Origin of the sequence: Acinetobacter suaedae, assembly GCF_008630915.1 — a bacterium.
Taxonomy (GTDB): Bacteria; Pseudomonadota; Gammaproteobacteria; order Pseudomonadales; family Moraxellaceae; genus Acinetobacter; species Acinetobacter suaedae.
Genome location: NZ_CP043909.1, coordinates 1,499,457 through 1,555,952, shown reverse-complemented (window position 1 = coordinate 1,555,952; position 56,496 = coordinate 1,499,457). Strand labels below are relative to the sequence as shown.

Genomic DNA, 56,496 nt, shown 5'->3' with positions numbered 1-56,496 from the left:
CATCAATCCCTTTAGCACGAGCACTTTCAAAAGCATCAAAAATCACTGAGGCACTATCAGCCCCATGACCTTGAGCAACAACAGGGATGTCATTACGCTCTCCCCAAATTTGTAATTGCTCTGTGGCAGCCGCACGGAAAGTATCACCCGCAGCCAACATCACTTTCTTACCTTCACCCTGTAAGCGTTTTGCAAGTTTACCAATGGTTGTCGTTTTACCCACACCATTTACACCGACCATAAGAATTACATAAGGGGATTTATTTGGGTCAATATGTAAGGGTTTAACTCGCGGAGCAAGCAATGCAACTAATTCTTCTTGCAAAGCTTTATACAATGCGTGTGAATAAATCAAATCACCACGCGCTGTTCGTTCTGTCAAGTTTGCAATAATCGTTTTAGTTGCATCAACACCAATATCAGCAACCAATAATTGCTCTTCAACTTCTTCTAATAATTCATCATCAATTTCTTTACCGCCAATCAAAATGTTTACCATACCGTCAGTAAAACTACGACGTGTTTTGGTTAAACCATCTTTCATACGACCAAAGAAACCTGTTGATTTCTCTCCTTCAGCTGCAGGTACAACTTCTTCAGCTATGACTGGTGGCGTATTTTCAACAGTTTTTGCAACAGGTTCGATAATGGGAACATCGACAGCAGGTAAACTCGGCAATGTAACATCATCATCACCGATGTCAGCATCTATCAAGAATTTATTTTGCATATTCGATTGCTGTTGCATGTCGATTCCTTGAGAATAAAGCAGCTTTTAAAAGATCGTCAGTCTAGCACAAATTGATTTCATTTTCCCGATTGGCATAAACCATTCATTTATCATTAGAAATGGTGGTTTAAAACTACTCATCTTCTTGTGCCATCGCTGGGTATTGTTTGATCCGATTTGATTCAAATTGATATGCATGCATAAGCCGTAAATAACTAATTTTTTGAATCTGAGGATGACTTAAGATTTCTTTTGCCATCAACTGGGTTTTAGGGTGGCTTGCTTGTAGAGACAACTGAACTACATGATCAACTTGTAGATTGTTCACTGGGCGCAATAAGGCTTTATAGCCAACGATAAAAAAGGACAAAATCATAACAATGACCAGAATATTAAAAAATCGGTCAAGTCTTGGTCCATACTTGGACTGCAAAATTTTATGTTTAGAAATGATAGACAACATAACCAACCTCAGTGTTATGAAGCAGTGTATGTATCTACCTCACTTAGAGCAAGTATCAACGTCAATCAACAATAAGCAAAGCGTGCGTTAAAGACTGTTTTTCAATCAATAACGCAACATATACTCAGATATTTAAGAGATTAACTCGTCAACGTACGCACAAAAGCAAAGTACAAAATAAATGCGATAATCAGCAAAGTTATAAATATCGCAAACATTCCAACACCACTTTCAGCGTCTGCGGGGTGCAAATCATCTTCATCTGCAATTCGAAGTAACTCACCATTATAAATTTCATAAAAGCGATCTTTTTCTTCTGGACTAAGATTTATCGCAAAATCATAAACACGCTTACGTTGTGCTAAACAATAATCGCCAAGATGAATCTCTTGATGAAAAACGGCCTCGTCAAGTAACTTACGATGATGATGTGCTAAGGCAATAATTTGGTTCTCAGTTGGTGGCATATCAAAACTTAAACCATCAATTGTATGTGACATATTTTTCTCCTTTTCTATTCTTCTCACTTTGATTTTACTTAAAATTATTTGTAGAGAATGTTTCATCGTGTAAGCTTCTTTTAAAAGTAAATAAAGATCTGTTCAGTCACGATAGTTATTTGACAATTCAATTAATTTTGTCATAATAACTTCACAAACAAGTGATAAATTAGCTTAAATTCAGAGCAATGTAGCTTTGAATAGAATATGCGGTAATCATAATTAAAATAAGGAGTTATATATGATTCAACATTTTACACAACATGAACTAGAGCATGTGTATGCAAATGCGGTAAATACAATTCAATCGCAAAAAAACTTTCAAGACGCTGTAAAAGATCTTGAACAAGTTGCACAAGCAGGTCACGGTAAAGCAGCTTTATTTCTAGCAGAATTGTACTATCAAGGTTTTCGAGTAGAGCGAGACTCTTTGAAAGCCCAATACTGGCAAAAGATGGCAACCCTACAAGCATAAAGAAACGTCACTTAGGTGGCGTTTTTTTATGCCTGATTATTTATAATACATTTTTCAAATAGAGACTACGCACTTCGTTTGTCTTGCGCTACACCAAAGCTACAATCGCTTTGCTTCGCTCAGGTGGCGTTTTTTTATGCCTGATTATTTATAATACATTTTTCAAATAGAGACTACGCACTTCGTTTGTCTTATGTTATCAAAGTTCTAGTTACTTCCCCTCCATAAGGTTTGCATCACCTAGAATATTTGCTTACGATTTTGATGAACAGTTTAAACATAAATGCCATCTAGATTTCTTATAATAAAACATAAGTTTAAATAAGCTCAGTTTAACAACATGTATCGGTTCAATCATTTCAAACCAGTATCGCGAGAGTTGATGATTAAGATATCAATTCTAAAAACAATGATGTATTGCGGAGCACTTTGGGGTCTTTATCACGATGGTTGGGCAATTAAGTCTGATCAAAATGGACATGTATTTCCTTTCTGGCTCAATGGTGTGCAGGCACATCGTTATGCCCAATCAAATTGGAAACATTATAAACCTCGTAAGATCACATCGAAGGACTTCCATGAGTCCTTACTTCCATTACTTACACGTTTGCAAGTAGAGCCTGCTCTATTTAATTCATCACATTGCAAATTTAAACTCTCTACACAGCAGATGCAGCACTTTTTCTTTATGCATCATCAAACAGCTATTGCTGTTTAGATCAAATTAAGGATACTAAGGTGTACTTTTATTCCAAATATGCTCAAAAAGTCACCACTGAACTGCAATAAGGGCTTTGCAATTAAAAAAAATACCGTTAAGTTAAATGAAAACGACAATACAACATAGGTGGATAAACAATGACAATCGTTGCTCAAGTCATCAAAAATAAAGCTGAACAATCTATTTTTACAATCTCACCAAATTCGACTGTACTTGAAGCAATTAAAATTATGGCCGACAAAGGCGTTGGTGCTTTAGTCGTTGCAGAAGATGAAAAAGTCATTGGAATTTTTTCTGAACGTGACTATACCCGTAAGATTGCTTTGATGGAGCGTTCATCAAATAGTACGTTGGTTGCGGATATTATGACCTCTAAAGTCATCACCGTAAGTTTAAACAACACAGTTGAAGAGTGTTTACAGCTGATGACTGATCGCCATTTACGTCATTTACCAGTATTAGAAAATGACAAGCTGGTTGGTTTTATTTCAATTGGCGATTTAGTTAAAGCCGCAATGGAAGATCAACGTATTTTGATTGAACAGCTACAACAATATATTTCAGGTTAAATCCCTAAATCAGAAAAAAGGGCAATTTTATATTGCCCTTTTTTATAGAAATAAAACTTATGCTGTCAGGAAATTACGAATAGCAGGAACCAAACGTTGTAATAATTCATCTGCTTGTACTTGAGTCATATTCAATGGTGGTAATAAACGCACCACAGATCCCGCAGTTACATTAATAATCAATTTATACTCGTCACGTGCAATTGCGACTAGCTCAGCACAATCTTTCGGTAATTGAATGCCAATCATCATACCAAAACCACGTACTTGGACATTATTTTCAGCGAGTTGAGCTCTTAATTGATCAACGATATACGCCCCAACCGTAGCTGCATTCTCTACCGCATTTTCTTGTTGAATCGTATCAATTACAGTATAAACCACACGTGAACCCAATACAGTTCCACCATAAGTAGAACCGTGACTGCCCGCACCCAGCAATCCAACTGCTTTCCCTTGTGTCATCACTGCACCGACTGGAAATCCATTACCTAAACCTTTGGCAGTTGTCATCACATCAGGAATAATATTGGTGTGTTGATAAGCAAAATACTTACCAGTACGACCATTCCCAGTTTGAATCTCATCAAGCATCATGAGCCAATTATGTTGATTACACAACGCACGTACTTCTTCGAGATAACTAAAGCCTTGTGGTGCAGTATTGACACCACCCTCACCTTGAATTGGCTCAATCAAGATTGCAACAATATCTGGATGATGAATCGCTGCTTCTTGAATCGCTTCAATATCCCCAAAAGGCACACGAACAAAACCATCGACTAATGGAGCAAAACCTTCCTGAACTTTCTTATTACCTGTCGCAGACAAAGTTGCCAATGTACGTCCATGGAAAGACTGCTCAGCTACGATAATTTTAGGATTTGAAATACCTTGTTGTGCCCCAAACTTACGTGCAATTTTAATTGCACCCTCATTTGACTCGGCACCACTGTTCGAAAAGAAAATTTCTTCCATTCCAGAGACTTCAGCAAGTTTCTGCGCTGCTGCAGTTTGCCAAGGGATTTCAAATAAATTACTAGTGTGCACTAATGTTGCAGCTTGTTCTGCTATAGCAGATGCAATGACTGGATGTGCATGCCCCAAACCACATACTGCGATTCCTGTCAAAGCATCGAGATATTCGGTACCATCTGCTGTATATAAATACGCCCCTCGTCCTCGCACAAAACTGATCGCTTGGCGACCATAGGTTGCCATAAGATGAGACGGTTGATCAGGTTGCACAGGAGCAAGAGTAATATTTGTCATAACAAACTCAATCTATCAGTAGTTGTGTTGAAAAAAGTTATATAAGCAAAAACTTGCCTAGATTGAAAGCATAAACTCACATTTATACAAGAAAAATCTTGGGCAATGCTCGGCGAAGCGATTTTTTTAGGTATATAATGTCCGAAGTTTAGTTGAGGATCTATCTAATGACGGAACAAGCGCGTGATACAGTAGCGTTAATTCGTGATCAAATTGCGAAACACCCTGTTTTACTTTACATGAAAGGCACTCCACAATTCCCGCAATGTGGTTTTTCTGCTCGCGCAGTAGAAGCACTTAGCCAAATTGGTCGTCCATTTGCCTATGTAAATATTTTGGAAAATCAAGATATTCGTGCAACTTTACCACAAATTGCGAACTGGCCAACTTTCCCACAATTATGGATCAATGGCGAGTTAATTGGTGGTAGCGATATCATGCTTGAAATGTTCCAAAATGGCGAATTAAAGCCATTAGTTGAACAGTATAGCCCAGCGCCTGAAGCATAAGCTATCAAGCAAAAAGCCAATCATATGATTGGCTTTTTTATTGGAAATTGAGAATAGAAAGTCTTACTCTTTACTAAACCCGATATAACGAAACATCCCTTCCACGCCCAAATCTGCTTTAAAAATCTGTATATTTAAGTATTTTGCCTGAGTCACTGTTGCATAGATGTTCATATTGGGATCATCGTGAATTTCATCCACTGATTGAGACAAAGCTGCTTCAAAACGATCAGCAATGAACTCAAACCCTAAATCCATTGCCATAAACAAAGTATGTTCACATGGTTGTATATATTGCTCTTGCGTCCAATCTAAAACTGCTTGGTCACAATAAGGACAGCTAATATTCGCACTAGCATCAGATACTTCAAAGAGTTGATAAGTCATATTTATCGATCATAAAAATTTTCTGAATTATAAAGGACTTTTTACTTCACAAAAAATATCGAATACGCTCTTATTTTTGCAACGACAAATCTATAAAATATCGAATGTTGCAGAAATGGAATTGAATAATGCTAACCGATTTAGATGATTTTTACTGTTTTGCGCTAGTCGTTGAACATGGTGGGTTTAGTGCGGCTGAACGCGCAACTGATATTCCAAAATCAAAACTCAGTCGGCGCGTTTACAACCTCGAAGAGCAACTCGGTGTACGTCTAATTCAGCGTAGTTCTCGACATTTTGCAGTTACAGATATTGGTATGGATGTCTATCGTCATGCACAGGTCATGATGAATGCTGCACAAGCTGCACATGATGTAGTCAACCATTTAAGCAGTGAGCCCAGAGGTGTAATTAAAGTCAGTGTGCCCGTAGACATAGCTCAAAATCAAATGGCCAAAATCCTACCAACCTTTTTAAAAAGATACCCTGAAGTACGAGTACAAATGTTGGTTAGTAATCGGCGAGTTGATGTGATTAATGAAGGAATTGATCTCGCGCTACGTGTCCGCTCAAAACTTGATGAAGATCCAAACTTGGTCTTAAGACAATTTGAAACGATCGAACAACGTCTTTTTGCAAGTCAAGCTTATTTAAACGAGTTTGGCCATGTAACTGCTCCCGAACAACTCACAGAACACCGTATCATTAGCATGTCTGAAGATCATCTTGATCAACAGTTTTTACTATCGGGACCGAATAATATTCAAAAGAAAATTAAAGTAAATCCCGTCATTATGGGCTCAAACTTATTAATGCTGACTGAGTTGGCCAGCCAAAACTGTGGTATTGCATTATTACCGGATAGCATTGCCCAAGACTTTGTCGAATCTGGACAACTTGTCAGAGTACTACCAGAATGGACCGCACCCCACGGTATTTTCCATGCCGTTTATCCTTCACGTCGGGGTTTGCTTCCTGCAGTACGTGTTTTTATTGATTATTTAGTAGAAGAATTAGCTCAGTGTGCAACAAAAAAGGTTCTGTCTTAAACCGAACCTTTTTTGTTTATTTAACAATCGAATAAATATTAAACAGGCGGATAATTTCCTGTTCCATTTGGCCATGGAGTGAGTAGCTCAAAACCGTCATCAGTCACTGCAACCATGTGTTCCCATTGTGCAGATAAAGATTTATCTTGTGTGATAACAGTCCAACCATCGTTTAATTCTTTCACAAAAGGTTTTCCTGCATTTACCATCGGCTCAATAGTAAATACCATTCCTTTCTTTAACACCATACCCTGGCCTTTTTGCCCATAATGCAAAATATTTGGCTGCTCATGATAAACACGTCCGATACCATGCCCACAATACTCACGAACGATGCTATAACCCTCTCGATGAGCCACAGATTGAATCGCGTAACCAATATCCCCTAAAGTCGCACCTGGTTTGACTGTATGAATACCAGCTAACATTGCTTCATAGGTGGTTTCAACTAGTTTTTTAGCTGCTGGACTTGGCTCACCCACAAAATACATACGACTTGTATCACCAAAATATCCATCTTTAATCACTGCAACATCGATATTTAAAATATCACCATCCTGTAGAATCTTCTTTGCAGAAGGAATCGCATGACAGACTTCTTCATTAACAGAAATACAAGTGGTTTTGGTAAAGCCATGATAGCCCACATTTGCAGGGACAACCTGTAATGTATTTACGATGTAATCATTACAGATATCATCTAAATACTCCGTTGAAACGCCGGGTTTAATATAAGGTCCGATCATTTCTAATACTTGTGCCGCCAAACGCCCCGAGATACGTAGTTTCTCGATATCTTGTTCTGTCTTAATGGTCACAGTAGAAGCTCTCATTCGAGATATTCCTTATAAAAAACAATTTCAGTTCAGAAATGTAGCAAAAAAAGCCACAATTAAGTATGCGTTGTAGTTTTACGCTTCAAAAGAAAAATCTTCAATCATTTTATGACGAAAATAACACTTTTATTTTACATTTAATTTCAATGACAATTATAGAGAAAAACAATAACCTATTAAATCTGCTGCACTTTTAAACACTTATCGACAATTCAAATCCAACAAAATCATATTTTGATTTTTATGCGTTCTTTTTAGTCAAAAATAAACCAGTTTTCACATAAAATTGGTTTCAATTGATCATCTTTCTGTTCTAAAATCCGCACTTTTATTAAATCATCCCGCTTTTATGAATCAACTCCGTACAGGAGATATTATTGCCTTAGGTTTTATGACCTTTGCACTGTTTATTGGTGCTGGTAATATTATTTTTCCACCAATTGTTGCTCAACAAGCTGGTGAACATGTATGGCTAGCTGCTTTTGGATTTTTAATCACCGCAGTAGGTCTACCTGTTATCACAATTATGGCTTTGTCTCGCATGCAAGGCTCAATTGAAATCATCAGCTCTCCCTTAGGACGTTTTTCGAGTTTACTTCTCACGATCGTCTGTTACCTAACAGTAGGACCATTGTTTGCTACGCCACGCACGGCGACCGTTTCTTATGAGATTGGCTTTGCACCTTATTTTGGAACATCAAGCAGTAGTCTTTTCATCTACAGTATCATTTATTTTGTTTTTGTCATGGCTGTGTCTTTGTACCCAAACAAACTCTTAGATACTGTCGGCCATGTACTTGCGCCATTAAAAATCATTGCCCTAGCCATCTTAGGTATTGCAGCATTTGCGATCCCAACAGGAATGATCTCTCCCCCGATCAACAACTATATTGCAAGCCCAATATCAGAAGGTTTTGTAAGTGGTTATCTAACCATGGATACCTTAGGTGCACTTGTATTTGGTATTGTGATCATTCAAGCAATTCATTCACGTGGAGTCACTGATTCTAAACTTATTACTAAATACGCCATCATTGCGAGTTTAATTGCAGGTCTTGGCTTAACTCTGGTTTATATCAGCTTATTTAAACTTGGTTTAGGTAGCCATGAGGTTGCAGCCAATGCAGACAATGGCGCAATCATCTTGCATGCTTACGTCCAACATGCATTTGGTGATTATGGTTCTTATTTTCTCACTGGTTTAATTTTCTTAGCCTGTATGGTCACTGCTATTGGTTTGACCTGTGCATGTGCCGAATACTTCACTGAGTTAACAGGTTTACCATATAAGTTATTGGTCTTCATTCTCACAGGCTTGTCTTTATTAATTTCAAATCTTGGTCTAACCAAATTGATTGCTTTCTCTGTTCCAGTGTTAAGTGCAATTTACCCACCTGCAATTGTGGTCATCATGCTGAGTTTCTTCTGGAAATATTGGAAAAAGCCTTCTCTTGTTGTTGGCTCAGTAACAGCGATTGCTTTCTTTTTTGGAATTATTGAGGCCATAAAAGCTGCAGGTTTTGAAACATATTTACCTACTTTTATCGAGCAATTACCATTAAATGAACAAAATCTTGCATGGTTACTTCCATCCTTAATTGTTCTCGTATTTGCAATTGTTATAGATCGAGTGATTACGATCAAAAACTAAAGTGATTTGTCGTTAAAATGATGTTTTACCCAAACATGATTTTAGCTATACAAAAAATGTTCTTTTATCCAATGTCCATTTTTTGTTTACGACAAATCATTTTACTTGAAATAAATTCAAAATGATCAAAGCATGGATTTATACATCACGACCAAACGAATAAGCATTTTCAAACAAGCCTCAAGGATATAAAAACAACCTTTATTTAACAATTAAATAAGCGAAATTCACATAATAAATACCAAAAACTTATATAAATCAATCTAGATATATAGTTTTCATAAAAAAGAATGTATTTAGCTATTGAAAAGTTTAGAGAATCCAAGTACAACTTTAATAATAATTCCGACAAAAACACATGGTTTTGTCATCGCAACAAGGAGGGATGGAGATGTTATCAATACATTTCAACAAGCAAGTCTTCATTAACACTCTGAAGACCAATGACTCAATTATTTATGCTATTACGACATTAGCCCTAATGGCAACGCTCTTATTTCAAGGTGCAATTAAAGGCAATTTAAAACCTGAATATTTTGCTTATGCATTAATTGTTTCACTGGCATTTTGCGTCTGGGCTATTGTAGATCAGAAATTTAGACAATTAAGTCTTGCACGTAAGAAAAATTCTTTAGGAAAAATGGATGAGTGATCATCCATTTTTTTAATTCATAAAACGTAAAACCGTCCCTAATAACAACACACCTGTTGCACCAAGTTCAACCATAATCAAAGCCAACATCATAATTGTCATAGACCAAGCTGGAAGTGTTAAGTGCCCCAATTTATGGGGCTGTTTAAATTGATTGGTCGTATCTTTTAATATTCCATGAATGATATAAGTCACAATTGATATTGTGAAAAAGAATAAATTGGCAATAACACAAAATAAAACTACAGAATCAGCCAAAATCGTAAAATAACTAAGCACTGCAAGTATCAAGCTCGCTGCGGCATACAATAGGCTACTTCGATGGGCAATATCTACATAGTAATGCGCCCTTGCCTGTTCTGTTTGTCTAATTTGGTAGTATTTCCAAACACCTGTAAGCATACCAACCCATAAAAACACCCCACTAAACACAATAGCAATTTGTGTTGCTGCATTTAACACATACATTCCGATATCCCCAATATCAACTTCAGTCCCTTTTGCAGCTATATTACATAAAATTTGACTTTTGAGTCACATTTCAATCGAGTTTCTTTTTAGAACTTGTGTAAAGTAGAATGATGAATCAAAAAGAGTATGTTTGGGATGAAAACATTTGAACCATTTTGGATAAGTTGTAGAGATGGCTATCAACTTGCAGCTCAATTCTATCCTGCTCAACAAAAAAACATCAAAGCTCTACCTATTTTAATTTGCCCAGCAACTGGTATCACCAAAACCTTTTATCATGCCTTTGCAGAATGGCTAAGCCACCAAGGCTATGATGTACTCAGTTTTGATTTTAGGGGGATCGGCGAATCCTTACATGGTGCACTAAAGGATTCTACTGCCAGTATCGATGATTGGGGGATGTTAGATATTCCTGCTGCAATTGAAACATTATTAAACCGCACGCTTGCAAAACAAGTCATTATTATTGGACACAGTGCTGGTGGTCAATTACTAGGAATAGCACCAAACTATCACAAAGTTGCTAAAGTATTGGCAATTGCAGGTTCTACTGGACATATAAAAGGCTTAAAAGGCAAAACTAAATTACTTGCACCAGTAATGTTTAATGTAATTTTCCCTCTTTCGAGTCTATTAAAAGGATATGGAGCCACTCAGTTTATTGGCATGGGCGAAAATCTACCTAAAAATGTTGCTAAACAATGGGCTGAATTTTGTAGTAAGCCAGGCTATGTAATGAATGCAATTGGAAAAAGTATTTTTGAAGATTATCACCAAGAAATTCAATGCCCTATAACCTCATTTTGGGCAAGTGATGATGAGATTGCAACTCATGCCAATGTCAAAGATTTACTTCGTTTATATCCAAACGCAAAAACTAAACTCATTGAATTAAACCCAAGACAACATGGTTATAAGCAAATCGGGCATATGCTAATGTTCAAAAAAACACATCAAAAACTATGGCCAATTATCGAAAATGAATTACATATCTAACCACTATTATCAACTTCTCATATAAGTTTCTCTGTTTACGCATCTAAATTTGTAATCCTATTTAGATGCGTCTTTTTAACTCATTTAAGTCCATAAATGAGACAATATTAGTTAGCCACTCTTATAAAAAATAAAAACAAATTAGAAAAACTTAATATATTTTTTATCGATCTTGTCTTTTTTAGCTTATAGATCAAAAAATGTGACAAAGAATGTACTTATTCCAGCGTTTTACAAATTTTTATCAACTGTTTTTTTAACCAGCTGATCAATCCAAAATTCTGTATTAATTAGTTTTTTGACTATTATTTTTTTATTAAATATATTAATTTTATATTTTTATGACATTTTAGACAGAATTTTTTATAAAAAAGTCACGTCAAAATGCGTATTTTTTTTCTACAATGTGATTATTCTACAAATGAGCAGAAATGCGAAGTCGTTGGAATATCGTTGGATATAATTGTTTAGGTGAATTCATGGTTCATTACAATTTTATGTGAATTTTGTGATAATTACCAAAGACAATTCGAAAGATAATGAGATGATTATCTTTAAATAGATTGGCTATCAACGACATGCTATAAACCTTGTGTTTTTAGCAATGAGATTGTAGACATTTCATGGAATCTAAGCGTTAAACTGCTATACCGCTCTTCATAAAGCATGGGGGAAAAAGGGAAATGACAAAGAAATATGCGCGTTTTTTACCTACAGCCGATTCATTTAAGTTAGAAGATTTTCCTTACTATTGGGTATCTCAAGTAAATGCTCAGTACGTACAAAACATTGATAACGTACTAAAAAAATATGGCTTAGACAATTCACGTCGTCGTATTCTAATCGCATTAGATGTTAAACCTCATGCAAGCGTATCTGAACTATCAGATATGGTCATCTCAAAAATGTCGACAACAACTAAAATTGTTTATCGCCTGAAAGATGAAGGTTATATTGAAACTTACTCATGTAATGAAGATGGACGTATCACTCGTGTTTATCTCACTGACAAAGGTAAAGAAATGATCACTAAAATTAATGATTTAACCTCTGTCATTCTGGAGCAGTCTTTTGATGGCTTAACCCCTCTTCAAATTGAAAAGACTATGGAAATTTTGAAGCATATGTTCAAAAATCTAGCTCGCTAGACGTTTCTGTAGGTTAATAAATAAAGGCTTCGATCATGAAGCCTTTATCATTTATATCACTAGTTCAGTTTTCTTCAATCAAACATATTCAACTGAGGTGTTACCTTTTCTACTTTTATTTTTGGTACATGAGAACACTCAAATTCCTCTATTGGGAATCCACACATAAAATGACCAAGTTCGTTAGGTTGCTTTAAACTTAGCCACTCATTCAAACGATTGTGTGGGATAACAACTACTGACCGTTTAACGTCACCAGGTTCATGAAAATCTTTCATCATCGGATGATCAATCGCATTCATCGTTAACATCGTTGCTGAGCGCACAATTTGATCATTTAATTTTCGTATTTCGTAAAGTGCCGCAATATAAAATGCTTGACCATCTTTTCGACGTACTCCCCAACGCTGTGGTTTACCGTCGATATATTTGCTTTCATAAAACTCAAAAACAGGTATAACACCAAATTTACATTTTGATGCTGATTCAAGAAAACTTGGCTTCTGAAAAATAGTTTCATGCCGTGCGTTATAAGTATGCTTAGCAATATTCGTGTCTTCAGCCCATTTCGGTACAAGTCCAAACAATACTTCTCGCCACTCTAAGCCTAATTCGGATTGAAATAACAAAGGTGTTTTATAACTCGGATAGACTTCATCCACATATTCAAATGGAATTAATGGCAATTTTAGCTGCTTTGCTTGCTCAAGTGTTAAAGGCTTATAGTTAGCACACATATTGATGATTAATTTAAAAAATGCTGTTTAAAAAGGAGGCTTCATCACCTCCTTGTTTTTTTTAATGTTATTTAAATAACTTTTTCAATTTCGCACTTAAACCATGTACAAAACGATGCTTAGCGTTGGCTTTATCACTTGTTAAAAAGTTAATTTGAATCGACTGACGCTGCCCTTCATAAGGAACATACCCATGCCAGCCATTATCGGTTACTTTAAACGCAACCAAAGTTCCTGGACCAGCATTAATTTCCTCAGCATAGTCATCCATATTTTTTTCATCATTTAAAATACGAAGACGGCCTGTAGGCGCTTCCCAAGATTCATTTAAGTAAATCAAAATAGTGAGCAGCTTAGTTTTAGAGTCTGAATGAATACGACCATCTTTTTGACGTGAATAGCCACGTAATGTGATCATCATTGGATGCTCCATCACATCCACATCAAATTTTTCTGTTAAGATTTGACGAAACTCTTTGGTATCAAGAGACTTTAAGAAACGATCAAAATTAGGTTTGATTTCAACATTTTCAATATTATAGCTTCCACCTTGATCAATTTTTGGGAAGTCTTGAATCACTGCCATTACTTCACTATCCACAATAGAATTCTCTACTACAAAATATGGATACGGGGAGGTTGAAACTTGTGCTTGTTGTAAAGCATCTAATTTTAAAATTTGTGACATCGTTAAGTTTCGACTAAATGATCAAATTAAGAGAATTATAGCAAAAATTTGGTTTGCTTTTATATGTTGAAGCTATAAAAACAAAGACCCTTCAAAATTGAAAGGTCTTTGTCAGATTCACGCAACTAATCGAAATTAGTCACCTGTATAACCTTTAAGTTTTAAACGAGCAGCGTGTAACAATGGCTCTGTATAACCAGATGGTTGCTCAGCACCCTTGAAGATCAAGTCAGAAGCAGCTTGGAATGCAATCCCATCAAAGTTCGGTGCCATTGGCGTGTACAATGGATCATTAGCATTTTGTTGATCAACAATCACAGCCATGCGCTTAAGCACTTCTTCAACTTGTTCGCGTGTTACGATACCGTGACGTAACCAGTTAGCAACATGTTGAGAAGAGATACGTAATGTTGCGCGATCTTCCATCAAACCAACGTTGTTGATATCTGGAACTTTCGAACAACCCACACCCAAATCTACCCAACGAACAACATAACCTAAAATACCTTGGCAGTTATTCTCAAGCTCATTATTTAACTCTTCTGCAGTCCAATTTGTTTCAGGTGCAAATGGTGGAGTTAACAAGTCATCAAGCGTCAACATATCTTCTGCAGCCAACTCATCTTGGCGTGCTTTTACATTGATTTGATGATAATGCAACGCATGAAGTACTGCACCCGTTGGAGATGGAACCCATGCACAAGTTGCACCAGCATTTGGATGTGCAGTCTTAGTCGCCAACATATCTTTCATGCTATCTGGTTTTGGCCACATGCCTTTACCAATCTGAGCTTTACCTTGCAAACCACATGCTAAACCAATCGCAACGTTACGGTTTTCATAAGCAGCAATCCATTTCTGAGTCTTAACTGCTTCTTTACGTACAACTGGTGCAGCTTCCATAGAAGTGTGGATTTCATCACCGGTACGGTCCATGAAACCTGTGTTGATGAAGATCGTACGATCCTTAGCAGCAGCGATACAGTTCTTCAAATTCACAGAAGTACGACGTTCTTCATCCATAATACCGATTTTGAGTGTTTTAGCTGGTAAGCCAAGTGCTTGTTCAGCACGCTCAAACAACTCTACTGCAAATGCGACCTCTTCAGGACCATGCATCTTAGGTTTTACGATATACATTGAGCCTTTACGAGAGTTTTTGTTCTCATTTTGACCACGAATATCAACAATACTCAGCAATGGTGTAATCAAAGCATCCATGATGCCTTCAAATACTTCTTCACCTTCTACAAGGATCGCAGGGTTTGTCATTAAGTGACCAACATTACGAAGAAGCATTAATGAGCGACCATGTAGTGTTGTTGTACCACCAATTAGGTTCTGAACAGTGCGGTCTTTATTCAAAGCACGAGTAATGGTTTTACCATTTTTCTCGATTGACTCTTGCAAGTCACCTTTCATCAAGCCTAACCAGTTACGATAACCTTCGACTTTCTCTTCTGCATCAACTGCTGCAACAGAATCTTCTAAATCTTGGATTGTCGTGATTGCCGCTTCTAGTGTTAAATCTTTTACACCAGCCGCATCAGTTTTACCTACTGGGCTATTCGCATCAATATCGATAATAACGTGTAAACCATTATTTAATAAAACGATTTCTGTTGGATTAGCCGCATCACCATTAAAACCAACAAATTGTGCTTCATGTTCTAAGGTGGTGGTTGAACCATCTTTTAAGCTTACAGCTAAACGGTTATGATCAACTGCATATTTTGTTGCATCTGCATGCGAACCTTGCGCCAATGGGAAGGTTTGATTTAAGAAATCTTTTGCAAAAGCAATAACTTTATCGCCACGAACAGGGTTATATCCTTTACCCTTTTCAGCACCATTTTCTTCAGAAATTACATCCGTACCATAAAGTGCATCGTACAATGAACCCCAACGCGCATTTGCAGCATTCAAGCAGTAACGTGCATTACGTACAGGTACCACCAACTGCGGACCAGCTAATAAAGCAATTTCTTCGTCAACATTTTCAGTTGTAACTTTGAAATCTTCTACTTCTGGTACTAAATAACCAATTTCAATTAAGAATGCTTTATATGCATTGATTTCAAATTTATTATTGCGATGCCACTCATCAATTTTCTCTTGAAGCTCTTCACGCTTAGCCAATAATGCTTTGTTCTTTGGACTAAGATCAACAACGACTTGCTCGAAGTTTTTCCAGTAAGTTTCACTATCTAAACCAGAACCTGGTAAAGCTTCATTTTCGATGAAATCGTAAAGTTCTTTAGCAATCGCTAGCTTGCCTTGTTGAATACGTACAGTCATTGTCTTTCCTGATGGTGCTAACTTTTTATAACAAGAAACCTAGTATACCGATTTATACTAGCCTGAATAGTAATATCACATTCCTAAATAGTAAGCATTTTCCCAACATGTAGTATTGACAAAAATTAAATTTCTTGTTTTGGGAAAAGCTTATGTATTATGTCCTTACTGTTTAGTGTTATCACCCTGATTCAAGGTTCAAACCTATCTAGTTATAACAAAATTCAAGCAAGAATAAAGTGTTCTCTACTTAAATTCATAAAAAAAGACATTCCGAAGAATGCCTTTTTTAAATCATGAAGTTTTCGCGATTTGTATTTGTCGATGCTCAGAGTTCAAATAATCATCTGATTGCATTTCTAGTAATCTTGAACGGGTCCGTTCAATTTCAAATGCTAATTTATCACCTTTATATAAATCAATAATTGAATCCTCTGAGGTCAATAACAATTTCACCCCACGATCATAGAACTCATCGACCAAATAAATAAATCGACGCGTCCCTTCAGACAAGAAGTCTGTTAAATGCGGGACGTTACTGACCAACACAGTATTGTATATATTCGCAATTTCGATGAAATCAGCAGGACTACGCGGTTTAAAACATAATTCAGAAAACTCACACCACAATACATCTTCAGTATGACCCAAAGTCTCAACAACACGATTATTAATCATAATTGGAGAGTTTGATTGCACTTGTGTTTGAGTTAAAGCATTAAAACGTTCAGCCATCCAAGCTTGTACATCACTACCAAGTGGATACTTGAATAACTGCGCCTGTTTTAATACACGTAAACGGTAATCAATCCCTGCATCAACGTTTAGAACAACACAATTTTTCTGGACTAATGCGATCGTTGGCAAGAAGCGATCACGATGAATTCCATTTTTATATAACCCTTCAGGTGCAATATTTGAAGTTGCAACTAAAGTAACACCACGTTCAAACAACTTTTGGAACAAGTCACTTATGATCATTGCATCTGTGACATTTGATACAAAGAACTCATCAAAGCAGATCACCACAGCATTTTTGTAGATTTGATCTGCAACTAAATCCAATGGATTACGTTGACCAGAAAGTTTGTTTAACTCTTTATGTACATGTTGCATAAAGTGATGAAAATGCATACGCGTTTTGCGACGGAATGGCACAGACTCATAGAACTGATCCATTAACCATGTCTTTCCACGTCCTACACCACCCCACATATAAACGCCTTTCGGATAGGTTTGGCGACGGAAACGTCGAAACGCCTTCTTCGATGCTTTATAACGAGTGAGTAACTCTTTCCACACGCGATCTAGCTCTTGAACAGCCTGAGCTTGTGCTTCATCAGGCATAAACTGTCCTGACTCAAGTGCTTGAGCATAACGCTCAGCAGGTGATGTTGGAATGTATGCAGTGCTATGCGAGTCTGGCTTAGAATTTAACATAAGGTGTTATTACAATTTTAATTGAGAAAAATTATATCGAACATTGAGTTCAAAGACATTAGATTTTAGGCTTAATTATCATGTAGTTTAAACATCATAATGTTCCATTTTTAATCATTTAATGATTTCGATTGTACTGTCGAGGACTCTGTCCAAACCATCGTTTAAATGCATGATTAAAAGCAGCAGGTTCAGAATAACCTAACATTTCTGCAATCTGCTCAACTGAATATGTACTTGCTTCTATAAATTTTATTGCCTTTTTCTTGATGAGCCTTTCACGGATTTCTTTATAACTGGTCTGCATTTGCTGCAATTGATGCCTTAATGTTCGTTCAGGAATTTTGAGTGCACATGCTGTCTCAGACATGGTTGGTATGACTCCATTTTGTAATTCCAAATAACCTTCTACATACTCAACTATAGTCACATCTAAATGTTCAACCTTCTTCAACAGCTCCAAATCGGATAGGCATTTTTCTTCATAAATGCGATAGGTCAAGATATCCGCAGATGGAATTTTAGTTTCCAAGAGTTGGGTATTTTCCATAATAAATGCGGCTTGCTCACAGCCAAATTCTACATCTACACCATAATAATCTTGGTAGGACCCGATCAATTGTAACTCTTTGGGTCTTTTAAAAGGTAATTCAATCTTTATTTTAGGAATCTCTAATCCCATCATTTTAAAAATATCTTGTAGGAACTTATAGGTTCCAGAGATTTCACACTGTGCTCTTAAATGCCCTAAATGTGTTTCAAGGTCAATCGGCTGGTAAGATAAACGAATCAAATCTTTGCGAATATCTAATTGTAGAGAACCAAACAAATGTGTGAGCTGTTGAAAACGTATACCATTGAGTAAAGCTTTTTCCAATGTATCACTGGTCACTAAAAGCATAAGAAATGGACCATAACCAGCTAAGGCATAATGCTGTCCAATAAACAAACCTTGCTCAGGTGAAACATCTTGACTAATATGCTGCAAAATATCCCACTCGATCTCATCTGCAATGATTGAACTTGGATCTAAAGCATCGGCATGTATTCCCATTTTTGCTAAACGTGCATCCACATCAATACCAATGTGGCGCATGCCTTGAATCAAATACATCAATCCGAGGATAGATCTTTTCATAATTCTAAATCTAATTCTCAAAACTTTAATGTTGTACTATAAAAAAACTAGCAAATGAATTGCCGAAATGATCAAGTTTTACGTCTATACAATCATATTTAATCTCAACAAAACCGTTAAACTTGCACAAAATTTAGCTGTGTAGGACGTAGACTATGCGTGATGTAACCAAAAATGCTATTCAAAAAACTAAAGTTGCAATTATTGGTGCAGGTTTTGGTGGTTTAGCTATGGCGATTCGCCTATTGCAAAGTCAAATCAATGATTTTGTTATTTTAGAAAAAACCAACGATGTTGGTGGAACATGGCGAGAAAACCAATATCCTGGTGCTGCATGTGACGTCCAATCACATATGTACTCTCTTTCCTTTGCACCAAAGACAGATTGGTCCAAACGATATGCAGAAGCAGATGAAATTTTTAGTTATATTCAGGATATTACAGAGCAATACAAGCTAAAGGATTATTGCAAATTTAATCATGAAGTAACGCACGCTGAATTTGATGAAAACCGTAATGTCTGGACGGTAGAGTTTAAAGACCAACCAACACTAGAAGCACAATTCGTAATTTTTGCTTCTGGTCCATTGCATGTTCCACAAATTCCACATATTAAAGGTATCGAAAAATTTAAAGGTAAAGTATTCCATTCATCTAAATGGGAACACGATTACGATTTAAATGGAAAATCAGTTGCTTCAATTGGTACAGGTGGTAGTGCCATTCAATATATTCCTGAAATTGCACCTGCAGTTAAACAACTCTATGTTTTCCAACGTACAGCAGCTTGGGTAATTCCACGTGATGAACGTAAATATTCAAAACTAAGTAAATTTTTATTTAAAGCTTCAAATATTTATCGTCAAATTCATCGTAGTCGTTTGTACTGGAGTAACGAGTCGCGTGTTGTACCGATTGTGCAACCACAAATCATGAAATATGGGCAAAAACTTGCCGAAGCCTTTATTCGTTATCAAGTCAAAGACAAAGCCTTAGCGAAGAAACTTACCCCTGATTTTGTTATGGGTTGTAAGCGTATTCTGATTTCAAACAAATACTTCCCGACATTTAATCGTAAAAATGTTGAACTAGTAACTGATGGTATTCAAGAAATCACAGCAAATGGTATTATCACCAAAGATGGCAAAGAACGTCAGATCGACTGTTTAATCTATGGTACAGGTTTTATTACTGATCCACGCATCTACTTAAAGCATTTTGATTGTGTTGGACGTAATGGTATTGAACTTAAACAGGCTTGGAAAGATGGCGCTGAGAGTTATTATGGTATTGCAACTAAAAACTTCCCTAACCTTTTCCAGCTTTTAGGTCCAAACACAATTCTTGGTCATAACTCTGTAATTTTTATGATCGAGTCGCAAGTGAATTACATCTTACAATTAATTCAAACTGTAGACAAAACGGGTACCCAAGCTGTTGAAATTAAGCCTGATGTACAAGATCAGTTTAATGAGCGTGTACAAGAACAGCTGAAAGGAACTGTTTGGCAAGCTGGTGGTTGTAGTAGTTGGTATCAAGCTGCAGATGGCAAAAACTTCTCTTTGTGGCCAACTTACACTTGGAAATATTGGTTAGAAACGCGCAAGGTGAATGTCGCTGATTACAACTTTATTAGTACATCAATCAGTGCAAGAAATGATGCAGCGTAATCAGTAATTCTTCATAATAAGCAGGTTATTCTTAACCTGCTTTTTTTATGCAATCTTTCATTCTTATTCTTCAAATCTTTTTTGCAATTTCTTTAGGCTATTTTATTGCCCCACAACTATCCAAAACCATAAAACAGCTAGTATTCAAAATTCTTCCTTATTTTTCCTATATCCTATTGATCAGTGTGGCTTTTGAGCTAACTCAAGCCCTCAATCATATTGAAAATCCTATCGCTATTCTTCCTCCAGCATTACTGATTGCATTTACAACATCTATCGGTGCTTTCTTTATTTGTTTATTTACTTATAAATTGATTGATCGCCAAAGTGTTCAAGGCAAAATATCATTACGCTTATTTTTAAATGCATTAAAAAATATTACTAAAGCATTTCTGGCACTTGCGATAGGTGTTGTAATTGGCCTATTGATCAAAAATTTTGATGTACATATATCATTCAACAGCTGGTATCTACTACTTATTTTTATTTTCTTAATCGGCATTGAACTCGCCTTTACCCAATTTGATCGCAGTTGGTTAAGTTGGAAAATTCTACTTGTTCCTGTTGCTGCTATTATTGGTTCTTGTCTCGCTTCTATCTTTAACTATTTTATTCTATCAGATCACTATAAAGTGAACGAAGTTCTCGCGTTAGCTCAAGGCTACGGTTGGTATTCAATGTCAGGAATTGTTTTTACTGAATTACACTCAGCAAAACTTGGTGGTATTGCGCTGCTTACTGATTTATTTAGAGAGATTTTTGCAATTCTATTGATGTATTGTTTAGGCTGGCGTTTTCCACGATCAGCTATTTCTAGTGCTGGCGCAACGTCGATGGACGTGACTTTAGCAATGGTCAAACAATCATGTGGTACGCATTACGTACCACACGCCATGATGAGCGGATTAATTCTATCCTTGCTCGCACCACTCTTAATCAGTTTATTTTTAAGCTTAAAATTTTAAATTGAAGCTAAAATCGATTTTAGCATCGCTGTCGGATTCTCTGCTTTAGTGATTGGGCGGCCAATTACTAAATGAGTAGAACCATCTTGCATCGCTTGCTTCGGTGTCACAATACGTTTTTGGTCATCAGCATTCGACCCTTCAGGACGAATACCAGGTGTTACCAATGCAAAATCTTGACCTAACATTTCACGTAGAATTTTTGCTTCTTGTGCTGAACAAACAACACCATCTAGACCACTTTCTTTAGTCAATTTTGCTAAACGCTGTACTTGCTCTACAGGTTCAATATCTAAGCCAATATCACGTAAATCTTCACGTCCCATTGAAGTTAAAACAGTTACTGCAATAAGTTGTGTATGATAGTTTCCTGCTCTGAGACGCTCTACACAAGTTTCCATCATTTTACGACCACCAGATGCGTGGACATTTACCATCCAGACACCTAGGTCAGCAGCAGCACACACTGCTTGCGCAGTTGTATTTGGAATATCATGAAATTTTAAATCAAGAAAAACTTCGAACCCCTTGTCATGTAAGCTTTTAACAACAGCAGGCCCTTCGTGAGTAAAAAGCTCCTTGCCTACTTTGACACGACATAAAGCAGGATCAAGTTGTTCCACAATCGTCAGAGCGTCGTATTGGCTTTTTGCATCTAGGGCAACAATAATACTCAAGAGCTTTTCTTCCCGATAAAAATAAAGCCCATATTATAATGGGCTTTTATTTTCATTGGTAATATCCAATACAGTTTTTTCGTGTCTTACACTGGCAGCAGCCTCAGCTGCAGCTTGTTGGGCGAGCTGAATTTGCTCTTTACGAAGATGATCAATATCTTTACGTAATCTTTTAATTTCCCAATTCGTTTGAAAAACACGAAAAACTTGCACCCCTAAGAGTAAACCAACAACAATGCCTAATGCTAAGGTCAATAAAAGTAATAACCCCAAGCGCATTGCCGGAACTTGAGTAAACAACAAATCAACTGGTAGCTCAGTTGGATTTTGAAGCACCAAGGCAAGTGAATAACCAAAGATGACAACGAGTAATGCAATTAATACATAACGCATAAACACCTCAAAAAATTATTTAGCAGATTCGTTCACTGCATCACGAAGTGCTTTACCAGGTTTAAAATGCGGTACTGCTTTCGCTGCTACATCAACAGCTTTCCCCGTTTTTGGATTACGACCCAGACGTGGCTCACGATGATGTAATGCAAAACTACCAAAACCGCGAATTTCAATACGATCACCACTTGAAAGTGCTTCAATCATTTGGTCAATCATAATTTTCACAGCATCTTCTACTAAAGGTTCTGCTAAGTGTGGGTTTTTAAGTGCAATCCGTTCAATTAAATCAGATTTATTAAGTGCTTCAGTAGTCATTGATGACCTCTTTAATTATTGCTACTTTTCAGTGTTTTTAATAATAACCTGTTTAAATACAAAACGGTAGCGAAGTACATGATTACTACGCTACCGTTTACAGTATTTTTGTATAAAAAAGTACATCTCTGTTACAAGAAACGTACCTTTTAACAAATTACTTCATTTGTGCTTTAATTAAGTCACCAATAGTCTTAGGACCATTGCTTTCTGCAGCTTGAGTCGCAGCAGCTTGGCGAGCATTGTTCACAGCTTCTTTCTCTTCAGCTTCGTCTTTCGCTTTAATAGACAAGTTGATAGAGCGAGATTTGCGATCAACGTTGATGATCTTAGCTTCAACTTCTTGACCAACTTCTAAGAATTTAGTTGCGTCTTCAACACGATCACGGTTGATTTCAGAAGCTTTAAGTGTAGCTTCGATGTCATCAGCTAACTTAACAGTAGCGCCTTTAGCATCAACAGCAGTTACAGTACCTTTAACCAAAGCACCGCGCTCATTCGCAGCCAAGAAGTCATTGAATGGATCGCTGTTTAATTGCTTAATACCAAGGCTGATACGGTTACCTTCAGCATCTACAGACAAGATAACTGCTTCAACTGTGTCACCTTTCTTGTAACGACGAATCGCTTCTTCGCCTTGTTCGTTCCAAGAAATATCAGACAAGTGAACTAAACCGTCGATACCACCGTTTAAGCCGATGAAGATACCGAAGTCAGTGATTGACTTGATTGTACCAGAAACTTTTTCGCCTTTTTCATGTGCTTTAGCAAACTCTTCCCATGGGTTAGCACGAGTTTGTTTGATACCCAATGAAATACGACGACGTTCTTCGTCAACTTCAAGAACCATAACATCAACTTCGTCACCAATCTGAACAACTTTAGATGGGTGGATGTTTTTGTTTGTGTGGTCCATTTCTGAAACGTGTACTAAGCCTTCAACGCCTTCAGCGATTTCAGCAAAGCAACCGTAGTCAGTTAAGTTAGTTACACGTGCTTTAACGATAGAACCTTTAGGGTAACGGCTCATGATCGCTAACCATGGATCTTCGCCTAATTGCTTAAGACCTAAAGATACACGGTTACGCTCGCGGTCAAACTTAAGTACTTTAACTGTAACTTCTTGACCAACTTCAACAACTTCTGATGGGTGCTTGATACGCTTCCAAGCCATATCTGTGATATGTAGAAGACCATCAATACCGCCAAGATCAACGAACGCGCCGTAATCAGTAAGGTTCTTGATTGTACCTGTAACTGTTTGACCTTCTTCAAGTTGAGCAAGTAATGCTTCACGGTCAGCTGAAGATTCAGCTTCCATAACTGCACGACGAGATACAACAACGTTGTTACGTTTAGCATCAAGCTTGATTACTTTGAACTCTAACTCTTTACCTTCAAGGTGAGTTGTGTCACGAATAGGACGAGTGTCAACTAAAGAACCTGGTAAGAATGCACGTACAGGACCGATGTCAACAGTGAAACCGCCTTTAACCTTACCAGAGATAACACCAGTAACGATTTCGCCGTCTTCAAAGATTTTCTCAAGTTTAGTCCAAGTTTCAGCACGTTTCGCTTTCTCACGTGATAAAACTGTTTGACCCATACCGTTGTCAAGTGCTTCAACAACTACATCAACAGTATCGCCAACTTGAACTTCAAGTTCACGTTGTTCATTTAAAAATTCAGCACGATCAACAACGCCTTCAGATTTAAGGCCAGTGTCAACAGTAACCCAGTCAGAATCGATACTAACAACAGTACCTTGGATGACTGCACCCTTTTCAACATTGAGGTTTAATTCACTTTCTTCAAAGAGGGCTGCAAAAGATTCGGTCATGATATACCTGATAAAGTCAGCGGTCTTGGATCAGACAAGGCCGGTTTAGTTAAGTTGTTACATTGTCCAAAAAATCTGATCAAGCAATGCTTCAACTGAAAATAAAATGATTTATCTATTGAATACGACTATCGATATAGTCCACCATCAACTGGAAGACTTCATTGATACCTATATTAGAACTATCAATGATATACGCATCGTCTGCAGGCTTTAAAGGCGCAACAGTACGTTCCATATCTCTTTTATCTCTAGCCTGTATATTAGATAAAATGTCGTTTATTTTAGCATCAAGCCCCATACCCTGCAACTGTTTTACCCGACGATCGGCACGGGATTCAGCAGATGCGGTTAGATAAATTTTAGCTTGTGCTTCAGGGAAAATTGATGTCGCCATGTCACGACCATCGGCCACTAAACCTGGCGCCTGGATAAATGCACGTTGACGTTCAAATAATGCTTTTCTCAATTCTGGTACAGTCGCAACTTTCGATGCGTATTCACCAACCTGCTCAGTACGAATGGTATTAGTGACATCAATACCTTCAAGAAAAACAAGTGTTACTTCTTCCGTCGATTTGAATTCGATATCCAGATGTGTAGCGTATTCAACACACTGTTCCAGCTTAGTCTCTAGCTGATCCAATAGCCCACGTTGAAATAAAGACAGCCCAAGTAAACGATATAACGCACCAGAATCTAATAAATTAAAACCATAATGTGCGGCAATTTTTGCTGCCAATGTTCCTTTACCTGAACCACTTGGACCATCAATCGTAATAATATGAACTGTCATTCCCATCTCTTATGAAGCAATCGACTTCGCTAATTTTGAAAAACCTAGTGTAATCGCTGCTTTGAGTTGTGCAAGAATTAATTTACTTACAAGCGGTGCTTTTGCTGTAAATTCAATCTTGTAAGTCACTAAAGTGATATAAGGTGTAATTTCTTTAAAATCAATTTGCCCCAAATGATGTTTGACTAAAGGATTGTTAATCAACTTATACTCGATACGTTGATTTTCTTCTAATAACGTAATTTCTTCTTGTAGTGGCTTAATCGGACCAAATCCCATACGACGAATAGAACCGACTCCATCTGGGCGCTGTGGATCAGCGGAGTCTTTAATACGCACAACTTGCAAAGGAGCAAATGCCTTATTGTAAGTTGCATGTTTTGATAAGAGATCAAAAACTTCAGAGATCGGTGCATTGAATTCTTTTTTTATGGTGATTGCATTACGCATAGTTTCGCCTTTTTTGATTAAACCAAAATCATCGGGGGTGTAGTCTGCCATAACTCATTACAGATTTTTAATCATTTGAGGACGTTTTAGATAAACGGATCTGTTTTTTCTCATTACGCCTTTGTTTAAAAAAATCACTGAGTTGAGCTGCGCATTGTTCTTGCAAACAACCATGTTCAAACACGAACTTATGATTGTAATACCCACTGTCAAGCAACTGACGAGCACTTACTAATGATCCTGCTTTTGGTTCAGTCGTTGCGAATACAACCCGCTGAATACGAGCATGAATCAAAGCACCTACGCACATAGTACAAGGCTCAAGTGTTACATAAAGTGTTGCATCTTCAGGTAAGCGATAGTTTTGAATGCTACGACATGCCATGCGTAATGCTTGAATTTCCGCATGTGCACTTGGATCTGAAAGCGAAATTGGCGCATTATAACCTGCCCCAATAATCTTCGATTGACTTACAATAACAGCACCAACAGGTATTTCGCCTTGTGTTGCAGCTAATGCAGCTTGCTCATAAGCAAACTGCATCCAATATTCATCATTAAAGGTGTCTTGACTACTCATCGCTTTATGCAATGACACCATATTGTCTCAACAATGCATTCCAACTATCTATCGTAGTTACAGGCGGACAATCAGATAAAATATCTTTTAATGTAATTTTTTCAGTTGCTTTCCATTCAGGAGATAAATCTTTATCCACTAAACGTGCACGCACCCCCTCAACAAAATCAGGATGACGAATTTTCCAATCAGAGATCTGAGCTTCTAATGCAAACACTTCATCCCATGCATGCCCTTGTTTACCCCATTGCCAAAGCAACCACGTAATTGCGGCTGTACTTGGTGAGCCTTTTTGCAAATTCTCACTTGCTTGACGTAACCAATCACTACTCGCTTCACTCAACCCGATGATTGCTTGATAATCAAATTCAAAATTTTGACCGCGACAAACACTATGTATGACGTCAATAGAATTTTGCAATGGACCAGCGGCTACTGGACGATGCAAGCTATTTAAAGTGTCATCAATGGCACGGAAAGCACCTGCTGGATAGTGATTCCAATCGATATTTAATACCTTCTGTAACACATTATCGCGTTGCGCCTCACAAATATGAGTTGCCCACCCGATGCTGAATGCTCCTGCAGCCGTCATAATTGACCCTGTCAGCCCCGTAAACAAACCAATTTGACCACGATCTGCCAAGAAGCGACTTCCACCCACATCTGGGTATAAACCAATATTGATTTCTGGCATAGCAAGACGCGAATAAGGTGTAACTAAGCGAAATGGCGCTGCCATAAATAAACCAAGCCCGCCACCCATGACATAACCTTCACCCCAAACCACAATTGGCTTGGCATAATTATGTAACAATAAATCTAAGGCATATTCTTGTTCAAAGAATCGATTTGCGGCATCAACCTCATTGTTAATGACAAGTTGACGAAGCTTACGTACATCACCGCCTGCACAAAATGCTTTAGGCGTTGTTGAATCTAGCCAAATTGCTTTAACACTTTCATCTTCATGAAAATGCTCAAACACCTTAAGTAGTGCACTAACAATAGATTCATCTAATGCATGCAATGATTTTGGGCGGTTTAAACGAATTACTCGCCAACCATTCTTTTCTTGCTCAATAACTAAATCAGGATGATAGCTATTCAAATCGGGAGAAGTCATTATGCGTCCAATTGCCAGTCTATAGGCTCAATGCCATGTTGTTTCAAATAATGATTGCTTTTAGAAAATACTTTACAGCCAAAAAAACCACCACGGTTTGCTGCCAATGGTGATGGATGAGCTGCACTCAAAACAAGATGCCGAGTACGATCAATACGTTGCCCTTTGCGTTGTGCATAAGCTCCCCACAAAATGAAAACAACATGTTCCCGCTGCTCATTTAACACATCAATCACTGCATCGGTAAATTCTTCCCAACCCTGTTTTTGATGTGAGGTAGGTTGCCCAGCTTCAACCGTAAGCACACTGTTTAAAAGTAAAACACCTTGTTCTGCCCATTTACTTAAGTCGCCATGACGAGAAACGGGTATCGCCAAATCAGTATACAATTCATGAAAAATATTACGCAAAGATGGTGGTAATGCAACCCCTCTTTGCACAGAAAAACTTAAACCATTTGCCTGATTCGGACCGTGATAAGGATCTTGACCCAATATTACAACTTTAACTGAGCTTAAAGGTGTTGTATTCAATGCATTAAATATTAGCTTACTCGGCGGATAAATTGTTTTTTCTGCAAGTTTCTGCTGCAATAAGAAATGACGCAAACGATCCATCTTCTCGCCAAGCAGAAAGTCTGATAAAGAAATCTTCCAAGACTCATCCAACTGAACTTTACTTAATTTATCATGCTGCTGTTCAGTAAATTGCATCAACATTCCTTGAAATAACCTCACTCCCATGAGTGGACTTGTACCGATTAAATATTAACTTGTAGATCTACGTTTGGATTTTGAAATTTTAAACCCTGTTTCAAGCTTTCATACATCTCTGGATTGCTCCATTCCGCTTGAACCTGCTCAGAAAAAATTATTTGATCCAAGCTCAATGCACCCATTTGCTCATTATCAATATCTTCTTGAAAACTTTGTGCATAACCCGTATCTGTTTCGTGAACAATCACTGAGTACACTTCAACGTCACCCTCGCCATTTTGGGTAATTGTTGAATTTAACACTTGCTGAGCTAGATAGAAAAAAATACGAGAAAACTGTTCTGCTGAAGGTGAAACAGGCAAAGCAATCCAACGCGCACTGAAAGTCTTACACGCATCAATGTAAGCTGGATCATCTTTTTGCCAATAACAAATTGCATGATCAAAACTATCAAATAACTCTTTAATCACACCTTTCAACAAACCAAAGTCATAAACCATTTGCCCATGATCTAGCTTCGATGCTTTCAGCAATAACTCGACTTTATAGCTATGACCATGAATAGAGCGCTTACAGCGATCTGATGTACAATTCCGTACAATATGGGCGTTTTCAAACTTAAATAATTTACGAATTAACATGCACCGAGCGAATCTTTTCTGCAAACGAAGTTTATTATAAAACAAAAAAACAAGCATTGGGATCGAATTTAAAATTTGTGACTATTCAATTATCCAATCCACGTACTCTATGAAAAGGTGCTAAGCTTCTTGAATAAACAGTGACCTGTTTATCTTTCCTATACATAGAACTAATAAATTGGCGCTTCCGTTCGCTCAAAACGACTTCGATCTGTGCTGTAAAGTAATCAGTTTTAGTATCCAACCATGTCGATACATCCGTTTTATTCTGTTCTTCAATTCCTGAAAATGCGTTTAATTTCCACAAGTCTTCAACATTAGAAAAGTAAGTTAAATTTGCTTGCTTTGCTTTTAACTCTTGATCCACTGCATTAATATCAACTCTAGGATCAATACTTGCAAGTAATAATGCTGGGGCAGTATTGATATTAATTTTTGTAGGTTCAGGCAAAGTTGAAATATAGTTTTTGATTAAATCATAGTTTTTACCTTCAAAACCACGAACTAACTTTAATTCTTCAACACTATGAAATTTAGTATTTGGTGTTAGATAAGCTGGATCTAAGCCTTGATAATAATTACTTTCAGCGCCCATCGCCCCTGTTGGCTCATCATCGCTATCTTGCCAATCAATTACTGCTTGACTTAATTCTGCTGGCAATCCTACCCGTTGTAGCAATCTTTCAAACCATCGTCGTGCAGAATCATCAACACTCCCATCATTTTTGATTAAGTTATTGAGATTAAATTTTCCAGACTCATCGACTAACCGACCAGAAACTGAACCATCTTCCACAGGAAATGATGGCATCGGTTTAGCCCAATTTTCTTGTAAGTGGTCAACATTATTGCCATTATCATTATCCTGAACCAATAACTCTGCAAAAAATGCCTCAGCACTTTTTGCATAGAGCAAAGATTGATTCTGACGCATTAAATAGCCTGTATTTTCAACACTATTTGTCTGACGTTTTGCAATTGTTGCTGCAAGAATAGTTGCTAGAGCAACCATAATAAGAATGGTTAGCAAAGCAACGCCATGTTGAGATCTTATACTCTTCATATCATTGACCATCCTCATTACGATCAATCAGACGATAGATCCATTCATAATCCGTACCAGCAACAGTTAATTGAATTTTCAACCCTAATGGTAATTTTTTTAATTCAGCTGTATTTTCTGGATCAGTATTATTTTCTGGCCATTCCATCAACTCTTGTGGATTAAGCACTGATACTTTAAATCGCTCAACATTATCCAACAATAAACTCGACGTAGGTTGTACACGATTTGGAATGTTTAGATTTGCATACTTCAATCGATATAGTTTTTTTTGAGACTCATCAAAACGATACTCAATACGTTCGTAGGGTGATAATCCTTGTTTAAGAGGATCAGAAACACCACCTTTACTAAATATAAAACTCTGATCATCGAGCACTAAGGCAGCTTGCAATTGTCTTCCATCATTGGCTGTTAAAGGAATAATCTGGAGACTGTCTCTTAAAATTTGCTGGTAAGCATCTTGCAATGCAAATAAATGCACTTCATGTTCAGCATTACGATCTTTGACTTTTAACAAATAATCAAACACTTTCCACCCCAACATAGAAAGCACAGCAAATATTGCAATTGCAACCAGTAACTCAACTAACGTAAATCCTGAGGAGCGATTCAGTCGAGCACAAGGATTAATAAAATGAAACCTTGAAAATTGCGTATTATTGTTTTTATTGGCTTTGTTATTCATATGATTTAACTTTCTTTTGGATGATTGAAAAATACAAGATGACTAATGCCAGCTTCAACCTTATCCTGATCGACATTAAACAAACTCACCTGTAATTCAATCCGCTGTATCTTAGGACTAATTGTTGCTTGTGCCTTTTTGTCAATTTGCCAAGTTTCACCTTGCGATGTAACTTGTTTGGATTGCGTACCATCCAACCACTCTTTGTTAATTTCCATCATCGCAACTTCATTCATTGCAACAAACTGTGCTTTTGTACGTAAAATTGCATTTGATGTTGCTTGTGTATATTGCATCGCTATTTTTGTTAGTGCAATTGCAGCCACAGCAAAAATTGCCAAAGCGACCATTACTTCAAGTAAGGTAAATCCTGAGACACGATTAAATCGAGCACTGCACGACCACTCTGCAGGACGAAAAGCTTTCTCTGGAAGATCTGTTAAAGCCTTAATTTTCATTAACCTTCCCCAAATGATCCAACTCTAACTCATGTCCAATCGGCTGCTGTGCATAATAAAATTGGATTCGAACAGGTCTCACTTCACCATTTCCAAACCAAATTAACTGTGGTGCTTGACCACCCAATAAATCATCATTCTGCGCACGGGGATAATTCTCATTATTTACACTTTGCACACTAAATGAGACATTATTTGGTAATTGACGAGGTTTAAATTCTGTATATGGTTGCCAGATACGTTCAGCTTGTCGCACTCGCTCAAAGCTCTGATCATGATATTCAAATAAGCTATAACTAAAGGGAGCCACATCAGTCGCATTTTGTATATTCAATGCAAATACCTTAGCTTGATCTGTTGATTCTTTATTGATTTTCTTTAAATCGAGAATCAACATTTCTCGCGCTTGCATCGCTCGACGTTGATCAATGCCACCAATATTCAATACGACCAATGATGTCATAATCGTCATAATAACAATAACGACCATAATCTCAATCAACGTAAATCCTGAGGAGCGATTAAGTCGAGCACCGCTCGGCCGCTCCGCAGGACGAGAAGCTTTCGAATTTTGCCCATACTTAGAAGAATGATAAATCATCACTATAGATCAGCTAAGGCACTATATTCAGGAAGTTTTGGCATTGCCAAAGCTTGCTCAATATAAGCAACTCGCAATGTATCTCTTGATCCAAGATAACGCTGATAGAAACTCGAATTTAGAATTACTGCAGCTCCATAAGTTAAAGACCATATAGACGCAAGATAATCACGCGTAGTCATAGTACTATTAATTTCAGCCAAATAGCTTTCAGTCATACGAATGATAATACGTAAGCGTTGACGACGAATTTTATAAAGTTCACTAAATAATAGTTGGATGCCTTGTGCAGTTGTCGATAAGCGTTCTTCAATCTGATGAAATAATGCCGTACGCTCAGGATGATGCAAATGATGTAGCATAAAAAAAGCCAAATGCTCAGGAAACCCCTTCTCCGTATCTTGGATCATTTCTAATAGCATTCGTTCATTACGAATAATGAGTAACATATATAACTCATCTTTGCTCTGAAAATGCTTGTATAACGTACCCTTTGCCAGATCCAATTCCGCCGCTAAAGCGTCAAGGGTCATGCCTGCTTCACCATTTTCTAATAGGAGTTGCTCAGCGATTTGAAAAATTAATACTTCTCTTGCCCTGAATTGGGCTTGACGATCCATTTTCACGTGATAACTCTCTTTCCTAATACAACATAAACCGTTTATTTAAATTTCAAAAGATTTTCAAAATTTTGAGTCGTAATCAGACCCATTTCTTCAACCGATTTATGATATACATCTGCCAAAGCTTTGGCTACATAAGGAACGTATTTAGGTTCATTGGTTTTACCACGATAGGGTACAGGAGCCAAATATGGGCTATCAGTTTCGATAAGCACGCGGTCAAGTGGTACTTGCTTTGCTACATCACGAAGATCTTGAGCATTCTTAAAAGAAATAATTCCCGAAAAAGAAATATAATATCCACAATCTAATACTGCTTTTGCAGTTTCCCAGTCTTCGGTAAAACAATGCAAAATCCCATGTGTAGACTGTTCTGCTCGAATGATATCGACAGTATCGTGTTTCGCTGCTCGGGTATGTACTACCACAGGCTTTTTAACAATTTTCGACGCTTCAATATGACGTGCAAAGCAACGTTTTTGCTCAATAACAAAATCGGTACTATGGTAGTAATCCAAGCCCGTTTCCCCTAAAGCCCAAACTTTGTCCGATTGCGCAAGTTGCACAAGATAATCGGTTGTTGCTTGTGCCATGATATGTTCATCTTCACAAGGATGCACACCTACTGTATACCCCACATCGTCATGACGAGCGGCAATTTCAGCCAATTTCACATGATCTTCGAGATCAACTGAAATACCCATAAACTTCGAAACACCCGCAAGTCGAGCTTGAGCCAGTGCTTGATCTAAATCCCCATTATAAGGACTTAGATCTAACATAGTTAAATGACAATGTGTATCTACGAACACGCTTTCTTCCTACTCTTCATTTACATCGTATAACTTGGCCGCTCTAAAGCTTTAGAGCCAGCTAATATTCTTTCCGCTTCATTCTTATAATACACACCTTTTTCTCCAACCAACTGGATCGCAAAGCCTTGCGGTTTAAAATGTGTTTGCTTATGTGAAATCCAAATCACCTTACCGGTAAGTGGGATTTTTTGTACTTGTTCTGGTAGTGTTGCGAGAATAAATACTTCCTGCCCCATTTTGACTGTTTGTTTAGTTGGAACAAATAATCCTCCACCTACAACAAATGGCATATAACTTGATTGCAAAGTTGCTTTGTCTGGAATATTGACTTGTATAATCCCGCCCATCATTTGCTGCTGCATAACATTCCCCTGTTAAATACCTAAAATTACCAAAGTTTTATGATATTGATATCGCAAAATATTTGAAAAACTCAAATATTTATGACGCATGTTCTTTGGCTTACCATCAAATTAAAATATAATTCTAATTTATAACTAGATTATAGAAAACAATGTTAGAAACAACAAACTGTGTTTTGATTAAATGATAAGAAAAACTAATCTATCGCCCCAATTTACAAATATGAAAAATTAAACAGTTTCTGCCTCTACAAAAAAAGCCATTCTTCCTTTACAAAAGAATGGCTTTTACTTTATCAAATTTTACTTTTGGGTACATTTGTAATCAAAGTTGAGTTTAGCAACAACTTGATCAGTATGCCTTGTTACAACAGCAACTTGTCGCGCCCCCGCCTCTATATATAATTTTCCACTAAACTGATATGCACCCACATTCTGTTGTGGATGGTTATAAGAGTAATTGTATACACATTCATAAGCGTGTGCCCCAGAATTCGAAGCATTAATCAAAATAGAAGAACCACTAATATTTGATTCAAACTTCGGTTCAGCCATCGCGATGATTGGCCAAGTCAAAAGTGATAACGCAACAACAGATAGTCTTATTTTCATCACTATATTCCTTATTTTTTAATATTATTGTGAAGTGACTCACATATTATCTATTTTTTATCAGGAAGATAGAACAATAAAACAATTTACATACAATATTTACAAAAACATCCAAAAACAATCGATAGCTAAGCAACACTAAGATACAACTATGCATTCATAAGTTGTATAAAAAGCTCATCCATAATCAATTGTGCTTGTACATTTTGGGCAACCATCAATTTCTTTTGCTGCAAATCACTATAAATATTAAATAAGTCGTCTAGTTGATAATGTCTTTCAAGTTCTTGAAAATCTAAATCCACATTTCTTAGTGATTGCTTAAGCTTAAAAGCAATTAAATCTCCCAACAAATATTCAAACATAATCATGAATTCTGAAAAATTCAGTTCTTTTGACCATTTATTTACATAGCTTAAAGGCATATTTTTTTCAGCAACTAACTTCAACCAATCACTAACAAATTGAGATCGTTTTTGTAGCCAATCACTCTTTTCAATTTCAACTGCCGTCAACGGCATATCGTTTGCCAGATTCAGCAGCAAAGAAATTTGATTTTGTGTAATTGCTGGGATTTGCTGCTGTATATACAATTCAGCTTCCTGAGAATTCAACCGATCTAAAGCAAAATGTTGTAATCGACTACGAATTGTGGCTGGTAATTTTAAATAATGATCAGCAAGTAAAATCAAAACAACCTTTTCACCAGGCTCTTCCAAAGTTTTTAATAATGCATTTGCAGAGGCTGTATTTAAAGCTTCCGCAGGCTCAATTACAACTACACGCCAACCTTCACCTGTTTGTTGTACAAATGGGAGTAAATCACGTATTTTTTCTATTTTAATTTTAGCATTCTGCTTTTTATTATCCTCATCCGTCGTGATATGCACATAGTTTGGGTGAGTATCAGATTTTAACCACTGACAGCTACTACACTCCCCGCATGCTGATTCAGGCTGTTTGTTCAAACATAAAACCCAAGCAACAAAACGAGCTGTAAACTCATCTTTCGCACAACCTTTTTTGCCATAAAACAATAACCCATGTCCAAGATCAGGAAATCTCGAACTAAGTAGCTTCCAAGTCTGTTGATGCCAAGGAAAAATTGTTGTTGCCTGTGTATCGTCTATCATATTATTCAAACGCACTTACTGGCATCGCATTAAGTCGATCCAAATCAGCTTGTGTATCAACACCCGGTGGTAGGTTAGCTTCAGCAACAGCAATCGCAATACGGTGACCATTCTCTAAAACACGCAATTGCTCTAAACTCTCTAAAACCTCCAATTTACCTTGTTGCCATGTTACATATTCTTGCAACAGCTTAACGCGATATGCATATAAACCTAAATGACGAAATGCTTGACCATGCAATTGAACATTAGCTTGCTTAGAACCATCACGATCATAAGGAATCGTTGCACGACTAAAGTAAAGCGCCTCATTACGATTTGACATCACAACTTTAACAATACTATCTCGCTGGAATTCATCTAAGTGCAGAATTGGCTCACATAAAGTCGACATTGAACATTGAGGATTATCTACAAGCAATTGTGCAACTTGTTTAACAAGTTGCGCAGGAAGCAAAGGTTCATCACCCTGAACATTCACAATAATATCGTCTTCCGACCAACCTTTGATACGTGCAACTTCACTCAAACGATCTGTACCAGAAGGATGATCTGCACTAGTTAGAATAACATCCACACCTTCGGCACGGCATACCTCAGCAATACGAGGATCGTCTGTCGCTACACATAGATCATCAAAACCATCAACCTTTTTAGCCTGATCAACTACGCGCAAAATCATTGGGCGACCATGAATCAGCAATAGTGGCTTAGCAGGTAAACGAGAGCTCGCGAAACGAGCAGGTATAACGATATGTTTCATGGTCATTCTCTAAGAAAATTGGATACCAATTTGTTGTAACTGTTGCTTTAGCAAATCGTAGCAATCAGGTGATAAAATAGCTTTAACTGGAATGACCCAAATCGGTGTACTAAAGTCAGGATATTGTTCTAGCAATTGTTTAAATTTCACAGCATCCTTCTCAGTCGTAATGATTGCATCATTCGAATCAAATATTAAATCCTCAATTTCATACTCATGATGATCAGGAAACTCATGTGCCTGAAATTGATGAACACCTAGCGTCTTTAAGGTTTGATAAAATCGTTGAGGAAAGCCAATACCAACAACTGCATTAAAATACTGATTTACATCAAACCAATTCCCCTGAAGGCTGGAATTAAGTAAATAAGGTTCACCAACACCTAAATGCATATTTCTTTCAGAATCAGCACTTCTGGTATGTTGAATCACTGTACTCTTTTGCAATCGAGATTTAGGTTCGCGCAAATAACCTTCTGGTAATAATTTTTCATTTCCAAGACCACGATTCTGATCTAAAACGATCCATTCAATTTGACGTTCTAGAGCCCAATGCTGCAAACCATCATCGCTAATAATCAGATCAAGTTGAGTGGCGTTTAATAACAGTTCAATTGAGGCTTGACGGTTCGCCCCTACAGCCATCGGCACATGAGTGGATTGGACGATCAAACAAGGTTCATCCCCAACTTCTGAAGGAGTAGAGTTTTGGTCAACAATCGCGGGAAAAGGTCCATGACCGCCATAACCTCGACTAATCACACCAACTCGAATACCCTGCTGCTGTAAATGCTTCACCAACTCGATCAATAATGGTGTTTTACCACTACCACCTACCGTAATATTACCAATGACCATGACTGGCACAGGTGCTTTATAAACTTTCTTCAGACCGATTGCGTATAAACTTTTATTTAGGCAAAAACCTAACCGATATAGCCATGCTAATGGACGCAATACGATTAACCATGAAGCCTGTCGGTTCCAAGCATCCTGTATACGTTGCGCCATGGACATACTTACTCTTCCTCAAAATTACGTTGATGTAGTTGATAATACATCCCGTGTTTTGCTAGCAATTCAGTATGCGTTCCTTGCTCTATAATTTGCCCTTTATCCATAACAACAATCAAATCAGCGTTCTCAACCGTAGAAAGACGGTGTGCGATAACAATTGTTGTTCTACCTTGCATTGCCTCATCAAATGCTTGCTGAATAAAATATTCAGACTCATTATCTAAAGCACTTGTTGCCTCATCTAAAATCAAAATTGGTGAATCTTTTAATATTGCGCGTGCAATTGCAATACGTTGACGTTGACCGCCAGATAAATTTAGTCCTTGTGCACCCAAAATCGTATCATAGCCTTGTGGTAATGCCATGATGAACTCATGTGCGTAAGCAGCTTTAGCAGCAGCAATGACTTGTTCATCACTTGAATCTTGCAATTGTCCATAGGCAATATTGTCACGTACTGAGCGATTAAATAACACGACCTGCTGATTAACCATAGCAATTTGTGAACGCAATGATAAAAGCTCTATTTGATCAATAGGCGTGTCATCAAAATAAATTTGACCGCGACTTAGCTCTTGGAAACGTGGCAGCATATTAACTAACGATGTCTTCCCAGCTCCAGAGCGCCCAACCAAAGCAATCGTTTGTCCAGCCTTGATTTCCAACGAGAAATCTTTAATCGCATGCGTACCGTCTGAATACTGAAGATTAGCATGGTCGAAACGGATATTTCCCTTGAGTGCAGGCTTTAATTGACCCTTATTTTCTTCTTCAGGTAAATCTAATAACTCAAATACCGAATGCGCAGCTGCAAGACCACGCTGTAATTTTTCATTAATATCAGTCAAGTTTTTCACTGGTTTAGAAATTAAACCTGCAGCCGTAATATATGCAACAAACTCTCCAGCAGATGTGTCACCAAATACCTGTGGACGCAATGCCAACCAAAGAATGACCGCCATTGCACATGATAAAATTAACTGCACCACGGGGCTATTAATATTCTGAACGACCACCATTTTCAAACCGCGACGTAAGTTTTCTTCAGAAGACTTATAAAAACGTTGCTGTTCAAAAGCCTCACCAGTAAAACTTTTCACCACAGAATTACCATTGATGGTTTCTTGAACCACATGGTTCACATCACCCATGGTGTTTTGTACTTGAACAGAAAGTTTACGCATACGCTTTGCTGCAACACGTACCAATACCCCAATCACAGGCATAAATACAATAATACAAAGCGTTAAACGCCAATTGGTATAAAATAAATAACTCAATAAGCCAATAACAATCAGACCATCTTTCACTAAGGTTTGTATTGAATCGGAAGAGGCTGCTGTTAGCTGCTGGACGTTATACATCAATTTAGAGCTAATATGTCCAGAAGTATTATCTAAATAGTATTGAGAAGGTAATCTGAGTAGCTTTGCATACACTTCCTGACGAATACTAAACACCAATCTACGCGAAATTACAGCTGTAAAATATCCACCCAAGAACAAACCAATGCCTCGGAAAAACATTAGCAAGACAATCAAGGCAGGAAACCAGTTTAAGTTTTCTCGACTACCTTCTTGTATTGCATCAATAATAAATTTAAGAAGCTTTGCAACAGAAACTTCTGTTGCAGCATTAATACTAAAACCAATCAATACAAATAAGGCTACGCCCCAATAAGATTTTAAATAAGCTAAAAGACGCAAATAGACCTTAAAATCTTGATTCACTCAGTAAAACCTCTCGTTGGAACTTTAGTGCTAATATTGACATTGACAAAACCCAGTTGCCCCGCCACATCCATAGCGCGGATAACATCTTGGTGCGCAGCATTTGCATCAGCAGCAATCACAAACATAAAATCTCGACGATCTTGAGCAATCTGCTTAACCGCAGTACTCAGATCAGCAATCTCTTTACTCGCCATAGCTTGGCCGTTCACAGAATAATGCCCTTTTGAGTCTACCATTATTTCAATTTTGTGATCGAATTGTTTCGGTGGAACGCCTTGAGCATCAGGCAATGTCAAATTGATACGACTTTGCTGACTAAACGTTGTAGAAAGCAATAAGAACACCAAAATAAATAACATGCAGTCAATCATTGGTGTCAAATTTATATGAATATCTTCAACTTGAGCGCGCTTAAATTTCATCATCATACCTCCATTCAACTGGCACGACGATGTTCTTGAATTTGTAATGTCTTTTTATAAAAAAGAGCAGCATGGAACAATGTTGATTGTTGTTCTAACTCAGCAGTATATTCATGCACAACACGCTGAAAATAGCGATATGCAATCATCGCAGGAATTGCGATTAACATCCCCACAGCCGTTGTAATCAAAGCTGTCGAAATTCCAGGCATCATCATACTCGCATTTCCAGCCGAGCCCACATCAACAACCAAAAATGCCTCAATAATACCGAGAACCGTGCCCAACAAACCAAGTAATGGCGCAATCGCCCCCAATGTTCCTAAGAAATTTATATTTCTTTCAAGATATGCAATTTCTCCTGAAGCGGTGGCTTCCATTTGGGCACAAGCAAATTGCTCCCCTTGATCTCGGGAATCATATCCAGATTTTAAAATTCGCCCCAACGCACTATGACTGATTTCTGGCTGTTCAAGGGTCAAAACAACATCTTCTACATCAGCCCCTTTAACCAACAGCGCTTGCGGTAAAACTTGTGAGCGTTTCAAACGGATATAACGCTCGATAATGATGGCAACCGTAAAAATTGATGAGAGAATAAGCGGCAGCATTAACCAACCACCTGCCTTAACAAGTTCCCACATATCATTCCCCAATAATATTTAAAAAATTATAAAAGGATGGTCTCTCAATGTTATAAGTTCAGTTTGGCAAACAAATATTTAAAATTCCATCCAACTCATCCAATGAGTGATAATGAATGACCATTTTCCCTTTACCTTTTTGATTATGGTCAATTTTAACATTTGCCCCAAAACGCTCTGATAATTTTTGGGTCAATTGTTCAATATCAGGAGAAACCATTGCTTTCTCCTTTTCAGGTTTGGGTTCATTCCTCTCACGCACCAATTGTTCAGTTTGGCGTACCGACAAACCTTTTTCAATAACGATCTTTGCAACGTCCATTTGATCTTTTGCTTTTAGACTCAAGATCGCACGTGCATGTCCCATGTCAAGTTGACCTTGTTGCATAAACGCTTTAATTGGGTCTGCTAGACTAAGCAAACGCAATAAATTACTTACTGTTGCACGCGCCTTACCCACTGTCTCAGCAATTTCCTGATGACTTAAACCAAACTCGTCATGAAAACGTTGCAAAGCGAGAGCTTGATCGATTGGATTTAGATCTTGACGCTGAATATTTTCAATTAATGCTAATGCAATCGCTACTTGGTCATTCAGCTCACGTACAATTGCAGGAATTTCAGTCAACCCTGCCAATTGTGCTGCACGCCAACGGCGCTCACCAGCAATAATTTCATATGGATACTGTTCATCGTCTACTGGACGAATCACTATAGGCTGCATCACACCATGCTTTTCAATTGATGATGCGAGCTCTTGAAGATCTTGCTCTTGAATAAAACGACGAGGTTGATATTCACCACGCTTTAATAAATTCACATCAATTTGCTTGAGTTGGCCATGATCCAAGGCTTGTGCTTCAAGTTGCAACTTTTCTTTCTGAATTGAACCCAGTAGCGCATCTAAACCACGACCTTTAGCCAATCCGCGTTTTTTGATGCTCATACAGCACTTCCTTTTTTCACTTTACTTTTCTTCAACATTTCGGCAGCCAAATTCAGATAGGCAACAGCACCTTTCGAACTTTTTTCAAAATAAATCACAGGCAAACCATGTGCGGGTGCTTCAGCGAGTCTGACATTTCGAGGAATTACTGTTTCGTACAACTTTTTACCAAAATATTGTTCCAACTCAGCAGATACATCTCGAGTCAGCGCATTACGAGCATCATACATAGTACGTAATACACCAACAATTTCCAAGTTTGGATTCAATGCTTTTTGTATACGATCAATCGTTTGTGTTAAATCAGCTAATCCTTCCAAAGCATAATATTCACATTGCATTGGAATGATGACACCATTTACTGCAGCTAATGCATTTACAGTAATCAGACTAAGGCTAGGTGCACAATCTACAATAATATAGTCAAATGACGCATCAATTTCTTGCAAAGCATTTTTTAGAATAAACTCACGCCCATCCTGTTCTGCAATAGTAAGCTCAACCCCTGCAAGTTCACGGTTTGCACCTAAGACTTTGTAACCAACTTCTGCTTTCTGTATCGCTGTCTCGATTGGTACCTCACCCAAAAGCACATCTGCTACAGTATAAAGTAAATCATTCTTTTGAATGCCAGACCCCATCGTCGCATTCCCTTGAGAGTCCATATCGACCAACAAGACACGTTTTTTTAAGATCGCCAAAGAAGCAGCAAGATTTACCGCTGTCGTGGTTTTCCCTACACCACCTTTTTGGTTTGCAATTGCTATAATCTGAGCCATAACTACCCTTAATATTTTTTATTGAATACGTTGAAGTAACAGCAAGTGACGTTGCTCATCCAGTCTTGGCACACGAAGTTCAATGATTTTACAAGAATACTCATCTTTCATCTGCTCAACTTCATCTTCAGGAATAAGACCTTTCATCGCAGCAATAATACTTTGTTTATGCATATATGGTTGTGCAGCATTAACAAAATCAGTCAGCGATGCAAATGCACGACTTGTAATGACATCGAAATGACCAAGTTCAGTAATACTGTCTTTATTTTCAACACGCGTTTGCACTGCAATTACATTTGTAAGACCTAGGTCTGCGATAAACTGTTTCAAAAACCGAATTTTCTTTCCATTTGAATCTAGCAGCACACAATTACGCTCTGGCTGACACAATGCAATGATCATGCCTGGCATACCACCACCAGTGCCCACATCTAACAAACGCCCAGCAGGTAAATCATTTAAGACACTTAAACTATCCAATAAATGTTTAACCAACATTTCTTTAGGCTCACGAATAGCTGTTAGATTATATGCCTTATTCCATAGCACCAAAGCATCTTGATATTTCAACAAGAGTGTTAGGGCTTCTTCACTTAGACTTAAACCTAAGGCTTGACTTCCTTGCTTTAATTCTTGAAAAAAAGGATGCATAACGGTGCAAATACTCGATAAATTTGCTGTGCAGTATACCTATTTCTGATACAAGACACAGTAGGAGTTGTTGAACGATTACGCAGTTAAACAAGTGTAAGCATGATAAACTGCATAATCTATTAGTTTTTTTGCTTGCCTGACAATAATCCAAAGATAAACAAGCAGCTGGCTAAGCAAACAAGCCTTGTTGAATTTGCTGATCTAATTGCTTTAATCGCTCTGGCGTTCCCACATCCACCCAGACACCTTGCAGTTTTTCAGCTGAAACCTGCCCCGCTGACATTGCTTCTTTTAACAACGGCGCCAATGGCCGCTTGCCATGTTCTAGCCCAGCAAACATTTGTGGCGCCAAAACAGCCACACCACTATAGGTTAAGGCTTCTCCCAACTGCTCTTGCTCAAAAGTATAAGCCAAATCATTTGCTAGGATGAAATCGCCTTTTAAATGCTGTGGTGGATTATCCACTAAAACTAAATGTGCCTGTTTAGCCCCTAATCCAATATCTAACAATGGTGCAAAATCCATAGTGGTCCAAACATCACCATTCACCAAAATGAAAGGTTCATTACCCAGCAATGGCAAAGCATTGATGATACCACCAGCTGTTTCCAGACCCTCACCTTCGTGCGACCACAAGATCGTCACACCAAATTGGGAACCGTCACCTAAAGCGGCAACAAGCTTATCACCCAACCAAGCTGTATTGATCACAATTTCAGTGACACCCACCTTTTGCAGTTTTTCAATATGCCAGACAATCAGTGGTTTACCACCAACCTCCAACAAAGGCTTTGGGGTATGCAAAGTTAGTGGGCGCATACGATTACCCAAACCAGCGGCTAGAATCATCGCTTTCATTATGCTGCAACCTCATAATCACCATATTTAGCAATAAACTTCGGCATGACTACATCACGGATAAATTGCATAAAGTCATTCAACTCATCATAACCTTGGCTTTCTTCGAGTAAGTACCACATCACTCTTGGCAAATCTTTTAGATAGCCCGATTTACCATCACGTTCGAACAAACGCACAAAGATACCTAGAATCTTGATATGGCGTTGAATCGCCATTAGGTCAGCATCACGTTTAAACTGCTCGAAACTGCGGTTTTCTTTAGCTGAAGCTGGTAATAAGTTATAGAACACTTCAAACCATTGATACACACGTTCAGCATTCCACTGTACATAAGCATCACGGGTAATCGAAATCAGATCATAAGTGTCTGCACCAATTACCGCATCCTGAAAATCAATAACTCCCAGTTCTTGTTCATTTTCAATTTTCATCAGATTACGACTATGAAAATCACGATGTACAATCACTTGTGGCTGTTGAGTTGCTTCAATCGCAAGAAAGTCAAATGCTTGCTCAATCGTTTCTAATTGCTGTTCTGTCGGCTGAATATTTAATGAAGGTAACATCCACTCAGTAAGTAAACGCATTTCAGTCATCAGCTTTTCATAAGAATAAGCGGGTAAATATTCCTGTCCATCAATTTGTTGCAGCTCGATCAGTTGCTTAAAGCTTTGAGCATAATAGTCGTCTACAGTCTGATCATTCAATAATGTGGATAGCACAACATCACCAAAATCTTCCAACAACAACAAACCCAATGTCAGATCTTTGGCAACGATATGCGGGACACGCACACCATTCTTGTCAAAGAACTCATCGATATTTACAAATGGTGCACAATCTTCTTTTTCAGGCGGCGCGTCCATGAGCATATATGTTTTGTTTTGTAACGTAATTCGCGCATAACGACGAAAGCTTGCATCTCCTGCTAAGAAGTTGATCTCGAATTGATCAGATTGGAGAGTGGCTTGAAGCCAAGTTTGTATCAATTGTTCACGTTGTGTATTCATTTGCAATAAAATCTAAAACTAGCTGAGATTTTGAAAGCTTAAGTGTAGCCACTTATCAACTTTTTCTCTATGATGCGACAATAATTAATTGTGAATTAGCATACTGGTTAATGAGACAATGAAACATCAGTTTAAATTTAATCCTTTAGCAACAGCTATTTTGACACTCTTGTGTGGCGGCTCGATTCAATCTGGTTTCGCAGCAACCAAAACGTCTCATGTCTCGACACTAGACAATGCTCAACTAAAAGCCCTCGCCGAGAAAAGCCACGTTGAACAACCACAAGAAAACTATGCTGGTGAGCATTTTTTTCAACAATATTATGTAGATAAGTCAGCCCCTGAAGCTCAATTACGTAATAATCAGTATTTAAGCTCTTCGTTTTGTCAAGGTACATGGATTACACCAATAAGCCCTGCAACAAAACCAAGCGACCCCAATAGCACAACATCAGTTATTACAGCAGATTATGGGCATTACAATCCAAATGGAGATTCAGTATTACAGGGAAATGTTGTTATCGATCAAGAAGGTCGTACTATTCGTGCTGATCAAGTAACAATCGACTCAACACAAACTCATGCGAATGCCCAAGGTCGAGTACAACTCGCACAATCTGGCTTGATAACCCAAAGCGATCAAATCAACTACAACCTAAAGACCCAAACTGGTGATTTAAATAATAGTTTTTATATTGCAGAGCAACAGCACGCTCACGGACAGGCAAGTCAAATACTTCGTAAAAATGAAAATCTTCTCGTATTAAAAGATGCAAGCTATACCGCGTGTCCACCAGAACAAAAACCTGCTTGGAAAATTCAAGCTAAGCAAATTGAGTTAAATCAAGATACTGGGCGTGGTGTTACTCGCGGTACTAAACTGTATGTCAAAGATGTACCAGTAATCGCTGTACCTTATTTTAACTTCCCGATAGATGATCGTCGTACAACAGGTATTTTAAGCCCAAATTTTGGTTATAGTAATGATGGCGGTGCGCAACTTGCAATTCCTGTATATCTTAATTTAGCACCGAACTACGACCTAACCCTCACACCAAGTTTTATGAGCAAACGCGGCGCGAAATTAGACGCTGAATTTCGCTACATGACTGAAAACTTTGGTTCCGGCCAAATTTGGGGTGGATATATCCCCAATGATAAAGAGGAAAATAAGGAAAACCGCTCTGATCTCCATCTGCTCCATGACTGGAAAATCAATGATCAGTGGTCAACCAACTTAGAGTACAATTACGCATCAGATAAAGACTATTTCTCTGACTTTAATAACAACCCCAATACACGAACCGATTTAAACTTACGACGTGCGTGGGAACTAAATTATCGTAATGGCATCCCTGGTCTAAAAGCGCAATTAAAAGTTGAAGATTTCCAAACACTTGATAAGGAAATCGATGATAAAGACAAACCTTATGCAAGATTACCTCAATTCTTATTAAATTATGTTGTAGGCAATCCACAAGGTCTGCAATATGAATTTAACAATGATACAGCTTACTTTAAGAAGTCGATCAATGATGGGTCAGCATTAGAATCAAGTGGTACGCGTATTTATAATCAATTTGCTGTTCGTTATAACTACATGACCCCCTCATGGTTTTATGTTATTCCTGAAGCCTCAGTACGTAGTATCAATACATTCTACGACCAAGACTCACAGCAAAATCGCAGCTCCAACGATTTAGAAAAATCTGTCGTCGTCCCACAATTTACTTTAGCAACAGGCTTAACTTTTGAAAAAGATGGAAAATACTTACAAAGTATTTCTCCTCGTGCTTTTTACGCTTATTCACCATATAGAAAGCAAGACGATCACCCAAACTTTGACTCCACAACAGCATCGATCAGTTACGACCAGTTATTTAATCCATATCGTTTTTATGGACATGACCGTTTAGACGATAACAACTTTTTATCGCTTGGTGTGACTTATAGCCTTTTAGATACTGAAGGTTTGGAACGAATTAAAGCTAGCGTCGGACAAAGTTATTATTTTAATGATCGTCGTGTTAGCTTAAACGAACAACTCGATGAGTTTGACACTCAGCGCCGCACTGGCCCAGTGGTTAGCTTATCTAGTCAGCTCAATCAAAATTTCACCATTAGCGCTAATTCAGCATGGATGTCTAACGGTGATAATGCCCAGCGTGATTTTCAAGCCTATTATACTGGTGAAAAAGGCAATCTTTACAATGTTGGCTATTTTTATCGAAAAGATATCAAAGATAGACAAGATGCTTACGACCAAGTTGTTGCATCGTTTATACAACCTGTAAAAGATAATTGGCGTATCATGGGACATGCTCAGTATGACCTAGACAATAACCTTATGCGCGAATACCTACTTGGCGTAAATTATGAATCTTGTTGTTGGGCTGTTTCAGTTTATGGTCGCTCTTACTACAATGATTTGGATGATCCAAACTCTCCAGATGTACGTAAGAAAAATGCGGTCATGGCTGAGTTCACTCTAAAAGGTTTGGGCGCTTTAAATAGTAAACTAGCCTCTCTACTCGAGAATAGAGTTCTAGGTTTCAACAAAACTAATCAATCTTGGACACAACGTTAATGAAGATAAAACACTTTCAGCATATCTTTAGAACCACTGTTCTAGCCGCCCTAATTTCTTCATCAATGCAAAGCTTTGCTCAGCCTACGGATGAGGTTGTCGCAATTGTAGATAGTAGTGTCATTCTGAAAAGCGATTTAGCACAAGGAATTGCTGAAGCTGAACACCAATTAAAAGCTCAAAACCAAACTGTACCTCCACAACAATATTTGCAAATGCAAGTCTTGGATCAATTAATTATTCGTCAAGCACAGTTAGAGCAAGTAAAACGTTACGGCATCAAACCTGATGAAAACAGCCTAAATGCTGCTGTTTTAAGAGTTGCGAATCAATCAGGTACTAACTCTCTTTCTGCTTTTCAACAAAAATTAGATGCAATTGCACCTGGGACTTATGAAAACCTACGAAACCGCATTGCCGAAGATCTTGCAATCGGACGTCTACGTCAACAGCAAGTGATGTCTCGAATCAAAATCAGTGATCACGATGTTGAAAACTTCCTAAAATCACCAGAGGGACAAGCTGCATTAGGAACACAAGTACATGTTCTCCATATGCGTATCTCTGGCGCAGATAATAATGAAGTGAAAAAAGTTGCTGAGGAGGTTAGACGATCACTGACAACCAGCAATGACCTTAAAGCAATTAGCAACAAATTATCTACAGAAACCATCAAAGTTGATGGCGCAGATATGGGCTTCCGTACTTTATCAGACATTCCAACAGAACTTGCTGCTCGCATTACACCTTTACAAGTTGGACAAACCACTGGTCTTGTGAATGTTCGCGATGGAACCCACGTCTTAAAATTACTAGACCGTAAGCAAAACGATCAAAGAGCGCTTGTCCCTCAATACAAAACTCGCCATATTTTAATCCAAACATCAGAAGTTGTTAGTTCAGATCGTGCAAAACAAATGATCGATAGCCTCTACAATCGGATTAAAGCTGGTGAAGACTTTGCAACTTTAGCAGCCACCTTCTCTAATGATCCTGGTTCAGCTCGTGATGGCGGTAACTTGGGTTGGGTTAATGCGGGAGTAATGGTACCTGAATTTGAGAAAGTCATGAAAGAAACTCCTGTAGGCCAACTCAGTGAGCCATTCCAAAGTCAATTTGGCTGGCATATTTTGGAAGTAACAGATACTCGCCAACAAGATATGACCAAAGAAGCTCAAGAGCGAATGGCTCGTCAAATTCTAGGTGAACGCCAATTTGAAACAGAAGTTGATAGTTGGACACGTGAATTACGTGCTAATGCTTATGTTGAAATCAAAGATGTTAGCTTAGATTCTAGAGCTCAACAAAAGTAACCCCCAGAAATAGAACCAGTCAACTTGCTGAACTGGTTCATTCTACAAATAAAAAACAGCGCTAAAAGCGCTGTTTTTTATTGCAAAACGCTTATTTATAACGATCTACCATTTTCTCTAAAGAAATTGGACGAATCTTGTCAGCATTACCTGCTGTACCGAATGCTTCATAACGCGCAATACAAATATCGCGCATTGTTTCAACAGTCTTAGCGAAATATTTGCGTGGATCAAATTCAGCAGGATTCTCAGCCAAGAATTGACGGATCGCACCAGTAGATGCTAAACGAAGATCCGTATCAATGTTGATTTTACGAACACCGTGCTTAATTGCTTCAACCAACTGCTCTACTGGAACACCATAAGTTTCGCCGATGTTACCACCAAATTCATTGATTACTTTCAACCATTCTTGCGGTACAGAACTTGAACCATGCATTACAAGATGCGTATTTGGTAATGCAGCATGAATTTCCTTGATGCGGTCAATTGCCAAGATATCACCTGTAGGTGGACGAGTAAACTTGTACGCACCATGTGAAGTACCTACAGCAATAGCCAAAGCATCGACATTTGTATCGGCAACAAATTGAGTTGCTTCTTCTACAGAGGTAAGCAATTGAGAATGATCAAGTACACCTTCCGCACCTACACCATCTTCTTCACCGGCCATACCAGTTTCAAGGCTACCTAAGCAACCAATCTCACCTTCGACTGAAACACCACACGCATGTGCCATAGCGACTACACGACGAGTTACATCAACGTTATAATCATAAGATGTAGGTGTTTTGCCATCAGTCCCTAATGAACCATCCATCATCACTGAACTAAAGCCCAACTGAATAGAGCGCTGACAAACATCAGGGCTTGTACCATGATCTTGATGCATTACCACTGGAATATGTGGCCATTCTTCAATTGCAGCTAAAATAAGATGACGTAAAAAAGGTGCACCTGCATATTTACGTGCACCTGCCGAAGCTTGTACGATTACAGGTGAATTTGTCGCATCTGCAGCAAGCATGATTGCGCGCATTTGTTCTAAGTTGTTTACGTTAAACGCTGGTACGCCGTAGTTGTGTTCTGCAGCGTGATCCAAGAGCTGGCGCATCGAGATTAGAGCCATAATATCCTCCCAGGTAATGCGCCATATTCTACATGTTGATTTATTTCAATTCAGCAACTAATCACTGGATTTGAAAAAAAAACCTGAATCTTTTGTGTAATTTGCGTATCCAACCACATTTATCAACAAAAAAGGCTAAATCTAAAAAAGATTTAGCCTTTGATCACACAAAGTTTTACCTAAAAATGCAGAAAACAAATTAAATAAACCCTTAACAATATCCTTCAAGACGTGTAAGCGGTAGTTTTTTCCCAATTGCTTTTTCAATTTCAGGTAAATAAAACGCATCATCTTCTGATAAGAAACTAATGCTCACCCCCTGAGCTCCAGCACGACCTGTACGCCCAATACGATGTACATAATCATCTGACTGTTCAGGTAAAGTAAAATTCACAACATGTGAAACACCATCAACATGAATACCACGTCCAGCCACATCAGTTGCTATCATGATATTGTGCTTACCTTGCTTGAATTGATCCAGCATTTTTAAACGCTTATCTTGTGCAATCTCACCAGATAGCATACCAACCTTGTATCCATCACGTTTCAAATGATCATACAAACGACGAACCTGATCCCGACGATTCGCAAAAATCATGACTTTATCAATTGGCTCTTCACGCAAAATATCTTGCAATAATTTATATTTATCCTGCTTTGCAACAACATATACACGCTGCTCAACATCTACATTGGTCTTCTGCTCAGGTTCAATCTCAACTGTAACAGGTTCAAATAGCCACTGACGCGCCAAATTCAAAACATCATAACTAAACGTTGCTGAGAACATTAAAGTTTGTCTTTGCTCCTTAAATGGAGAATAACGCACAATACGCTTTACAGAAGGAATAAATCCCATATCCAATAATCGATCTGCTTCATCAATGACCAAAAATTCAATTCGATCTAACCAAACTTCTTTTTGCTCGACAAAGTCAATTAAACGTCCAGGTGTTGCGACCACAATATCAACAAAGTTACGATCAAGTAGCTTTCTCTGTTTATCAAAATCAACGCCACCAAGTAACGTAACAAGATGCAAATTAGTAAACTTTGTTAATGCTTTTGCATCACTTTCGATTTGTAGTGCTAGCTCGCGGGTAGGCGCTAAAATCAATGCTCGTGGCTCACCACGGAAGCGCTGTTCTTGAATTGGATTATTTAATAAATCATTGATCACACTAATTAGAAAGGCAGCCGTTTTACCTGTCCCCGTTTGTGCTCTACCAATTGCATCGTGCCCTGCTAGCGTATATTTTAAAACCTTTTGTTGAATTGGAGTCATTTGAGTAAAACCCAAAGCATCAATCGCTTTTTTCAACTGCGGATGTAATTTCAAGGTTTCAAAACCAGACGTCATATATGCTCTCAAACCATCAATGACCAAAACAAAGTCGTTATTATAAACAAAAACGCCCCAAATAACATTGGAGCGTTTTATATTGCGTCAAAGCAACAAATTAGTCTAAAGGCTGAACGTTTTCAGCTTGGAAACCTTTTTGTCCTTGAACTACGCTAAATTCTACACGTTGGCCGTCACGTAAAGAACGGTGACCTTCACCAACAATTGCACGGAAATGAACAAATACGTCATCACCGCCGTTACGTTGAATAAAACCAAAGCCTTTAGTGTCATTAAACCACTTTACTACGCCTTGTTCACGAGCTGTCATAAGTCAATCCTCAGATATTGAAAGATAAGGACCTTCCGGTGTTGCAAACAGCAGAGCCAACAAGGTTTTAAAATCTTATAATTTTAAAGCTTGTAATCATTCTGTAAAACTATCAACAATTTCCGGTTACATCCATTTGTTATAGGGTTTTTTACGATAAAACGAAATGAAACACTTCCTAAAACGCATCGAGCTTAACATGGGTTTATGACAATTAATAGATATATTTTAAGTTATTTCCTATGCTTCTATCTGTTTATGCTCATCATTTAGTTTATAGACTTAAATATAGATAAGAGCGAAAAACAACTTGTTGAACACTCCCCCCACCTATAAAATCAATCAGAATCAATTTTCATGAAAGCTATATTCAACCGATATGACCACCTTACCCTCTCATTCAACTGAAATTATTGATGCTTTAGGACAACCGTGTCCAATGCCATTATTAATGTTGAAACGAGCCCTAAAAAAATCAAACGGTAAAAAACTTTACCTATTAAAATCATCAGATCCACATAGTGAAATTGATGTAACACGATATTGCCAAATCAAAAATCTACAATGCCAAACAACGAAAATATCTGAAAATGAATTTCACTACCTCATTGAATCTCTTTAGGTCTTGTAGAACTCAACTCACTTTCTTTGCTAAACTCTTGGTAAACGGTAAAGATAAATTTACATTTCTATACTCAAATTTCCTTAGTGATGAAGAACATTCGCATTAAGATGAAATTGTTGACTTAAATACCATCCTATAAGGAGACTCCATGACTACTGACAGCAGCAATCAATTGATGCCCCTGTCATTGTCTGCGCCAGGCGTAAATCTTGGTGCATATATCAGTACTGTCAATCAAATTCCAATTTTAACAGCCGAGCAGGAAAAAGAACTTGCAGAGCGTTATTATTATGACCAAGATCTTGATGCTGCCAAATTACTGGTAATGTCACACTTACGTTTTGTTGTTCATATTGCACGTAGCTATGCAGGTTATGGATTGCCACAAGGCGATCTGATTCAAGAAGGCAACCTCGGATTGATGAAAGCTGTTAAGCGCTTCGATCCAAATATGGGTGTGCGTTTAGTTTCATTTGCCGTGCATTGGATCAAGGCTGAGATTCACGAATATGTAATTCGTAACTGGCGTATCGTTAAAATTGCAACAACCAAAGCTCAACGTAAATTATTTTTTAATTTACGTAGTCTCAAAAAATCAAGCAAGCGACTGTCTTTAGAAGAAGCTCAAGCGATTGCAAATGATTTAAATGTGACGCCTGAGCAAGTGCTCGAAATGGAAGGTCGTTTAACCGCATACGATGCAGCTTTCGAAGCACAAGGTGATGATGACGATGATACACCACATACAGCTCCTGCACTCTACCTAGAAGATAATCGTTATGATCCAGCACGACTTGCTGAAGAAGAAGATTACGAAGAACAAAGTACTGCAGCACTACATGAGGCTATGGATCAACTTGATGATCGCTCACGTAATATCTTACAACGTCGTTGGCTAGATGATGATAAATCTACACTACACGAATTAGCTGCCGAATATAACGTTTCAGCAGAACGTATTCGTCAGCTTGAAAAGAATGCGATGGAAAAGATCAAAACCGCCATGTCTGCAAGTTAAAATCAGATCAAATACAAGGGCTATAATGCCCTTTTGTTTTATCTTGTCTTTGTTTAAAGTCCCGAATATGTTAATTTTGTTTATCAAATTTCCAGTTCTATTTCCAATATGTGGATAGCAATCTCTGCAATCAATCTTGCCCTTGCAGTCATGCTCGGAGCGTTTGGTGCTCATGGACTTAAATCCTTTGCAACGCCTGAGCAACTGACTTGGTGGGGTACCGCAACCCAATATTTTTTCTACCACGCGCTTGGCTTATTAATGTTGGGCGTATTAAATAAAACCACGCCAACTTTTTCTATAAAAATTCCGTTTATTTTGATGCAAATTGGCATCCTCTTTTTCTGTGGTTCATTGTACATTATGGCGCTGGGCTTGCCTCGAATATTAGGTGCGATTACGCCGATTGGTGGTGCCTTTATGATCGCAGGTTGGCTATTCCTCGCATGGCATGCGACCAAACATGCGAAATAAGGATTTATCATGCATATCTATTTAAATGGCGAGTCAACAGACACGTCTTGTGAAAATCTACAGCAATTGATTCAAAGCTTGGCACTTGAAGGCAAACGCTTCGCTGTAGAAAAGAACCAGCAAATCATTCCTAAGAGCAAACTTGAGCAAACCGCAATTGCTCCTGAAGATCGTATTGAAATTATCCAAGCTGTTGGTGGCGGCTAATCGGCTAAAAATGGAGTAAGCCCATGCAAGATTCCCCTTTAATTATTGGTTCACGTACTTTCCAATCTCGTCTACTGGTCGGAACTGGTAAATATAAAGATCTCAATGAAACCGATTTAGCCATTCAAGCAAGCGGTGCTGAAATTGTGACCGTTGCAATTCGTCGCGTAAACATTGGTCAGCATGCCGATCAACCAAATTTACTCTCAGTCATTCCACCTGAGAAATACACGATTCTGCCAAATACAGCTGGCTGTTTTGATGCAGATAGCGCGATTCGTACCTGCATGCTGGCTCGTGAACTGCTTGATGGTCACAACTTGGTAAAGCTTGAAGTACTCGGTGATGAAAAAACCTTGTATCCGAATGTGACTGCAACGCTCAAAGCCGCGCAAACCTTGATTGATGATGGTTTTGAGATCATGGTCTACACCTCGGATGATCCGATCGTCGCTCAAGAGCTTGAAAGCATGGGCTGTGTAGCAATCATGCCTTTGGGTAGTTTAATTGGTTCCGGTCTCGGCATTCTGAATCCACACACCATTTCCATCATCAAAGAAAATGCCAAAGTTCCTGTATTGGTGGATGCTGGTGTGGGTACTGCAAGTGATGCGGCGATTGCGATGGAACTCGGTTGTGACGGCGTATTGATGAATACAGCCATTGCCGCGGCGCAAAATCCAATTTTGATGGCTTCTGCGATGAAAAAAGCCGTTGAAGCGGGTCGTGAAGCATTCTTGGCGGGTCGTATGCCGCGTAAGCGTATGGCCAATGCCAGCTCGCCTGAAACGGGTTATTTCTTCAAGTAAATCAAATCATCATGTTTTGGGCGAACACAGTTCGCCCATTATTACAGCAACTTCATATTCCCAATCTTACATATTATCGTGATAAGGTAAGTTCAATCGCTTTGCCAATGCTACCCTAGCATTAGTGTTAGGGAACTTAGGAATATTTGAACTATTTCTCATCTAATATTTCCCTCAAATTCACTTTCGCCCTTTGCTCAAAATTCTGTTGAAAATATTCCGTTTGATACAACGGTTCCACTTGATAAAAATGTGCAAGAACTTCTTTTCGTTTAATGGAATAAATTTCTGATTCCACCCAAGCATATTCTTGTTGAATCTGTTGCTCATACTCCTCGAAACGTTCTGGTGAAGCCGCTAGAATCGCCAAATCGATATCTAATAAAAACTGCAAATCCAACTCGTTCGTTGATTCATGCTTTTGCGTCGCAATAATCCAGCGCTTGATCTTTTCAACAATCTCAACAGATAGGTCCTGAGCCATATACTTTTCAAACAGCTCCACACTTTTCATTTCATTATCTTTTGCTTGCGGATCATAGATCGCATCATGAAACCAAAGTGCTAACTCAACTGAATAAGCATCTTTTAAGTCAGATCGAATCGATTCAAGCAAGATCAAACATTCATACACATGCTGAAGCGTATGATAAGCTCGCTGTTTTTCACTGTAGGCAGCAATCAACTTATTAAAAACTTTCTGCGGTTCAGAAAAATGATAATGCCGATGCAGTTCAAACCATGATTTTTCTAATAGCGTTAAATACTGCTGCATTACTCATCCTCATTGGATTTCTTTATTCAAATTCAGCCACTTTGCCAAGGACTCTGCATCTTTACGCTCAGGAAAGAGCTGGTACAAGGTACAGGAACCAAACTCATGTTTTAGTTCCTGTTGACGGATAGGATGATTACCAAATCGGAACCATCGAGTGCCATCAAGATCTAAAGGCTGTACCCCCCATAACGCCGAGGTTCTGTCAGATACCCTTTGATTCGGACTTGATCAGACGATATCCATGCTTTAGTAAATATTCTTTGGTTAACATCCCACCACCCAAGGCAAATCTAAGCTGCGTGCTGTTCATCTCGCTTAAAGACTAGTTCTTTATCCGATGAACTTTCAGCATCGAAGTAATACCCTTCACTATCAAATGCTTTTAATTGTTCTACTTGGCTTAATTTATTTTCAATCAAGTATCTTGCCATCAGACCACGCGCTTTTTTCGCGTAGAAACTAATGACTTTATATTTTCCGTTTTTCTGATCCAAGAATACAGGCTTAATAATTTCTGCCTGAATTTTCTTTTCATTCACTGACTTATAATATTCATCAGATGCTAAATTTACCAATACTTTTGAATTAATGTCAGCTAAATCTTGGTTAATTTGGTCAGTGATAATGCTGCCCCAGAATTCATAAAGATTATGTCCACGTGTATTTTTTAGTTTAGTACTCATTTCCAAGCGATACGGCATCATCAAATCCAACGGACGTAATAAACCATAAAGACCAGACAACATACGTAAATGCTGCTGGGCAAAATCAATATCCTGATCTTTCAAGTGATAAGCATCTAAACCGGTATACACATCACCTTTAAATGCAAACAAGGCTTGACGTGCATTGGAAAAATCAAAATCTGCATTCCAGTCACGGAAACGTTCTACATTTAAATTGGCGATTTTCTCACTAACCGTCATCAAAGATGCGATTTCACTCGCAGAAAGCTTGCGACATACATCAATCAGCTGCTGTGATTGTTCTAATAAACGTGGCTGTGTATATGTATCTGTAGGTAAAGCGGTTGTATAATCAAGTGTTTTCGCTGGAGAAATTAAAGTAAGCATAATCAATCAAAAATAAATTTAACTTGGTGAAACTATAACAGTTGATAATTTTTAATGCCAATTCGTGTTTTCATTCTTCATTATCGGTAAAATAGTGGATTCTTCCATTATCCATTACGTATCTTATGTCTGAGCAATTATTCATCCAAGGTCCTGTTGGTCAAATTGAAATGTTTGTCGATCAACCTCAAGGTGAAGTCACAGGTTTTGCTGTTGTCTGCCACCCACATCCTTTACAAGGCGGAACACCAAATCATAAAGTCCCTGTTTTATTGGCTCAGATTTTTAATGAAATGGGGTGTGTGGTATATCGTCCTAGCTTCCGTGGCTTAGCGGGTAGCGAAGGTACACATGATCAAGGTCATGGTGAAACTGATGACATTATGGCTGTGATTGAATATGCGCGTGCAAAGCATGCAGGTTTAACCTTCTATGCAGGCGGTTTCAGTTTCGGCTCTCATGTGCTTGCAAAGTGCCAAGCCCAACTCAGCGAAGAATCTCGCCCAAAACAATTAGTTTTGTGTGGATTACCAACAGGTTCTGTTGTTGACTTACGTCATTACCAAACCCCTGCAATTGATGGTGATATTTTATTTGTTCACGGCGAGCAAGATGATATTACCCTCCTTTCAGACATGATCGCTTGGGCAAAACCGCAAAAACATCCCATCACGATTCTGCCGGGTGCCAATCATTTCTTTACAGGCTATCTAAAGC

At 38.1% G+C, this 56,496-nt stretch carries 65 protein-coding genes and 1 pseudogene (2 of these 66 running past the window's edge); 19 read left to right on the top strand and 47 right to left on the bottom strand.

Annotated elements, in window-relative coordinates:
- The 3 genes from ftsY to F2A31_RS07320 form a co-directional block, all read right to left on the bottom strand.
- A protein-coding gene (ftsY, locus tag F2A31_RS07330; protein WP_150025827.1) for a signal recognition particle-docking protein FtsY crosses the window boundary here: on the bottom strand, positions 1 to 748 show its 5' portion. It extends 362 nt beyond the left edge of the window; the window shows 748 of its 1,110 coding nt (coding positions 1-748); the start codon lies at positions 746 to 748; its stop codon lies beyond the left edge, outside the window.
- Between the two features lie 115 nt (positions 749 to 863).
- Positions 864 to 1,193: a hypothetical protein gene (locus tag F2A31_RS07325; RefSeq protein ID WP_150025826.1), complete on the bottom strand. Its 330-nt coding sequence runs from the start codon at positions 1,191 to 1,193 to the stop codon at positions 864 to 866.
- A gap of 140 nt (positions 1,194 to 1,333) precedes the next feature.
- Positions 1,334 to 1,693 carry a hypothetical protein gene (locus tag F2A31_RS07320; protein ID WP_150025825.1) on the bottom strand — a complete coding sequence of 120 codons (360 nt, stop codon included), beginning with the start codon at positions 1,691 to 1,693 and terminating at the stop codon, positions 1,334 to 1,336.
- Positions 1,694 to 1,934: 241 nt separating this feature from the next.
- On the opposite strand from F2A31_RS07320, the gene F2A31_RS07315 reads away from it, so the two are divergent.
- The 3 genes from F2A31_RS07315 to F2A31_RS07305 all read left to right on the top strand — a co-directional run bounded on the left by F2A31_RS07315 (position 1,935) and on the right by F2A31_RS07305 (position 3,458).
- On the top strand, positions 1,935 to 2,168 hold the full coding sequence (locus F2A31_RS07315) for an SEL1-like repeat protein (RefSeq protein ID WP_005090384.1): 234 nt from the start codon (positions 1,935 to 1,937) through the stop codon (positions 2,166 to 2,168).
- A gap of 340 nt (positions 2,169 to 2,508) precedes the next feature.
- Entirely contained in the window at positions 2,509 to 2,886 is a 378-nt protein-coding gene (locus F2A31_RS07310; protein ID WP_150025824.1) for a DUF2750 domain-containing protein, read from the top strand.
- Positions 2,887 to 3,026: 140 nt separating this feature from the next.
- Positions 3,027 to 3,458 carry a CBS domain-containing protein gene (locus tag F2A31_RS07305; protein ID WP_004639268.1) on the top strand — a complete coding sequence of 144 codons (432 nt, stop codon included), beginning with the start codon at positions 3,027 to 3,029 and terminating at the stop codon, positions 3,456 to 3,458.
- Positions 3,459 to 3,515: 57 nt separating this feature from the next.
- Here the strand turns inward: F2A31_RS07305 and F2A31_RS07300 are convergent, their stop codons facing one another.
- Positions 3,516 to 4,730: an aspartate aminotransferase family protein gene (locus tag F2A31_RS07300; protein ID WP_150025823.1), complete on the bottom strand. Its 1,215-nt coding sequence runs from the start codon at positions 4,728 to 4,730 to the stop codon at positions 3,516 to 3,518.
- Between the two features lie 167 nt (positions 4,731 to 4,897).
- Between F2A31_RS07300 and grxD the strand changes: the two genes are divergently transcribed.
- Positions 4,898 to 5,239, top strand: coding sequence for a Grx4 family monothiol glutaredoxin (gene grxD, locus F2A31_RS07295; protein WP_004639270.1), 342 nt, complete (start codon positions 4,898 to 4,900; stop codon positions 5,237 to 5,239).
- 63 nt (positions 5,240 to 5,302) lie between these two features.
- Here the strand turns inward: grxD and F2A31_RS07290 are convergent, their stop codons facing one another.
- Positions 5,303 to 5,626 carry a hypothetical protein gene (locus F2A31_RS07290; protein WP_005090380.1) on the bottom strand — a complete coding sequence of 108 codons (324 nt, stop codon included), beginning with the start codon at positions 5,624 to 5,626 and terminating at the stop codon, positions 5,303 to 5,305.
- Positions 5,627 to 5,754: 128 nt separating this feature from the next.
- Here F2A31_RS07290 and F2A31_RS07285 point away from each other — a divergent pair, with 128 nt between their 5' ends.
- Entirely contained in the window at positions 5,755 to 6,675 is a 921-nt protein-coding gene (locus tag F2A31_RS07285) for a LysR family transcriptional regulator (RefSeq protein ID WP_150025822.1), read from the top strand.
- A gap of 38 nt (positions 6,676 to 6,713) precedes the next feature.
- Here the strand turns inward: F2A31_RS07285 and map are convergent, their stop codons facing one another.
- Positions 6,714 to 7,508 carry a type I methionyl aminopeptidase gene (gene map / locus F2A31_RS07280; RefSeq protein ID WP_150025821.1) on the bottom strand — a complete coding sequence of 265 codons (795 nt, stop codon included), beginning with the start codon at positions 7,506 to 7,508 and terminating at the stop codon, positions 6,714 to 6,716.
- A gap of 352 nt (positions 7,509 to 7,860) precedes the next feature.
- Here map and brnQ point away from each other — a divergent pair, with 352 nt between their 5' ends.
- Positions 7,861 to 9,162, top strand: a complete 1,302-nt coding sequence (gene brnQ, locus F2A31_RS07275) for a branched-chain amino acid transport system II carrier protein (RefSeq protein ID WP_150025820.1) — start codon at positions 7,861 to 7,863, stop codon at positions 9,160 to 9,162.
- 391 nt (positions 9,163 to 9,553) lie between these two features.
- A complete protein-coding gene (locus F2A31_RS07270) occupies positions 9,554 to 9,814 on the top strand; it encodes a hypothetical protein (protein ID WP_150025819.1) in 261 nt (86 codons plus the stop codon).
- A gap of 12 nt (positions 9,815 to 9,826) precedes the next feature.
- Here the strand turns inward: F2A31_RS07270 and F2A31_RS07265 are convergent, their stop codons facing one another.
- On the bottom strand, positions 9,827 to 10,282 hold the full coding sequence (locus F2A31_RS07265; protein ID WP_150025818.1) for a hypothetical protein: 456 nt from the start codon (positions 10,280 to 10,282) through the stop codon (positions 9,827 to 9,829).
- A 138-nt stretch (positions 10,283 to 10,420) separates the two neighbouring features.
- On the opposite strand from F2A31_RS07265, the gene F2A31_RS07260 reads away from it, so the two are divergent.
- Positions 10,421 to 11,281, top strand: coding sequence for an alpha/beta hydrolase family protein (locus F2A31_RS07260; RefSeq protein WP_150025817.1), 861 nt, complete (start codon positions 10,421 to 10,423; stop codon positions 11,279 to 11,281).
- A gap of 683 nt (positions 11,282 to 11,964) precedes the next feature.
- Entirely contained in the window at positions 11,965 to 12,429 is a 465-nt protein-coding gene (locus tag F2A31_RS07255; RefSeq protein WP_150025816.1) for a MarR family winged helix-turn-helix transcriptional regulator, read from the top strand.
- A 74-nt stretch (positions 12,430 to 12,503) separates the two neighbouring features.
- Here F2A31_RS07255 and F2A31_RS07250 read toward each other — a convergent pair whose 3' ends face one another.
- From F2A31_RS07250 to F2A31_RS07230, 5 genes are all read right to left on the bottom strand, one after another.
- Positions 12,504 to 13,166, bottom strand: a complete 663-nt coding sequence (locus F2A31_RS07250; RefSeq protein ID WP_150025815.1) for an SOS response-associated peptidase family protein — start codon at positions 13,164 to 13,166, stop codon at positions 12,504 to 12,506.
- A gap of 67 nt (positions 13,167 to 13,233) precedes the next feature.
- Positions 13,234 to 13,854, bottom strand: coding sequence for a 2OG-Fe(II) oxygenase (locus F2A31_RS07245; RefSeq protein ID WP_150025814.1), 621 nt, complete (start codon positions 13,852 to 13,854; stop codon positions 13,234 to 13,236).
- A gap of 135 nt (positions 13,855 to 13,989) precedes the next feature.
- A complete protein-coding gene (locus F2A31_RS07240; RefSeq protein WP_150025813.1) occupies positions 13,990 to 16,152 on the bottom strand; it encodes a malate synthase G in 2,163 nt (720 codons plus the stop codon).
- A gap of 294 nt (positions 16,153 to 16,446) precedes the next feature.
- Positions 16,447 to 17,592, bottom strand: a complete 1,146-nt coding sequence (gene zapE, locus F2A31_RS07235) for a cell division protein ZapE (RefSeq protein ID WP_150025812.1) — start codon at positions 17,590 to 17,592, stop codon at positions 16,447 to 16,449.
- Positions 17,593 to 17,710: 118 nt separating this feature from the next.
- Positions 17,711 to 18,730, bottom strand: coding sequence for an AraC family transcriptional regulator (locus F2A31_RS07230; protein ID WP_150025811.1), 1,020 nt, complete (start codon positions 18,728 to 18,730; stop codon positions 17,711 to 17,713).
- A gap of 155 nt (positions 18,731 to 18,885) precedes the next feature.
- Between F2A31_RS07230 and F2A31_RS07225 the strand changes: the two genes are divergently transcribed.
- Positions 18,886 to 20,400 carry a flavin-containing monooxygenase gene (locus F2A31_RS07225; protein WP_150025810.1) on the top strand — a complete coding sequence of 505 codons (1,515 nt, stop codon included), beginning with the start codon at positions 18,886 to 18,888 and terminating at the stop codon, positions 20,398 to 20,400.
- A 47-nt stretch (positions 20,401 to 20,447) separates the two neighbouring features.
- On the top strand, positions 20,448 to 21,365 hold the full coding sequence (locus F2A31_RS07220; protein ID WP_150025809.1) for a lysine exporter LysO family protein: 918 nt from the start codon (positions 20,448 to 20,450) through the stop codon (positions 21,363 to 21,365).
- Here the strand turns inward: F2A31_RS07220 and pyrF are convergent.
- The 29 genes from pyrF to F2A31_RS07075 all read right to left on the bottom strand — a co-directional run bounded on the left by pyrF (position 21,362) and on the right by F2A31_RS07075 (position 44,090).
- On the bottom strand, positions 21,362 to 22,042 hold the full coding sequence (gene pyrF, locus F2A31_RS07215) for an orotidine-5'-phosphate decarboxylase (protein WP_150025808.1): 681 nt from the start codon (positions 22,040 to 22,042) through the stop codon (positions 21,362 to 21,364). The two genes, F2A31_RS07220 and pyrF, sit on opposite strands and share 4 nt — an antisense overlap.
- Positions 22,043 to 22,075: 33 nt before the next feature.
- Positions 22,076 to 22,435, bottom strand: coding sequence for a lipopolysaccharide assembly protein LapA domain-containing protein (locus F2A31_RS07210; RefSeq protein ID WP_150025807.1), 360 nt, complete (start codon positions 22,433 to 22,435; stop codon positions 22,076 to 22,078).
- A 15-nt stretch (positions 22,436 to 22,450) separates the two neighbouring features.
- Positions 22,451 to 22,753, bottom strand: a complete 303-nt coding sequence (locus tag F2A31_RS07205) for an integration host factor subunit beta (RefSeq protein WP_150025806.1) — start codon at positions 22,751 to 22,753, stop codon at positions 22,451 to 22,453.
- Positions 22,754 to 22,910: 157 nt separating this feature from the next.
- Positions 22,911 to 24,593, bottom strand: coding sequence for a 30S ribosomal protein S1 (gene rpsA / locus F2A31_RS07200; RefSeq protein ID WP_004639293.1), 1,683 nt, complete (start codon positions 24,591 to 24,593; stop codon positions 22,911 to 22,913).
- 115 nt (positions 24,594 to 24,708) lie between these two features.
- Positions 24,709 to 25,389 (bottom strand): (d)CMP kinase, encoded by a 681-nt coding sequence (cmk, locus tag F2A31_RS07195; RefSeq protein WP_150025805.1) that lies wholly within the window; start codon positions 25,387 to 25,389, stop codon positions 24,709 to 24,711.
- 9 nt (positions 25,390 to 25,398) lie between these two features.
- Positions 25,399 to 25,839 (bottom strand): SRPBCC family protein, encoded by a 441-nt coding sequence (locus tag F2A31_RS07190; RefSeq protein ID WP_150027713.1) that lies wholly within the window; start codon positions 25,837 to 25,839, stop codon positions 25,399 to 25,401.
- 67 nt (positions 25,840 to 25,906) lie between these two features.
- Positions 25,907 to 26,419, bottom strand: coding sequence for a tRNA adenosine(34) deaminase TadA (gene tadA / locus F2A31_RS07185; protein WP_150027710.1), 513 nt, complete (start codon positions 26,417 to 26,419; stop codon positions 25,907 to 25,909).
- A gap of 4 nt (positions 26,420 to 26,423) precedes the next feature.
- Entirely contained in the window at positions 26,424 to 27,548 is a 1,125-nt protein-coding gene (locus F2A31_RS07180; RefSeq protein ID WP_171490647.1) for an enoyl-CoA hydratase/isomerase family protein, read from the bottom strand.
- Positions 27,545 to 28,258: a uracil-DNA glycosylase gene (ung, locus tag F2A31_RS07175; RefSeq protein ID WP_150025803.1), complete on the bottom strand. Its 714-nt coding sequence runs from the start codon at positions 28,256 to 28,258 to the stop codon at positions 27,545 to 27,547. Before ung ends, F2A31_RS07180 begins: the two co-directional genes overlap by 4 nt.
- A gap of 47 nt (positions 28,259 to 28,305) precedes the next feature.
- Positions 28,306 to 28,902 (bottom strand): 6-pyruvoyl trahydropterin synthase family protein, encoded by a 597-nt coding sequence (locus F2A31_RS07170; protein WP_150025802.1) that lies wholly within the window; start codon positions 28,900 to 28,902, stop codon positions 28,306 to 28,308.
- An 85-nt stretch (positions 28,903 to 28,987) separates the two neighbouring features.
- Entirely contained in the window at positions 28,988 to 29,965 is a 978-nt protein-coding gene (gspK, locus tag F2A31_RS07165; RefSeq protein ID WP_150025801.1) for a type II secretion system minor pseudopilin GspK, read from the bottom strand.
- A 1-nt stretch (position 29,966) separates the two neighbouring features.
- Complete coding sequence (gene gspJ, locus F2A31_RS07160) at positions 29,967 to 30,653, bottom strand: type II secretion system minor pseudopilin GspJ (protein ID WP_228715655.1); 687 nt, start codon at positions 30,651 to 30,653, stop codon at positions 29,967 to 29,969.
- Between the two features lie 5 nt (positions 30,654 to 30,658).
- Positions 30,659 to 31,111: a type II secretion system minor pseudopilin GspI gene (gspI, locus tag F2A31_RS07155; protein ID WP_150025800.1), complete on the bottom strand. Its 453-nt coding sequence runs from the start codon at positions 31,109 to 31,111 to the stop codon at positions 30,659 to 30,661.
- On the bottom strand, positions 31,101 to 31,712 hold the full coding sequence (locus tag F2A31_RS07150) for a type II secretion system protein (RefSeq protein ID WP_150025799.1): 612 nt from the start codon (positions 31,710 to 31,712) through the stop codon (positions 31,101 to 31,103). The genes gspI and F2A31_RS07150 overlap by 11 nt, the downstream gene beginning before the upstream one ends.
- Positions 31,713 to 31,714: 2 nt before the next feature.
- Positions 31,715 to 32,332, bottom strand: coding sequence for a TetR/AcrR family transcriptional regulator (locus tag F2A31_RS07145; RefSeq protein ID WP_150027704.1), 618 nt, complete (start codon positions 32,330 to 32,332; stop codon positions 31,715 to 31,717).
- 41 nt (positions 32,333 to 32,373) lie between these two features.
- The gene (locus tag F2A31_RS07140; protein ID WP_150025798.1) at positions 32,374 to 33,147 is read right to left on the bottom strand and encodes a TatD family hydrolase; all 774 of its coding nucleotides are present in this window, start codon (positions 33,145 to 33,147) and stop codon (positions 32,374 to 32,376) included.
- A 20-nt stretch (positions 33,148 to 33,167) separates the two neighbouring features.
- Positions 33,168 to 33,512 (bottom strand): PilZ domain-containing protein, encoded by a 345-nt coding sequence (locus F2A31_RS07135; RefSeq protein ID WP_150025797.1) that lies wholly within the window; start codon positions 33,510 to 33,512, stop codon positions 33,168 to 33,170.
- Between the two features lie 303 nt (positions 33,513 to 33,815).
- On the bottom strand, positions 33,816 to 34,124 hold the full coding sequence (locus F2A31_RS07130) for a hypothetical protein (protein WP_150025796.1): 309 nt from the start codon (positions 34,122 to 34,124) through the stop codon (positions 33,816 to 33,818).
- A gap of 149 nt (positions 34,125 to 34,273) precedes the next feature.
- Positions 34,274 to 35,257: a DNA polymerase III subunit delta' gene (locus F2A31_RS07125; RefSeq protein ID WP_150025795.1), complete on the bottom strand. Its 984-nt coding sequence runs from the start codon at positions 35,255 to 35,257 to the stop codon at positions 34,274 to 34,276.
- Between the two features lies 1 nt (position 35,258).
- Positions 35,259 to 36,020, bottom strand: coding sequence for a 3-deoxy-manno-octulosonate cytidylyltransferase (gene kdsB / locus F2A31_RS07120; RefSeq protein ID WP_150025794.1), 762 nt, complete (start codon positions 36,018 to 36,020; stop codon positions 35,259 to 35,261).
- Positions 36,021 to 36,029: 9 nt separating this feature from the next.
- A complete protein-coding gene (lpxK, locus tag F2A31_RS07115; protein ID WP_150025793.1) occupies positions 36,030 to 37,037 on the bottom strand; it encodes a tetraacyldisaccharide 4'-kinase in 1,008 nt (335 codons plus the stop codon).
- A 2-nt stretch (positions 37,038 to 37,039) separates the two neighbouring features.
- The gene (gene msbA, locus F2A31_RS07110; RefSeq protein ID WP_150025792.1) at positions 37,040 to 38,767 is read right to left on the bottom strand and encodes a lipid A export permease/ATP-binding protein MsbA; all 1,728 of its coding nucleotides are present in this window, start codon (positions 38,765 to 38,767) and stop codon (positions 37,040 to 37,042) included.
- Positions 38,764 to 39,192: an ExbD/TolR family protein gene (locus F2A31_RS07105; protein ID WP_150025791.1), complete on the bottom strand. Its 429-nt coding sequence runs from the start codon at positions 39,190 to 39,192 to the stop codon at positions 38,764 to 38,766. Before F2A31_RS07105 ends, msbA begins: the two co-directional genes overlap by 4 nt.
- A gap of 14 nt (positions 39,193 to 39,206) precedes the next feature.
- Positions 39,207 to 39,836: a MotA/TolQ/ExbB proton channel family protein gene (locus F2A31_RS07100; protein ID WP_150025790.1), complete on the bottom strand. Its 630-nt coding sequence runs from the start codon at positions 39,834 to 39,836 to the stop codon at positions 39,207 to 39,209.
- Positions 39,837 to 39,894: 58 nt separating this feature from the next.
- On the bottom strand, positions 39,895 to 40,782 hold the full coding sequence (locus tag F2A31_RS07095; RefSeq protein ID WP_150025789.1) for a ParB/RepB/Spo0J family partition protein: 888 nt from the start codon (positions 40,780 to 40,782) through the stop codon (positions 39,895 to 39,897).
- Positions 40,779 to 41,561, bottom strand: a complete 783-nt coding sequence (locus F2A31_RS07090) for a ParA family protein (RefSeq protein WP_150025788.1) — start codon at positions 41,559 to 41,561, stop codon at positions 40,779 to 40,781. The genes F2A31_RS07095 and F2A31_RS07090 overlap by 4 nt, the downstream gene beginning before the upstream one ends.
- A gap of 18 nt (positions 41,562 to 41,579) precedes the next feature.
- Entirely contained in the window at positions 41,580 to 42,215 is a 636-nt protein-coding gene (rsmG, locus tag F2A31_RS07085; RefSeq protein ID WP_150025787.1) for a 16S rRNA (guanine(527)-N(7))-methyltransferase RsmG, read from the bottom strand.
- Positions 42,216 to 42,387: 172 nt separating this feature from the next.
- Positions 42,388 to 43,077, bottom strand: coding sequence for an N-acetylmuramate alpha-1-phosphate uridylyltransferase MurU (murU, locus tag F2A31_RS07080; RefSeq protein WP_150025786.1), 690 nt, complete (start codon positions 43,075 to 43,077; stop codon positions 42,388 to 42,390).
- Positions 43,077 to 44,090: an aminoglycoside phosphotransferase family protein gene (locus tag F2A31_RS07075; protein ID WP_150025785.1), complete on the bottom strand. Its 1,014-nt coding sequence runs from the start codon at positions 44,088 to 44,090 to the stop codon at positions 43,077 to 43,079. Before F2A31_RS07075 ends, murU begins: the two co-directional genes overlap by 1 nt.
- A gap of 118 nt (positions 44,091 to 44,208) precedes the next feature.
- Between F2A31_RS07075 and F2A31_RS07070 the strand changes: the two genes are divergently transcribed.
- Together F2A31_RS07070 and F2A31_RS07065 are read left to right on the top strand one after the other, a co-directional pair.
- Positions 44,209 to 46,677, top strand: coding sequence for an LPS-assembly protein LptD (locus F2A31_RS07070; protein ID WP_150025784.1), 2,469 nt, complete (start codon positions 44,209 to 44,211; stop codon positions 46,675 to 46,677).
- Positions 46,677 to 47,990: a peptidylprolyl isomerase gene (locus F2A31_RS07065; RefSeq protein ID WP_150025783.1), complete on the top strand. Its 1,314-nt coding sequence runs from the start codon at positions 46,677 to 46,679 to the stop codon at positions 47,988 to 47,990. The genes F2A31_RS07070 and F2A31_RS07065 overlap by 1 nt, the downstream gene beginning before the upstream one ends.
- A 91-nt stretch (positions 47,991 to 48,081) precedes the next feature.
- Here the strand turns inward: F2A31_RS07065 and fba are convergent, their stop codons facing one another.
- From fba to F2A31_RS07050, 3 genes are all read right to left on the bottom strand, one after another.
- Entirely contained in the window at positions 48,082 to 49,119 is a 1,038-nt protein-coding gene (fba, locus tag F2A31_RS07060) for a class II fructose-bisphosphate aldolase (RefSeq protein ID WP_150025782.1), read from the bottom strand.
- Positions 49,120 to 49,330: 211 nt separating this feature from the next.
- Positions 49,331 to 50,482, bottom strand: a complete 1,152-nt coding sequence (rhlB, locus tag F2A31_RS07055; protein ID WP_150025781.1) for an ATP-dependent RNA helicase RhlB — start codon at positions 50,480 to 50,482, stop codon at positions 49,331 to 49,333.
- A gap of 100 nt (positions 50,483 to 50,582) precedes the next feature.
- Positions 50,583 to 50,795 (bottom strand): cold-shock protein, encoded by a 213-nt coding sequence (locus tag F2A31_RS07050; RefSeq protein ID WP_004911569.1) that lies wholly within the window; start codon positions 50,793 to 50,795, stop codon positions 50,583 to 50,585.
- 379 nt (positions 50,796 to 51,174) lie between these two features.
- Here F2A31_RS07050 and F2A31_RS07045 point away from each other — a divergent pair, with 379 nt between their 5' ends.
- From F2A31_RS07045 to F2A31_RS07025, 5 genes are all read left to right on the top strand, one after another.
- Positions 51,175 to 51,417, top strand: a complete 243-nt coding sequence (locus F2A31_RS07045; RefSeq protein ID WP_150025780.1) for a sulfurtransferase TusA family protein — start codon at positions 51,175 to 51,177, stop codon at positions 51,415 to 51,417.
- Positions 51,418 to 51,568: 151 nt separating this feature from the next.
- On the top strand, positions 51,569 to 52,438 hold the full coding sequence (gene rpoH / locus F2A31_RS07040; protein WP_150025779.1) for an RNA polymerase sigma factor RpoH: 870 nt from the start codon (positions 51,569 to 51,571) through the stop codon (positions 52,436 to 52,438).
- A 108-nt stretch (positions 52,439 to 52,546) separates the two neighbouring features.
- Positions 52,547 to 52,912, top strand: a complete 366-nt coding sequence (locus F2A31_RS07035; protein ID WP_150025778.1) for a DUF423 domain-containing protein — start codon at positions 52,547 to 52,549, stop codon at positions 52,910 to 52,912.
- Positions 52,913 to 52,921: 9 nt separating this feature from the next.
- Complete coding sequence (gene thiS / locus F2A31_RS07030) at positions 52,922 to 53,119, top strand: sulfur carrier protein ThiS (RefSeq protein WP_150025777.1); 198 nt, start codon at positions 52,922 to 52,924, stop codon at positions 53,117 to 53,119.
- 23 nt (positions 53,120 to 53,142) lie between these two features.
- Positions 53,143 to 53,928 (top strand): thiazole synthase, encoded by a 786-nt coding sequence (locus F2A31_RS07025; RefSeq protein WP_004639328.1) that lies wholly within the window; start codon positions 53,143 to 53,145, stop codon positions 53,926 to 53,928.
- 151 nt (positions 53,929 to 54,079) lie between these two features.
- Here the strand turns inward: F2A31_RS07025 and F2A31_RS07020 are convergent, their stop codons facing one another.
- From F2A31_RS07020 to yaaA, 3 genes and pseudogenes are all read right to left on the bottom strand, one after another.
- Positions 54,080 to 54,703: an HD domain-containing protein gene (locus tag F2A31_RS07020; RefSeq protein WP_150025776.1), complete on the bottom strand. Its 624-nt coding sequence runs from the start codon at positions 54,701 to 54,703 to the stop codon at positions 54,080 to 54,082.
- A 9-nt stretch (positions 54,704 to 54,712) separates the two neighbouring features.
- A pseudogene (locus F2A31_RS07015) lies at positions 54,713 to 54,977 on the bottom strand (hypothetical protein).
- A gap of 19 nt (positions 54,978 to 54,996) precedes the next feature.
- Complete coding sequence (gene yaaA, locus F2A31_RS07010) at positions 54,997 to 55,779, bottom strand: peroxide stress protein YaaA (RefSeq protein WP_150025775.1); 783 nt, start codon at positions 55,777 to 55,779, stop codon at positions 54,997 to 54,999.
- 125 nt (positions 55,780 to 55,904) lie between these two features.
- On the opposite strand from yaaA, the gene F2A31_RS07005 reads away from it, so the two are divergent.
- Positions 55,905 to 56,496 carry the 5' portion of an alpha/beta hydrolase gene (locus F2A31_RS07005; protein ID WP_150025774.1) on the top strand. It continues 38 nt past the right edge of the window, so the window shows 592 of its 630 coding nt (coding positions 1-592); the start codon lies at positions 55,905 to 55,907; its stop codon lies beyond the right edge, outside the window.

What these genes read in the sequence shown, in the direction of transcription:
- F2A31_RS07325 (WP_150025826.1), bottom strand. Translation starts at nt 1,193, where the DNA reads ATGTTGTCTATCATTTCTAAACATAAAATTTTGCAGTCCAAGTATGGA.
- F2A31_RS07320 (WP_150025825.1), bottom strand. Translation starts at nt 1,693, where the DNA reads ATGTCACATACAATTGATGGTTTAAGTTTTGATATGCCACCAACTGAG.
- F2A31_RS07315 (WP_005090384.1), top strand. Translation starts at nt 1,935, where the DNA reads ATGATTCAACATTTTACACAACATGAACTAGAGCATGTGTATGCAAAT.
- F2A31_RS07310 (WP_150025824.1), top strand. Translation starts at nt 2,509, where the DNA reads ATGTATCGGTTCAATCATTTCAAACCAGTATCGCGAGAGTTGATGATT.
- F2A31_RS07305 (WP_004639268.1), top strand. Translation starts at nt 3,027, where the DNA reads ATGACAATCGTTGCTCAAGTCATCAAAAATAAAGCTGAACAATCTATT.
- F2A31_RS07300 (WP_150025823.1), bottom strand. Translation starts at nt 4,730, where the DNA reads ATGACAAATATTACTCTTGCTCCTGTGCAACCTGATCAACCGTCTCAT.
- grxD (WP_004639270.1), top strand. Translation starts at nt 4,898, where the DNA reads ATGACGGAACAAGCGCGTGATACAGTAGCGTTAATTCGTGATCAAATT.
- F2A31_RS07290 (WP_005090380.1), bottom strand. Translation starts at nt 5,626, where the DNA reads ATGACTTATCAACTCTTTGAAGTATCTGATGCTAGTGCGAATATTAGC.
- F2A31_RS07285 (WP_150025822.1), top strand. Translation starts at nt 5,755, where the DNA reads ATGCTAACCGATTTAGATGATTTTTACTGTTTTGCGCTAGTCGTTGAA.
- map (WP_150025821.1), bottom strand. Translation starts at nt 7,508, where the DNA reads ATGAGAGCTTCTACTGTGACCATTAAGACAGAACAAGATATCGAGAAA.
- brnQ (WP_150025820.1), top strand. Translation starts at nt 7,861, where the DNA reads ATGAATCAACTCCGTACAGGAGATATTATTGCCTTAGGTTTTATGACC.
- F2A31_RS07270 (WP_150025819.1), top strand. Translation starts at nt 9,554, where the DNA reads ATGTTATCAATACATTTCAACAAGCAAGTCTTCATTAACACTCTGAAG.
- F2A31_RS07265 (WP_150025818.1), bottom strand. Translation starts at nt 10,282, where the DNA reads ATGTATGTGTTAAATGCAGCAACACAAATTGCTATTGTGTTTAGTGGG.
- F2A31_RS07260 (WP_150025817.1), top strand. Translation starts at nt 10,421, where the DNA reads ATGAAAACATTTGAACCATTTTGGATAAGTTGTAGAGATGGCTATCAA.
- F2A31_RS07255 (WP_150025816.1), top strand. Translation starts at nt 11,965, where the DNA reads ATGACAAAGAAATATGCGCGTTTTTTACCTACAGCCGATTCATTTAAG.
- F2A31_RS07250 (WP_150025815.1), bottom strand. Translation starts at nt 13,166, where the DNA reads ATGTGTGCTAACTATAAGCCTTTAACACTTGAGCAAGCAAAGCAGCTA.
- F2A31_RS07245 (WP_150025814.1), bottom strand. Translation starts at nt 13,854, where the DNA reads ATGTCACAAATTTTAAAATTAGATGCTTTACAACAAGCACAAGTTTCA.
- F2A31_RS07240 (WP_150025813.1), bottom strand. Translation starts at nt 16,152, where the DNA reads ATGACTGTACGTATTCAACAAGGCAAGCTAGCGATTGCTAAAGAACTT.
- zapE (WP_150025812.1), bottom strand. Translation starts at nt 17,592, where the DNA reads ATGTTAAATTCTAAGCCAGACTCGCATAGCACTGCATACATTCCAACA.
- F2A31_RS07230 (WP_150025811.1), bottom strand. Translation starts at nt 18,730, where the DNA reads ATGAAAAGATCTATCCTCGGATTGATGTATTTGATTCAAGGCATGCGC.
- F2A31_RS07225 (WP_150025810.1), top strand. Translation starts at nt 18,886, where the DNA reads ATGCGTGATGTAACCAAAAATGCTATTCAAAAAACTAAAGTTGCAATT.
- F2A31_RS07220 (WP_150025809.1), top strand. Translation starts at nt 20,448, where the DNA reads ATGCAATCTTTCATTCTTATTCTTCAAATCTTTTTTGCAATTTCTTTA.
- F2A31_RS07210 (WP_150025807.1), bottom strand. Translation starts at nt 22,435, where the DNA reads ATGCGTTATGTATTAATTGCATTACTCGTTGTCATCTTTGGTTATTCA.
- F2A31_RS07205 (WP_150025806.1), bottom strand. Translation starts at nt 22,753, where the DNA reads ATGACTACTGAAGCACTTAATAAATCTGATTTAATTGAACGGATTGCA.
- rpsA (WP_004639293.1), bottom strand. Translation starts at nt 24,593, where the DNA reads ATGACCGAATCTTTTGCAGCCCTCTTTGAAGAAAGTGAATTAAACCTC.
- cmk (WP_150025805.1), bottom strand. Translation starts at nt 25,389, where the DNA reads ATGACAGTTCATATTATTACGATTGATGGTCCAAGTGGTTCAGGTAAA.
- F2A31_RS07190 (WP_150027713.1), bottom strand. Translation starts at nt 25,839, where the DNA reads ATGCGTAATGCAATCACCATAAAAAAAGAATTCAATGCACCGATCTCT.
- tadA (WP_150027710.1), bottom strand. Translation starts at nt 26,419, where the DNA reads ATGAGTAGTCAAGACACCTTTAATGATGAATATTGGATGCAGTTTGCT.
- ung (WP_150025803.1), bottom strand. Translation starts at nt 28,258, where the DNA reads ATGCAATTTACTGAACAGCAGCATGATAAATTAAGTAAAGTTCAGTTG.
- F2A31_RS07170 (WP_150025802.1), bottom strand. Translation starts at nt 28,902, where the DNA reads ATGTTAATTCGTAAATTATTTAAGTTTGAAAACGCCCATATTGTACGG.
- gspK (WP_150025801.1), bottom strand. Translation starts at nt 29,965, where the DNA reads ATGAAGAGTATAAGATCTCAACATGGCGTTGCTTTGCTAACCATTCTT.
- gspJ (WP_228715655.1), bottom strand. Translation starts at nt 30,653, where the DNA reads ATGAATAACAAAGCCAATAAAAACAATAATACGCAATTTTCAAGGTTT.
- gspI (WP_150025800.1), bottom strand. Translation starts at nt 31,111, where the DNA reads ATGAAAATTAAGGCTTTAACAGATCTTCCAGAGAAAGCTTTTCGTCCT.
- F2A31_RS07150 (WP_150025799.1), bottom strand. Translation starts at nt 31,712, where the DNA reads ATGATTTATCATTCTTCTAAGTATGGGCAAAATTCGAAAGCTTCTCGT.
- F2A31_RS07145 (WP_150027704.1), bottom strand. Translation starts at nt 32,332, where the DNA reads ATGGATCGTCAAGCCCAATTCAGGGCAAGAGAAGTATTAATTTTTCAA.
- F2A31_RS07135 (WP_150025797.1), bottom strand. Translation starts at nt 33,512, where the DNA reads ATGCAGCAGCAAATGATGGGCGGGATTATACAAGTCAATATTCCAGAC.
- F2A31_RS07130 (WP_150025796.1), bottom strand. Translation starts at nt 34,124, where the DNA reads ATGAAAATAAGACTATCTGTTGTTGCGTTATCACTTTTGACTTGGCCA.
- F2A31_RS07125 (WP_150025795.1), bottom strand. Translation starts at nt 35,257, where the DNA reads ATGATAGACGATACACAGGCAACAACAATTTTTCCTTGGCATCAACAG.
- kdsB (WP_150025794.1), bottom strand. Translation starts at nt 36,020, where the DNA reads ATGAAACATATCGTTATACCTGCTCGTTTCGCGAGCTCTCGTTTACCT.
- lpxK (WP_150025793.1), bottom strand. Translation starts at nt 37,037, where the DNA reads ATGTCCATGGCGCAACGTATACAGGATGCTTGGAACCGACAGGCTTCA.
- F2A31_RS07105 (WP_150025791.1), bottom strand. Translation starts at nt 39,192, where the DNA reads ATGAAATTTAAGCGCGCTCAAGTTGAAGATATTCATATAAATTTGACA.
- F2A31_RS07100 (WP_150025790.1), bottom strand. Translation starts at nt 39,836, where the DNA reads ATGTGGGAACTTGTTAAGGCAGGTGGTTGGTTAATGCTGCCGCTTATT.
- F2A31_RS07095 (WP_150025789.1), bottom strand. Translation starts at nt 40,782, where the DNA reads ATGAGCATCAAAAAACGCGGATTGGCTAAAGGTCGTGGTTTAGATGCG.
- F2A31_RS07090 (WP_150025788.1), bottom strand. Translation starts at nt 41,561, where the DNA reads ATGGCTCAGATTATAGCAATTGCAAACCAAAAAGGTGGTGTAGGGAAA.
- rsmG (WP_150025787.1), bottom strand. Translation starts at nt 42,215, where the DNA reads ATGCATCCTTTTTTTCAAGAATTAAAGCAAGGAAGTCAAGCCTTAGGT.
- murU (WP_150025786.1), bottom strand. Translation starts at nt 43,077, where the DNA reads ATGAAAGCGATGATTCTAGCCGCTGGTTTGGGTAATCGTATGCGCCCA.
- F2A31_RS07075 (WP_150025785.1), bottom strand. Translation starts at nt 44,090, where the DNA reads ATGAATACACAACGTGAACAATTGATACAAACTTGGCTTCAAGCCACT.
- F2A31_RS07070 (WP_150025784.1), top strand. Translation starts at nt 44,209, where the DNA reads ATGAAACATCAGTTTAAATTTAATCCTTTAGCAACAGCTATTTTGACA.
- F2A31_RS07065 (WP_150025783.1), top strand. Translation starts at nt 46,677, where the DNA reads ATGAAGATAAAACACTTTCAGCATATCTTTAGAACCACTGTTCTAGCC.
- fba (WP_150025782.1), bottom strand. Translation starts at nt 49,119, where the DNA reads ATGGCTCTAATCTCGATGCGCCAGCTCTTGGATCACGCTGCAGAACAC.
- rhlB (WP_150025781.1), bottom strand. Translation starts at nt 50,482, where the DNA reads ATGACGTCTGGTTTTGAAACCTTGAAATTACATCCGCAGTTGAAAAAA.
- F2A31_RS07050 (WP_004911569.1), bottom strand. Translation starts at nt 50,795, where the DNA reads ATGACAGCTCGTGAACAAGGCGTAGTAAAGTGGTTTAATGACACTAAA.
- F2A31_RS07045 (WP_150025780.1), top strand. Translation starts at nt 51,175, where the DNA reads ATGACCACCTTACCCTCTCATTCAACTGAAATTATTGATGCTTTAGGA.
- rpoH (WP_150025779.1), top strand. Translation starts at nt 51,569, where the DNA reads ATGACTACTGACAGCAGCAATCAATTGATGCCCCTGTCATTGTCTGCG.
- F2A31_RS07035 (WP_150025778.1), top strand. Translation starts at nt 52,547, where the DNA reads ATGTGGATAGCAATCTCTGCAATCAATCTTGCCCTTGCAGTCATGCTC.
- thiS (WP_150025777.1), top strand. Translation starts at nt 52,922, where the DNA reads ATGCATATCTATTTAAATGGCGAGTCAACAGACACGTCTTGTGAAAAT.
- F2A31_RS07025 (WP_004639328.1), top strand. Translation starts at nt 53,143, where the DNA reads ATGCAAGATTCCCCTTTAATTATTGGTTCACGTACTTTCCAATCTCGT.
- F2A31_RS07020 (WP_150025776.1), bottom strand. Translation starts at nt 54,703, where the DNA reads ATGCAGCAGTATTTAACGCTATTAGAAAAATCATGGTTTGAACTGCAT.
- yaaA (WP_150025775.1), bottom strand. Translation starts at nt 55,779, where the DNA reads ATGCTTACTTTAATTTCTCCAGCGAAAACACTTGATTATACAACCGCT.